The organism is Acinetobacter sp. AS5 (assembly GCF_048957595.1).
In the GTDB taxonomy this organism is placed as follows: Bacteria; Pseudomonadota; Gammaproteobacteria; order Pseudomonadales; family Moraxellaceae; genus Acinetobacter.
In genome coordinates this window covers 1-52220 of record NZ_JARDAL010000028.1, presented here as the reverse complement: position 1 = coordinate 52220, position 52220 = coordinate 1, and the positions used below count along the sequence as shown (strand labels likewise).

Annotated in this window: 46 protein-coding genes, 3 tRNA genes, 1 pseudogene and 1 other annotated feature; of the genes and pseudogenes, 23 read left to right on the top strand and 27 right to left on the bottom strand. The window is 44.5% G+C overall.

Going from position 1 to position 52220, the window contains the following annotated elements; translation table 11 throughout:
* Positions 1 to 180 precede the first annotated feature (180 nt).
* Positions 181 to 1188, bottom strand: a complete 1008-nt coding sequence (locus PV763_RS10495; protein ID WP_004278490.1) for an AraC family transcriptional regulator — start codon at positions 1186 to 1188, stop codon at positions 181 to 183.
* 231 nt (positions 1189 to 1419) lie between these two features.
* Here PV763_RS10495 and infA point away from each other — a divergent pair, with 231 nt between their 5' ends.
* The 3 genes from infA to PV763_RS10480 all read left to right on the top strand — a co-directional run bounded on the left by infA (position 1420) and on the right by PV763_RS10480 (position 2699).
* Complete coding sequence (gene infA / locus PV763_RS10490) at positions 1420 to 1641, top strand: translation initiation factor IF-1 (RefSeq protein WP_001284370.1); 222 nt, start codon at positions 1420 to 1422, stop codon at positions 1639 to 1641.
* A gap of 134 nt (positions 1642 to 1775) precedes the next feature.
* Entirely contained in the window at positions 1776 to 2156 is a 381-nt protein-coding gene (locus PV763_RS10485) for a hypothetical protein (protein WP_004278491.1), read from the top strand.
* Positions 2157 to 2300: 144 nt separating this feature from the next.
* Complete coding sequence (locus PV763_RS10480) at positions 2301 to 2699, top strand: hypothetical protein (RefSeq protein WP_004278492.1); 399 nt, start codon at positions 2301 to 2303, stop codon at positions 2697 to 2699.
* A gap of 73 nt (positions 2700 to 2772) precedes the next feature.
* On the opposite strand, the gene leuB is transcribed toward PV763_RS10480, so the two are convergent.
* The 4 genes from leuB to leuC all read right to left on the bottom strand — a co-directional run bounded on the left by leuB (position 2773) and on the right by leuC (position 6773).
* A complete protein-coding gene (gene leuB, locus PV763_RS10475) occupies positions 2773 to 3852 on the bottom strand; it encodes a 3-isopropylmalate dehydrogenase (protein WP_004278493.1) in 1080 nt (359 codons plus the stop codon).
* A gap of 42 nt (positions 3853 to 3894) precedes the next feature.
* Positions 3895 to 4458 (bottom strand): hypothetical protein, encoded by a 564-nt coding sequence (locus PV763_RS10470; RefSeq protein ID WP_004647383.1) that lies wholly within the window; start codon positions 4456 to 4458, stop codon positions 3895 to 3897.
* A gap of 87 nt (positions 4459 to 4545) precedes the next feature.
* Entirely contained in the window at positions 4546 to 5196 is a 651-nt protein-coding gene (gene leuD / locus PV763_RS10465; RefSeq protein ID WP_138742831.1) for a 3-isopropylmalate dehydratase small subunit, read from the bottom strand.
* 143 nt (positions 5197 to 5339) lie between these two features.
* Positions 5340 to 6773 (bottom strand): 3-isopropylmalate dehydratase large subunit, encoded by a 1434-nt coding sequence (gene leuC / locus PV763_RS10460; RefSeq protein WP_005245907.1) that lies wholly within the window; start codon positions 6771 to 6773, stop codon positions 5340 to 5342.
* 261 nt (positions 6774 to 7034) lie between these two features.
* Between leuC and PV763_RS10455 the strand changes: the two genes are divergently transcribed.
* The 3 genes from PV763_RS10455 (at position 7035) to ovoA (ending at position 10660) form a co-directional block, all read left to right on the top strand.
* Positions 7035 to 7271, top strand: coding sequence for a DUF2061 domain-containing protein (locus PV763_RS10455; protein ID WP_004278497.1), 237 nt, complete (start codon positions 7035 to 7037; stop codon positions 7269 to 7271).
* Between the two features lie 190 nt (positions 7272 to 7461).
* The gene (locus PV763_RS10450) at positions 7462 to 8337 is read left to right on the top strand and encodes a LysR family transcriptional regulator (RefSeq protein WP_004278498.1); all 876 of its coding nucleotides are present in this window, start codon (positions 7462 to 7464) and stop codon (positions 8335 to 8337) included.
* 148 nt (positions 8338 to 8485) lie between these two features.
* Entirely contained in the window at positions 8486 to 10660 is a 2175-nt protein-coding gene (gene ovoA, locus PV763_RS10445) for a 5-histidylcysteine sulfoxide synthase (protein ID WP_420937801.1), read from the top strand.
* 49 nt (positions 10661 to 10709) lie between these two features.
* Here the strand turns inward: ovoA and PV763_RS10440 are convergent, their stop codons facing one another.
* Together PV763_RS10440 and PV763_RS10435 are read right to left on the bottom strand one after the other, a co-directional pair.
* The gene (locus tag PV763_RS10440) at positions 10710 to 10958 is read right to left on the bottom strand and encodes a DUF2789 family protein (RefSeq protein ID WP_004278500.1); all 249 of its coding nucleotides are present in this window, start codon (positions 10956 to 10958) and stop codon (positions 10710 to 10712) included.
* A gap of 160 nt (positions 10959 to 11118) precedes the next feature.
* Positions 11119 to 11769: an HAD family hydrolase gene (locus PV763_RS10435; RefSeq protein WP_396469414.1), complete on the bottom strand. Its 651-nt coding sequence runs from the start codon at positions 11767 to 11769 to the stop codon at positions 11119 to 11121.
* A gap of 182 nt (positions 11770 to 11951) precedes the next feature.
* Here PV763_RS10435 and PV763_RS10430 point away from each other — a divergent pair, with 182 nt between their 5' ends.
* The 3 genes from PV763_RS10430 (at position 11952) to PV763_RS10420 (ending at position 15364) form a co-directional block, all read left to right on the top strand.
* Positions 11952 to 12434, top strand: coding sequence for an RNA pyrophosphohydrolase (locus PV763_RS10430; protein ID WP_004278502.1), 483 nt, complete (start codon positions 11952 to 11954; stop codon positions 12432 to 12434).
* Positions 12435 to 12523: 89 nt separating this feature from the next.
* A complete protein-coding gene (gene ptsP / locus PV763_RS10425; protein WP_004647377.1) occupies positions 12524 to 14821 on the top strand; it encodes a phosphoenolpyruvate--protein phosphotransferase in 2298 nt (765 codons plus the stop codon).
* 42 nt (positions 14822 to 14863) lie between these two features.
* On the top strand, positions 14864 to 15364 hold the full coding sequence (locus tag PV763_RS10420) for a hypothetical protein (protein WP_004647376.1): 501 nt from the start codon (positions 14864 to 14866) through the stop codon (positions 15362 to 15364).
* On the opposite strand, the gene PV763_RS10415 is transcribed toward PV763_RS10420, so the two are convergent.
* The gene (locus tag PV763_RS10415; RefSeq protein ID WP_004647375.1) at positions 15361 to 15540 is read right to left on the bottom strand and encodes a DUF7230 family protein; all 180 of its coding nucleotides are present in this window, start codon (positions 15538 to 15540) and stop codon (positions 15361 to 15363) included. The two genes, PV763_RS10420 and PV763_RS10415, sit on opposite strands and share 4 nt — an antisense overlap.
* Before the next feature lie 619 nt (positions 15541 to 16159).
* Here PV763_RS10415 and PV763_RS10410 point away from each other — a divergent pair.
* On the top strand, positions 16160 to 17680 hold the full coding sequence (locus tag PV763_RS10410) for a catalase (protein ID WP_420937800.1): 1521 nt from the start codon (positions 16160 to 16162) through the stop codon (positions 17678 to 17680).
* 95 nt (positions 17681 to 17775) lie between these two features.
* On the top strand, positions 17776 to 18246 hold the full coding sequence (locus PV763_RS10405; RefSeq protein ID WP_004647372.1) for a thiol-disulfide oxidoreductase DCC family protein: 471 nt from the start codon (positions 17776 to 17778) through the stop codon (positions 18244 to 18246).
* Here the strand turns inward: PV763_RS10405 and PV763_RS10400 are convergent.
* The 9 genes from PV763_RS10400 to hcaE form a co-directional block, all read right to left on the bottom strand.
* Positions 18243 to 19298 carry an MBL fold metallo-hydrolase gene (locus PV763_RS10400; protein WP_004647371.1) on the bottom strand — a complete coding sequence of 352 codons (1056 nt, stop codon included), beginning with the start codon at positions 19296 to 19298 and terminating at the stop codon, positions 18243 to 18245. The two genes, PV763_RS10405 and PV763_RS10400, sit on opposite strands and share 4 nt — an antisense overlap.
* Before the next feature lie 407 nt (positions 19299 to 19705).
* On the bottom strand, positions 19706 to 20641 hold the full coding sequence (locus PV763_RS10395) for a cation diffusion facilitator family transporter (protein WP_004647370.1): 936 nt from the start codon (positions 20639 to 20641) through the stop codon (positions 19706 to 19708).
* Between the two features lie 181 nt (positions 20642 to 20822).
* Positions 20823 to 21728 carry a DMT family transporter gene (locus tag PV763_RS10390; protein WP_004647369.1) on the bottom strand — a complete coding sequence of 302 codons (906 nt, stop codon included), beginning with the start codon at positions 21726 to 21728 and terminating at the stop codon, positions 20823 to 20825.
* 168 nt (positions 21729 to 21896) lie between these two features.
* Positions 21897 to 23123: a 3-phenylpropionate/cinnamic acid dioxygenase ferredoxin--NAD(+) reductase subunit gene (gene hcaD / locus PV763_RS10385; RefSeq protein ID WP_396469417.1), complete on the bottom strand. Its 1227-nt coding sequence runs from the start codon at positions 23121 to 23123 to the stop codon at positions 21897 to 21899.
* A gap of 4 nt (positions 23124 to 23127) precedes the next feature.
* Positions 23128 to 24093, bottom strand: a complete 966-nt coding sequence (locus tag PV763_RS10380; protein ID WP_121980286.1) for a 3-carboxyethylcatechol 2,3-dioxygenase — start codon at positions 24091 to 24093, stop codon at positions 23128 to 23130.
* Positions 24094 to 24206: 113 nt separating this feature from the next.
* Positions 24207 to 25022 carry a 3-phenylpropionate-dihydrodiol/cinnamic acid-dihydrodiol dehydrogenase gene (hcaB, locus tag PV763_RS10375; RefSeq protein ID WP_420937799.1) on the bottom strand — a complete coding sequence of 272 codons (816 nt, stop codon included), beginning with the start codon at positions 25020 to 25022 and terminating at the stop codon, positions 24207 to 24209.
* Positions 25023 to 25024: 2 nt separating this feature from the next.
* Positions 25025 to 25351 carry a 3-phenylpropionate/cinnamic acid dioxygenase ferredoxin subunit gene (gene hcaC, locus PV763_RS10370; protein WP_420937798.1) on the bottom strand — a complete coding sequence of 109 codons (327 nt, stop codon included), beginning with the start codon at positions 25349 to 25351 and terminating at the stop codon, positions 25025 to 25027.
* On the bottom strand, positions 25351 to 25869 hold the full coding sequence (gene hcaF, locus PV763_RS10365; RefSeq protein ID WP_004647365.1) for a 3-phenylpropionate/cinnamic acid dioxygenase subunit beta: 519 nt from the start codon (positions 25867 to 25869) through the stop codon (positions 25351 to 25353). The genes hcaC and hcaF overlap by 1 nt, the downstream gene beginning before the upstream one ends.
* Entirely contained in the window at positions 25866 to 27233 is a 1368-nt protein-coding gene (hcaE, locus tag PV763_RS10360; protein WP_004278520.1) for a 3-phenylpropionate/cinnamic acid dioxygenase subunit alpha, read from the bottom strand. The genes hcaF and hcaE overlap by 4 nt, the downstream gene beginning before the upstream one ends.
* 281 nt (positions 27234 to 27514) lie before the next feature.
* On the opposite strand from hcaE, the gene hcaR reads away from it, so the two are divergent.
* Positions 27515 to 28423 (top strand): DNA-binding transcriptional regulator HcaR, encoded by a 909-nt coding sequence (gene hcaR / locus PV763_RS10355; RefSeq protein ID WP_004278522.1) that lies wholly within the window; start codon positions 27515 to 27517, stop codon positions 28421 to 28423.
* A 381-nt stretch (positions 28424 to 28804) separates the two neighbouring features.
* On the opposite strand, the gene PV763_RS10350 is transcribed toward hcaR, so the two are convergent.
* The 7 genes from PV763_RS10350 to PV763_RS10320 form a co-directional block, all read right to left on the bottom strand.
* Entirely contained in the window at positions 28805 to 29665 is an 861-nt protein-coding gene (locus PV763_RS10350) for an alpha/beta fold hydrolase (protein WP_213686461.1), read from the bottom strand.
* Between the two features lie 286 nt (positions 29666 to 29951).
* Positions 29952 to 31211 carry an OprD family outer membrane porin gene (locus PV763_RS10345; RefSeq protein WP_216986519.1) on the bottom strand — a complete coding sequence of 420 codons (1260 nt, stop codon included), beginning with the start codon at positions 31209 to 31211 and terminating at the stop codon, positions 29952 to 29954.
* A gap of 429 nt (positions 31212 to 31640) precedes the next feature.
* Complete coding sequence (gene dmpG / locus PV763_RS10340; RefSeq protein ID WP_005102984.1) at positions 31641 to 32660, bottom strand: 4-hydroxy-2-oxovalerate aldolase; 1020 nt, start codon at positions 32658 to 32660, stop codon at positions 31641 to 31643.
* A 12-nt stretch (positions 32661 to 32672) separates the two neighbouring features.
* Positions 32673 to 33569 carry an acetaldehyde dehydrogenase (acetylating) gene (locus tag PV763_RS10335; RefSeq protein WP_420937797.1) on the bottom strand — a complete coding sequence of 299 codons (897 nt, stop codon included), beginning with the start codon at positions 33567 to 33569 and terminating at the stop codon, positions 32673 to 32675.
* A 24-nt stretch (positions 33570 to 33593) separates the two neighbouring features.
* Positions 33594 to 34391: a 2-keto-4-pentenoate hydratase gene (locus PV763_RS10330; protein ID WP_004647361.1), complete on the bottom strand. Its 798-nt coding sequence runs from the start codon at positions 34389 to 34391 to the stop codon at positions 33594 to 33596.
* 407 nt (positions 34392 to 34798) lie between these two features.
* Positions 34799 to 35467, bottom strand: coding sequence for an HAD-IA family hydrolase (locus PV763_RS10325; RefSeq protein WP_420937796.1), 669 nt, complete (start codon positions 35465 to 35467; stop codon positions 34799 to 34801).
* A gap of 138 nt (positions 35468 to 35605) precedes the next feature.
* Positions 35606 to 36562, bottom strand: coding sequence for an RluA family pseudouridine synthase (locus tag PV763_RS10320; protein ID WP_004278531.1), 957 nt, complete (start codon positions 36560 to 36562; stop codon positions 35606 to 35608).
* A gap of 766 nt (positions 36563 to 37328) precedes the next feature.
* Here PV763_RS10320 and PV763_RS10315 point away from each other — a divergent pair.
* From PV763_RS10315 to PV763_RS10295, 5 genes are all read left to right on the top strand, one after another.
* The gene (locus PV763_RS10315) at positions 37329 to 40808 is read left to right on the top strand and encodes an Rne/Rng family ribonuclease (RefSeq protein WP_004647360.1); all 3480 of its coding nucleotides are present in this window, start codon (positions 37329 to 37331) and stop codon (positions 40806 to 40808) included.
* Between the two features lie 173 nt (positions 40809 to 40981).
* Positions 40982 to 42823: a long-chain-acyl-CoA synthetase gene (locus tag PV763_RS10310; protein WP_005102975.1), complete on the top strand. Its 1842-nt coding sequence runs from the start codon at positions 40982 to 40984 to the stop codon at positions 42821 to 42823.
* A 195-nt stretch (positions 42824 to 43018) separates the two neighbouring features.
* Positions 43019 to 43094 (top strand) — tRNA-Lys (locus PV763_RS10305).
* Between the two features lie 20 nt (positions 43095 to 43114).
* A tRNA-Lys gene (locus PV763_RS10300) sits at positions 43115 to 43190 on the top strand.
* A 75-nt stretch (positions 43191 to 43265) separates the two neighbouring features.
* Positions 43266 to 43341, top strand: a tRNA-Lys gene (locus PV763_RS10295).
* A gap of 182 nt (positions 43342 to 43523) precedes the next feature.
* On the opposite strand, the gene PV763_RS10290 is transcribed toward PV763_RS10295, so the two are convergent.
* Entirely contained in the window at positions 43524 to 44213 is a 690-nt protein-coding gene (locus PV763_RS10290) for a hypothetical protein (RefSeq protein WP_420937795.1), read from the bottom strand.
* A gap of 244 nt (positions 44214 to 44457) precedes the next feature.
* Here PV763_RS10290 and PV763_RS10285 point away from each other — a divergent pair, with 244 nt between their 5' ends.
* Complete coding sequence (locus PV763_RS10285; RefSeq protein ID WP_004278536.1) at positions 44458 to 44733, top strand: PspC domain-containing protein; 276 nt, start codon at positions 44458 to 44460, stop codon at positions 44731 to 44733.
* Positions 44734 to 45084: 351 nt separating this feature from the next.
* Positions 45085 to 45519 (top strand): hypothetical protein, encoded by a 435-nt coding sequence (locus tag PV763_RS10280; RefSeq protein ID WP_004647357.1) that lies wholly within the window; start codon positions 45085 to 45087, stop codon positions 45517 to 45519.
* A gap of 37 nt (positions 45520 to 45556) precedes the next feature.
* On the opposite strand, the gene PV763_RS10275 is transcribed toward PV763_RS10280, so the two are convergent.
* Positions 45557 to 46666 carry an HPP family protein gene (locus tag PV763_RS10275; protein ID WP_004278539.1) on the bottom strand — a complete coding sequence of 370 codons (1110 nt, stop codon included), beginning with the start codon at positions 46664 to 46666 and terminating at the stop codon, positions 45557 to 45559.
* A 244-nt stretch (positions 46667 to 46910) separates the two neighbouring features.
* Complete coding sequence (locus PV763_RS10270; RefSeq protein ID WP_420937794.1) at positions 46911 to 47717, bottom strand: transglutaminase-like domain-containing protein; 807 nt, start codon at positions 47715 to 47717, stop codon at positions 46911 to 46913.
* A 312-nt stretch (positions 47718 to 48029) separates the two neighbouring features.
* Here PV763_RS10270 and glyQ point away from each other — a divergent pair, with 312 nt between their 5' ends.
* From glyQ to PV763_RS10250, 4 genes and pseudogenes are all read left to right on the top strand, one after another.
* Positions 48030 to 49013 carry a glycine--tRNA ligase subunit alpha gene (glyQ, locus tag PV763_RS10265; RefSeq protein WP_005102966.1) on the top strand — a complete coding sequence of 328 codons (984 nt, stop codon included), beginning with the start codon at positions 48030 to 48032 and terminating at the stop codon, positions 49011 to 49013.
* On the top strand, positions 49013 to 51082 hold the full coding sequence (gene glyS, locus PV763_RS10260; RefSeq protein ID WP_005267524.1) for a glycine--tRNA ligase subunit beta: 2070 nt from the start codon (positions 49013 to 49015) through the stop codon (positions 51080 to 51082). Before glyQ ends, glyS begins: the two co-directional genes overlap by 1 nt.
* A 67-nt stretch (positions 51083 to 51149) precedes the next feature.
* Positions 51150 to 51320, top strand: coding sequence for a hypothetical protein (locus PV763_RS10255; RefSeq protein ID WP_017398057.1), 171 nt, complete (start codon positions 51150 to 51152; stop codon positions 51318 to 51320).
* A 101-nt stretch (positions 51321 to 51421) separates the two neighbouring features.
* A pseudogene (locus PV763_RS10250) lies at positions 51422 to 52220 on the top strand (IS3 family transposase); the annotation flags it as partial.
* Positions 51697 to 51813, top strand: a sequence feature (AL1L pseudoknot). (Overlaps the previous pseudogene by 117 nt.)

Below are 52220 nucleotides of genomic sequence, written 5' to 3'. Positions count from 1 at the left end.
AGCGCTTACTCAGAATAATTCAAGTGAATTTATTTGAAATAAAAACCTTAAAAGCGTTATTTTCACCCGATAAAGTCCCCATCAAACAAGAGGAAGCTTAAATGAGCTTCCTCTTGTAAAAATTGTGGGACAGCAGTGGGGGAATTCCTCCCTTTTTTAAAGAGAGGTTAGGAGGGATTTTTAACGCTGCTTCCGCTTCCGATATTCCACTGGCGTTTCATTGGTCCAGCGTTTAAAGGCACGATAGAAGGTACTTGGCTCGGAAAAACCGGTCAGATAGACAATCCGCTCGACGCTCTCATTGGTACTCGCCAGCAAACGCTTGGCCAGACGACAGCGATAATCCGAGAGAATCTGCTGAAAGCTGGTATGTGCCTCACTCAGTTGTGTTCTCAAACGGCGTGGCGTGATGTTCAGCTGGGCTGCCACAGTTTCTAGCGTGGTTTCGCCACTCTCCAAAGTAGAGCCGATTGCACGACGTACTTCACCGACCAGATCATATCTTGCCAGTTCCTGTAGCTTTTCAATCGCCAGTTGCTCATGCAGCTGCAACAGCTCAGGTTCAGCCTGCCACAGCGGATATTCCAGGATAGTCGGATCGAAATACAAACGGGTTTCTTTCTGACCTAGACTGACCGGACACTCATAAACCCGGAAGTATTCATCATCAGGTGCCCCTTTATAAAAATTAAAATCGATATAAATCGGCTCAAAATGCCCTTCGGTAATAAATTTAAAGAAACGCAGTACACCTGACATAGCACATTCAGTAAAATGACGATTGACCAGACTCTCAGCAAAAGGCTGTTCACCATTGGTTAAATAGCAGCGATCATCTTCAATCACTAATTTGGCAGCAAAGGCATCACTGATCAGTCGCTGATAAGCCAAAGCACGTTTCAGTCCCTCACCAAAATTTTCAGATGAAACAAACAGGTGTTCAATGACCTGACCACGATAAAGTGGCAGGTGCTCACCCAGATGCAATCCAATATCCGGATCCTTGCTGACTTCCTCTGCCGCCACCCAAAAGGCATACTGGGCACTCAGCGGCGTACGGTCATTGGCCTCTACCTGATTTAAAGCCACTCCTGCTTTGGTCAAAAGTTCTTCTGTCGGCAACCCCGCACGACGAATCGCCTGATAGCCTAAACGCAATACGACTGATGCATCCGTTAGCTGACTCACTCAAAAGCCTTCCTTGTATGTACTTCATTTATACTTAAAAAGATTAATTTTAGATTAACTGTGATTGACCAAACTGACAACAGAAACAGGTGTCTTTTTAGTTAAAAAAATTATCGTGACAGTTCGCCTATTTTACTGGCAGATGATCAGTCTAACGCCCGTTTCGTCTTGTATTTTGCAAAAAAATTGACTATAATTTGCGCCTTTCCAATTTATTCATTCAGGTAGGCTATGGCCAATAAAGAGGAACTCATCGAGTTCGAAGGCGTTGTCACCGAGACGCTTCCTAATACTATGTTCCGTGTACGTTTAGAGAACGGTCACGAAGTGATTGCCCACATCTCTGGTAAAATGCGTAAACACTATATCCGTATTTTAACTGGCGACAGTGTGAAGGTTGAAATGACACCTTATGATTTGACTAAAGGTCGTATCACATATCGTGCACGCTAAGTTTTAGCGTAAGCAAAAGCCACTTTTAGTGGCTTTTTTATTACTTGAATTATTTATCAATCAATAAAATAATTTGACACAGCCTTATAAATTCACGACTATTCATTGAATTAAAAATAACATGTATAAAAACAATGAATATGAAATGCTTATCCCTACTTTCCAGCTTGTTTCTCGTTGCATGCGCTACCGGCGGCAATCAGCATCTGCATCAGTCTCTACAACCTTATGTAGGTCAAACTGCCGCACAGGTTCGTAGCCAGCTTGATCTTCGTGCCATTGGATTCAAGACCTCCCAGCAACCGATTCAAACCACAGAATTTCTCAGCTACACTATTTTTCGGGATATGAATATTCCAATGGGAACGCCGAATATTAGTCAGAGCATTCCGATCGGCGCACCAATGCCGATGCCCTCAAATGGTGGTTATAACATTGAGATGAAATGCCAAATCTGGTTTGACTTGAAAGATGAAATTGTTCAGGCGATTCGCTTTACCGGTAGAGCTTGCTGAGCTGTACTCATCGAGTTCAAAGCCTGTATCGGATTAAATCAGGGATCAACCTCACCACGCTAAACTTCTACCGTGTATCAAATCACAACAGTATTTTTGCATGGAATGCGCTTACACTCATTTTATTTGGTGTGAGGACAGCTCATGAAGTTCACACTGATTTTAGTATGCTGTACAGCATTCAGTTTGCTTAATGCATGCAGCACCACCTCATCAACAACTGCGCAGCGTGATGCCTATTTACAACAGTTCATTGGGCAGAGCAGCCAACTGATCGATCAAACTCTGGATCTAAAACGTTTAGGTTACCAGCAGATCAGTGAGCCTGAACGCAGCGCAAAACAATTAAGCTATGTGGTACAACGCCCCATTACCATTCCTTTGCCTGTAGCGCAGTTTCCTGCCACAGGGACAGGCACTGTACCGATTCCAGTGTCAGTAAGCCCTGCCGGCGGCTATGACGTCAAATTGCAATGTAAAATCACCTTCTTACTCAAAGATAATATTGCCACCGCGGTACGCACCACAGGCCGAACCTGTTAAGGGGTTTAAGCTTTGAAATTTCTATTATAAAAAAACGCAGCTCAAGGCTGCGTTTTTTTGAATCAAAACAGGCTTAGTTCAATGCAGCAACGACTGCTTGACCCATTTCAACCGTACCGACTTTTTGCATGCCTTCAGACATGATATCTGCCGTACGCAAGCCTTGATCCAAGACCTGACCTACTGCATCTTCAATCGCTTTAGCAGCCGCTTCTTCACGGAAGGTATAACGCAACATCATCGCCACCGAAAGAATCGTCGCTAATGGATTTGCCAGGTTTTGACCGGCGATATCTGGTGCAGAACCATGACAAGGCTCATACATGCCCTTGCCATTTTCATCCAGAGATGCCGATGGCAACATGCCGATTGAACCGGTCAACATCGCAGCTTCATCAGACAGGATATCACCGAACAGATTCGAGGTGACAATCACGTCAAACTGCTTTGGCGCACGCACCAGCTGCATCGCAGCATTGTCGACATACATGTGCGATAAATTAATTTCAGGATATTCGGCATCTTTCAGCGCAGTCACTGTCTGTTTCCACAGCTCAGTTACTTCAAGCACGTTAGCTTTATCCACTGAACACACTTTACCACCGCGCAAGTTGGCCATTTCAAAAGCGACTTTGGCGATACGCTTGATTTCAGACTCTGAATAAACGTCGGTGTTGTAGCCTTGCTTCTCACCATTTTCCAGTTCACGGATACCACGTGGCTGACCGAAGTAAATACCACCCGTTAATTCACGCACAATCAGAATATCCAGACCCGCCACGATTTCAGGTTTTAAGCTTGAAGCATCAGCCAGTTGCGGATAAAGAATCGCTGGGCGCAAGTTAGCAAACAGGTTCAGTTCGCTACGCAATTTCAATAAACCACGTTCTGGACGGATTGAACGCTCAATCGTATCCCATTTTGGACCACCCACGGCACCGAGTAGAATCGCATCGGCTTTTTTGGCCTGTTCAGAAGTCACTTCAGGATACGGTGAACCATGAGCATCAATGGCTGCACCACCGAGTAAGCCCTGTTCCCATGTCAAATCAAGATTAAATTTTTCATTTACGCGTGTGAGTACTTGCTCTGCGGCTTTTACAATTTCAGGGCCGATGCCGTCACCAGCTAAAATCAAAATTTGTTTAGACATGAGATTTTCCGTTTAAAACGTCAGATTCAGACCTGACAGAGGTTAAATTTTCTTTTCTACAAACTCTGCAATCCCGGTGACTGCATTATAGGGTTTGCAAAAACGACGAATGGTTTTTTGCTCTTGTACCAGATCTACGCAAAGCGGATCCGGCGCCGAAGAATTTAATAAACTGCTGCTACGCGCACTACGGTCACGAAACATTTTTAAGCTATAGCGGTTATTGGCCTGAAAACGATGGAATACATGTAAAGTTTCCGCTTTATCCTTACTGATCGGATAAAAACGCACGACCAGTTCATGCTGTCCTGCCGGCACAGATAAATAAATCGAATTGGCCTGATTTAAATTTTTGGCCTGCAAGCGCACCAGTTTCTGCTTCAGCGCCTCATCACTGATGCGGCCATTGTCGGCGTTGACAATAATGGTCTGATTGAAGCGTTCGAACTGACAATCTGGCGTCCCTGTACAGTAGATCAGGGCATTGCTTTTGCTCTCAGTATTTTCTTTGGCATGTTTGAGTTTCATCGTGTCGATGCTTTGACATGCAGTCAACAGCACCGATACTGAACTTAAAGCAAGCCACTGTTTCCAATAATTCGCCATAATGTCTGTCTTACCCAATCAAAAAACTCAATAATCTTCCGATATTAGCAAGGGCATCGCAGTCATGCCATGACAATTTTTACTGATTTATCCATGAATTTCGGCAAATACCCAAGGACGCGATTGTTTGGTTTTTTCTTCATAGGCACGAATATCATCCGCCACCTGCAAAGTTAAGCCAATATCATCCAGACCATTTAACAGGCAATGCTTGCGAAATGGATCGACTTCGAACTTAAAGCTTTCACCTGTAGGGGTGCGAACTTCTTGTGCCTGCAAGTCAATGGTCAGTTGATAGCCTTCATCTGCCGCACATTCCTTAAATAACTGCTCAACAATATCTTCAGCCAAAATCACGGGCAACATACCGTTTTTAAAACAGTTATTAAAGAAAATATCGGCAAAGCTTGGCGCAATAACAGTACGGAAACCGTATTCACTCAAAGCCCACGGCGCATGTTCACGGCTAGAACCACATCCAAAGTTGGCACGTGAAATTAAAATAGACGCACCCTGATAACGTGGCTGGTTCAAGACAAAGTCCGGATTGATCGGACGAACTGAATTGTCCTGACCTGGATAACCTTCATCCAAGTAACGCAATTCATCAAACAAATTGTCACCAAAACCGGTACGTTTGATCGATTTCAAAAACTGTTTTGGAATAATTAAATCGGTATCGACATTGGCACGGTCTAAAGGTGCAACGATACCTTGTTCAACGGTATAAGCTTTCATATTTATTTCCCAATGAATCCGTAACCTCTCCCTAGCCCTCACTTGCGCTTCGTTTTAAAGCAGTGCTTAAAACTCACTCAGGAGAGGGAACCCCTTCTCTTGCGCCATTTGGCTCATGGAGAAGGTCAGGATGAGGGCTTAAACTAGAATGAACGAACATCAACAAAGTGACCGGCTATCGCAGCAGCGGCTGCCATGGCTGGACTTACCAGATGAGTACGACCGCCATTGCCCTGACGACCTTCAAAGTTACGGTTCGAAGTCGAGGCACAATGCTCGCCCGGCTGCAACTTGTCGGCATTCATCGCCAGACACATTGAACAACCTGGTTCACGCCATTCAAAGCCCGCTTCGACAAATACCTTGTCCAAGCCTTCCGCTTCTGCCTGAGCTTTGACCAGACCAGAACCCGGAACCACCATCGCCTGTTTGATTGAAGATGCGACCTTACGACCTTTGATCACTTCGGCTGCAGCACGGATATCTTCAATACGCGAATTGGTGCACGAACCGATAAAGACACGATCCAGTTGAATCTCAGCCAAGGCCTGACCGGCATTTAAGCCCATATATTGATAAGCACGGTTCCAGTCATTGCGTTGTACATCGTCTTTGGCTTGTTCTAAAGTTGGTACTGCTTGAGACACTGGAATGACCATCTCAGGAGAAGTTCCCCAAGACACTTGCGGCTCAATTTCTTCACCTTGCAACACGACCACCGTATCAAAATATGCACATTCATCCGAATGCAATGTATTCCAGTACGCTACCGCCTGATCCCACTGTTCCGCAGTCGGCGCATAAGGACGGCCTTTAACATACTCGATAGTTTTGTCATCGACAGCGACCATACCCACGCGTGCACCGGCTTCGATCGCCATGTTACATACAGTCATACGGCCTTCAATCGACATGTCACGGAAGACCTGACCACCAAACTCAATCGCGTGACCGGTACCGCCTGCGGTACCAATCTTGCCAATAATGGCCAAGACCACATCTTTCGGTGTTACGCCCTGGCCTAATTTGCCATCAACGCGTACCAACATGTTTTTCATCTTCTTTTGAACCAGGCATTGGGTTGCCAATACATGTTCAACTTCTGATGTACCAATACCGTGCGCCAAGCAGCCAAAAGCACCGTGTGTTGCTGTATGCGAATCCCCACATACCACAGTCATGCCCGGCAAGGTCAAGCCTTGCTCCGGCCCGACCACATGCGCGATGCCCTGACGGATATCATTAATATCAAATTCAACAATATTAAAGGTCTTGCAGTTATCATCCAAAGTTTGTACCTGGATGCGCGAGGTTTCATCTTCAATTCCGGCAACGCCCTGCTCACGCTCTTTCTTTGAGGTTGGTACGTTATGATCTGGTGTGGCAATATTTGCACTTAAACGCCATGGCTTACGCCCGGCCAATTGCAAACCTTCAAAGGCCTGTGGAGAAGTCACTTCATGTAATAAGTGACGGTCGATGTACAGTAAGGCAGAACCATCATCACGTTGCGTTACTAAATGGTCGTCCCACAATTTATCATATAATGTTTTTGCTGTTTGGGTTGCGCCTGCCATGTCGATGTACTCCACTGGACTGGGTAAATTCTTTCTCTGATTTTGATTATATCGCTGCAATCACATAAATCTAATTTATCATTTTTATCAGTTAAGAAACTTTTTGGAATCTTTCAAAAGCTGAATCAAATCATGCTTGAGCACTATTTTTATAAATCTAATTTTCCGATTAATTTATAGAAAATATTCGCTTTTACAAATTAAATGAGAATTATTATTATTTCCTCATCGACAGAGATGATGATTTTGAGGAACTTCGACATGGCACATATTCAACGCTTTGTAGACAACAACCAGCGCATGTTCAAAAAGACCTTCAGCTACTACATTATGCACATTACTGTGGCGATGATTGTGGGCTACTTGGTGACTGGCAGTTTAACCATGGCCATTGCCTTAAGTTTATTAGAACCAACAGTACAGGCAGTGGCTTTCTTCTTTCATGAAAAAATCTGGGAGGGTAATAACCAACAGCAGAATGAGGACATTACCGTCTAAGCTCTTCGGTCGAGGTTCCTGATGAAAGACTGCCTTTATAGGTGGTCTTTTTTAGTTTTTAAAATGCCAAGGCTTTGAAAATGTATAGTAATTCAGCACTGCAACATAGATGAGCTAATTTTGCTTTGATTTATTCTTAAAATATAACAATAATAGATTTACACATAAAAATTCTTTATAGGTGATTAAGATGAATCTCGCAGCCTTTGAAGCCTTCGTGAAAGTCATGGAAACCGGTTCGATTTCTCTGGCCGCAGATCAGCTCTTCATTACCCAGCCTGCTGTCACCAAACGTATTCACAGTCTGGAAGAATACTTTGGGGTCAAGCTGTTTGAATCTGCCGGACGTGGCGTACAGGCCACCCACGCGGCGCACTCTCTGTTACCTAAAGTGAAAAACTGGCTGAATGAACTCGGTGATATTCATTATACCTTGAGTCATGAACAGGGTCAGGTACAGGGCAAACTAAAAATTGGTACCAGCCATCATATCGGCCTGCATCATCTGCCGAGTCATTTGCGCCGTTATGTCCAGGAATATCCGGACGTGACTCTGGATGTGCATTTTGTAGATTCCGAACAGGCGCATGAACAGGTAATTGCCGGCGATCTGGAACTGGCATTTTTAACCTTGCCGCCCCGTGGTGATGCGCGTCTAAATTACGTGACCATCTGGAATGATCCTCTGGTCTTTGTGGTGGCACCGTTTCATCCGCTGGCACAGCAAAAAAATCTGTGTCTGGAAGATTTGCTCGACTACCCGAGCCTGTTGCCATCATCACAGACCTATACCTCGCAGATCACCTTGGCCGAGTTTGAAAAACAGGGTATTAAACCGAAAGTCAGCATGAGCAACAATCCGCTGGAATCGATCCGGATGCTGGTATCGATTGGCTTAGGCTGGTCGGTACTGCCAAAAACTTTGGTCAATCATGACCTGCACCAACTGGATATTAATCTGGAAATGAACCGTCGCTTGGGTATGGTTTGGCATCCGGGTCGTACCCAGTCCAAAGCGGCACAAGCTTTGGTTCAGCTCATGCAAGGCGCCTCCCTGTCTATTTAAGCTGTTCCTGAACATGCTGCATCCAAAACGATGCAGCATTTTGTTACCGAAATACACCCCATCTGGCGATATCTTTCGAGTATTTTTAAGACAATTCCATTCTTTTGCATGCAGAGGAATGCTTAAACTATTCGATGGAGCCTGACGGATGCAGCTCGATTCTCCCCTAAAATCCCACTCTCAAGATAAAACCAATACAAGCAGCCTGTGGCTTTCGGCCAAACCTATGCTGCTTCCCACGCCGGCACTTGATTTTTCCGATGAACAGACCGCCCGACACGGTCTGCGTGAATATTTCTTAAATACTTTTGACACCTATGAGCAACTGTTTGAATGTCTCAAGCATGAAGATGCTTTTTTTATTAAACCGATTACTTTACGTCATCCGCTAATTTTTTATTTTGCCCATACCGCCACTTTTTTTGTCAATAAACTGCTGCTCAGCAAGCTAATTAGCGAACGCGTAAATCCGCATTTTGAAAGTATCTTCGCGATCGGTGTAGACGAGATGAGCTGGGATGACCTGGATGAAGTGCACTATGACTGGCCCAGTGTGCAGGAAGTCCGTGATTATCGGCATCAGGTACGTGCCCTGATCTTGAGCATTCTAGAACATGCTCCGCTGACTCTACCCTTAAACTGGCAAAATCCTTGGTGGACGATCATCATGGGCATCGAACATGAACGGATTCATCTGGAAACTTCTTCCGTGCTGATTCGCCAGCATGCTTTGGAACATGTACGCCAGCATCCGCAGTGGCGCGCCAATATCATTACCGGCATGGCTCCGGATAATCACTTGCTAGAGGTACCTGACGGCAAGGTGCTTTTGCAGAAATATTTTAACGATCCATTTTATGGCTGGGACAATGAATACGGCCAGCATGAAGCGCAGGTAGCGGCTTTTGCAGCTTCCAAATATCTGGTATCGAATCAGGAATTTCTGGCCTTTGTCGAAGCACAAGGTTATCAGACCGAACAATACTGGAGTGAAGAAGGTCTAGGCTGGCTGCAATTTTCACAAGCTGCTCATCCCTGTTTCTGGCGCAAAACTGAATTAGGCTGGTCATTGCGACTGATGCTGGAAGAAGTGCCGATGTCTTGGGACTGGCCGGTAGAAGTGAATTATCATGAAGCCAAGGCCTTTTGTCAGTGGAAATCGCAACAGCTGGAAAAAACCATTCGCTTGCCGACTGAAGATGAATGGTATCGCCTGTATGCGGTTTCCGATCTGGATTCAGATTTACCGAGTCCTGAACAGGCCAATATTGAATTGAAATACGGTACCAGTTCCTGTCCGGTCGATCATTTCAAGCAGGGCGATTTTTACGATATTCAGGGCAATGTCTGGCAATGGACTGAAACTCCGATCTATCCATTTCAGGGTTTTCAGGTGCATCCGTTTTATGATGATTTCAGCACACCGACCTTTGACGGCCGCCATAACCTGATGAAAGGTGGCTCCTGGATTTCGGCGGGCAATGAAGCTTTATATAGTTCCCGCTATGCCTTCAGACGGCATTTCTTCCAGCACGCTGGTTTTCGCTACGTCGCTTCTGATCAAGCATTGCAACATTTCCCTTCGAACTATGAAAGCGACCAGCTGGTCTCCCAATATCTGGAATTCCAGTACGGCCCCGAATATTTTGGTATCGCTAATTTTGCCAAAACACTGGTCGATCTGGCACAACCCTATTTTCAGCAAGTGCCATGTCATCGTGCCTTAGATATTGGCTGTGCTACCGGCCGCGCCAGCTTTGAACTGGCACACTATTTTGATCAGGTGACCGGTCTGGACTTCTCAGCACGTTTTATCCAGCAGGCAGTCTATTTGGCTCAAGGCAATAGGGTACGTTATCAGCTGCCGCTAGAAGGTGAATTAAGCGAAGAAAAAAGCTGTTCACTTGAAGATGTCGCTTTGGAACAGTTTGCGTCAAAAACGGAATTTTTTCAGGCCGATGCCTGCAACCTGAAAGCACATTTTAGCGACTATGATTTTATTCTGGCAGCGAACCTGATTGACCGGCTGCATCATCCGAAAGACTTTTTATTGCAGATTCATAAACGTATCAATATAGGTGGAATTTTAATGCTGAGTTCGCCCTATACCTGGCTGGAAGAACATACGGCGCGTAGCGAATGGCTGGGCGGTTTTCAGCAGGATGGGGAAAAGATCACGACTTTGGCTGGTATTTCCAACATTTTAACCCAGCACTTTGAATTGGTGGACGAACCCCAAGATGTGCCTTTTGTGATTCGAGAAACGGCCAGAAAGTATCAACATACCCTGTCACAAGTCACGATCTGGAAACGGATTCGCTAAAGGTAAGGTCATAGTCTAAAAAAGCCAATCATACGATTGGCTTTATATCTTATCCTTCACTGGTTGAATTTTCATGCAAGGATTCATTGAGTTGATCTACCACAATCGCCCATTCGCCATCAGAGGCTATTTTCTCGCTTAAAAATTGACGTTGTGCCTCTGACCAATACGGCGCATCCAGTAAAGTCAGATCTTTATGCAATTGATGCTCGTGAATAAATGTTTCAATACCTTCTGCACTGGCATCCAAGCCAAGCTGTTGGAACAGATGTGTCATACGTGGTCGAACGTGAGTCATATCTCATACCTCAGAATCTACTATTGTTATCATGTCCTGTTTTTCGAGCATAGCATGTCTGATTCAGCTGGACTGTGAAAAAACATTAATATTCAAATGAGGCAAATAAAAAGCACAACCGAAGTTGTACTTAATAATCACATCAATGAGTTCGGAGTGATTAGATCGACCAGTCCTGTATTTCCCAGCCTTGTTCTTGGGCTAGAGTTTCCAAGCGATCATCCGGATTCACTGCAATCGCATGATCCGCATATTCCAGCAAGAAACGGTCATTAATCGAATCTGAATAAGCCCAAGACTCGGTTACGTCACGGCCTTCCAGCCATTGTTCCAGACGCACCAGCTTGCCTTGCTGATAGCATGCGGTATTGATGACTTTACCAGTATATTTCCCATCAATGACTTCAGCATTGGTGGCAATAATTTCAGTAATTCCGAATTCACGAAAAATGGGTGCGGTAATAAAGTCTGAAGTTGCGGTAATCCCCACTAAGGCATGCCCTGCTTCACGGTGGCGCTCAATGGCTTTAAAACCTTCAGGACGCATTTGTGGACGAATGACTTTTTGCATGAACAGTTGATGTAATTCAATCAAATAATCATTGTCATGTTGGGTTAGAAACTGGAACACAAATTCATTATAGGCATAAGGATCCAGCTCACCTTTTTTATAATCGTCATAGAACTTGTCATTCATGGCGCGATGCTGAACTGGATCGACCAGGCCCTCACTGACCAAAAACTCTCCCCAAGAATGATCCGAATCCGTGTTTAACAAGGTGTGATCGAGATCAAATAGCGCCAATTTCATGAAAATACTCGTTAAAACTGAAATTTAAGAAAAAAATTGTAAATCTATCTCCGCTAGTCGATAGAAATTCGTTAAGATCATAGCAATTTTAACATTTTTAAACTTTGCTTTTTTCGAGTTGGATAACGAAATAATGCTCCCCGATGGCAAAGGCATAAATTAAACAATTTTTAGGTAGCCAAATGATCGACTCTGAAGGTTTCCGACCGAATGTCGGGATCATTTTGGCAAACGATGCTGGACAGGTTTTATGGGCAAAACGCATTGGTCATAATGCATGGCAATTTCCACAAGGCGGGATCCAATATGGAGAAACCCCTGAGCAGGCACTCTATCGTGAGCTGAGAGAAGAAGTTGGCTTATTGCCCGAACACGTCCAGATAGTCGCGCAAACCAAAGGCTGGTTGCGCTATCGTTTGCCGCATCGATACATTCGTACGGACTCTGATCCGGTCTGTATCGGTCAAAAACAAAAGTGGTTTTTACTCAAACTCACGGCCCCCGTTCAGCATATTCAGTTGAATCTGTCTGATCCGCCCGAATTTGATCAATGGCAATGGGTCAGTTACTGGTACCCACTCGGTCAAGTCGTGAATTTCAAACGTGATGTTTACCGCAAAGCCCTGGTGGAGTTGTGTCAGCAACTGCCCCAGCAAAAACCTTAAAAAATCGCATAAATAATGCAGATTTTTTACGCGGCTATTGTTATAAATAAACTTAATCACTGAAATTCTGAATAGACGGAGCAGACCTTATGTCGAATATGCAACTGGACACCTTGAGACGTATTGTTCAGGAGATCAATGCGTCCACCAGTTTGCATGAATCACTCGACATTATGGTCAAACATGTGGCCGAGGCCATGCAGGTTGATGTCTGCTCGATCTATCTCCTCGATGAACGCAATCAGCGTTATCTGCTCATGGCGTCTAAAGGCCTGAATGCAGAATCTGTCGGCCATGTGTCTTTGCAAACCGGCGAAGGTCTGGTGGGCCTGGTTGGGCAGCGTGAGGAAATTGTCAATCTGGACAATGCCCCTAAACACGAGCGCTTCCTGTTTTTACCTGAAACCGGTGAGGAAATTTATAACTCCTTCCTTGGTGTGCCGGTGATGTACCGTCGTAAGGTCATGGGTGTGCTGGTGGTTCAAAATAAAGAATCACAGGACTTTTCTGAAGCTGCTGAATCCTTTCTGGTCACACTCTGTGCGCAGCTTTCTGGCGTCATCGCCCATGCCCATGCCGTTGGCAATATCGATGTATTCCGTAAACCGAGCAACCTGCCCGCTTATAAAACCTTTCAGGGAGTTTCTGGCTCCGGTGGTATTGCCTTAGGTCGTGCAGTGATTCTTTATCCGCCAGCAGATCTTGCCGCAGTCCCTGACCGTGAAGCGGATGACATTAGCGAAGAACTGGAGCTATTAGATAACGCCCTGAATTCAGTCCGCGAAGAAATCCAGTCGCTAGATGACAAAATGCAGGATGCGTTGATGGCCGAGGAACGCGCACTGTTTAGCGTGTTCTTGCGTATGCTGGATGAAAATGCCCTGCCTTCAGAAATCAAGGCCTTTATTCGTGAAGGTCACTGGGCACAAGGCGCCGTGCGAATTGTCATTGACAATCATGTGGCACAATTTTCCCAGATGGAAGATGATTATTTACGTGAGCGAGTGGCGGACTTAAAAGATCTGGGTCGCCGCATTCTGGCACGTTTACAGGAAGCCGATGCCAGTCACCGTGAATTGACCGATGAAAGTATTCTGATTGGTGAGGAAATATCGACGGCTGCACTGGTTGAACTGCCCGTGGATAAAATTGCCGCGATTGTCACTACCGAAGGCGCCATGAACTCGCATATGGTGATCGTGGCGCGTGCCCTTGGCATTCCCACCGTAGTCGGTGTAACCGAACTGCCAATCAATACCCTCGATGATGTGGAGATGATTGTCGATGCGCATCAGGGTCGGGTCTTTATTAATCCGCCACGTCGCCTGCGCAGTCGCTATAAAGAAATTCAAAAAGAAGAAGAACAGATTGCCAAAGATTTGCGTCAGTACGAAACCAAAGATGCAATTACCCCGGATGGCATCGCCGTAAAACTGTACGTCAACACCGGCCTGATGATTGATGTGGTGCGTGGCGTGCAGCGCGGTGCCAAAGGTGTCGGTTTATACCGTTCTGAAATTCCGTTTATGCTGCGTGACCGCTTCCCGGGCGAGGAAGAACAACGTGCGATTTATCGTCAGCAACTCAGTCATTTTGCCAATAAACCGGTGGTGATGCGAACGCTGGACATTGGTGCAGACAAAGACCTGCCGTATTTCTCGATTGAAGAAGAAAATTCGGCACTCGGCTGGCGTGGCATTCGTTTTACCCTGGATCATCCGGAAATTTTTTCTTCACAGATTCGCGCCATGCTCAAAGCCAGTATCGGACTGAATAACCTGCATATTCTGCTGCCGATGGTGACCAGTGTCAGCGAGGTCGAGGAAGCGCTCTATCTGCTGGAACGTGATCATGCGGCGATTCAGGAAGAAGAACAGGTCAAGGTAAACAAGCCTAAACTCGGTATTATGGTGGAAGTTCCCAGCGTACTATATCAGATTGATGAATTTTCCGAACTGGTCGATTTCTTCTCGGTCGGCTCCAACGATCTGACCCAATATCTGTTGGCCGTCGACCGTAATAATCCACGGGTGGCCAATGTCTATTCACACCTGCACCCTGCAGTAATGCGTGCCTTGACCCGTCTGGTTCAGGACTGTCATCGCAATGAAAAACCGGTCAGTATCTGCGGTGAAATGGCGGGTGATCCACTGTCTGCCGTTTTACTCATGGCCATGGGCTTTAATACCCTGTCGATGAGTTCAAGTAATATTTTGCGGGTACGTAAAACCATTTGTCATGTTCCGATGAGTGATGCACAGGAATTGCTGCAACATGTGTTAAAAATGGACAATCCACTCATGGTAAAAAGCTGGCTAGAATATTATTTCAGAACCCATGGTTTAGGGGATATGGTGAAATCAGCATCACGTATGGTGAGTGCCTAATACGGGACTTTTTCCAGTCCCTCGACAGTGGTAGAGGTGGTTATGGAATTTCTGGTCATCCTGTTCATGATTGTTGCGGTGTTTTATGTGGTCATTCTTGCACCAGCTTTGGCTGCCCGCAAAGAAGCTCATAATTCCGGTTCATCTTATATACGCCCTGCCAGCAATCGAGCAACGAGCTATGCCGATCGGCCTAAAATGACTCCATTATTGGGCATTGAAATTTCGGCATCGCAACGGCGGCGTTTAGGCAGAGATGACCCCTCCGTCATTGCCGCCAGACTCTATCACCAGCAAAAAGATCAATTTGCCAGTTTTCAGCAGGCCAGACCACAGCCTCACTCCCCTCACCACAACGCGCCAGTGCAAAGCAGACTCAATAAATTCTTTAATGACTTAATTGCGGATGAATCGACAACGCCATCCCGGCATCCGAATCAATATTCGCAAACTCGTAATAACCGGCCTGTCGCCCCGCTCTCTCCAGTTAAAACCAATCCTAAACAGTCACCGCGTCGTCCCCAGCCACCTTACCGACCTTAAGCGGCCATTAAAAAAGGGCGATCTTCCATGGAATATCGCCCTTGTCTGTGCTTGCTGTAGCCACGTTTTGCATTTTTCTTTCGGTCTACAAAGACCTGGCTTTTGTTGACTTCATACATGTGTTTTGCCACAAAATTGTGGATTACCACCTGCTCGGCTGTTTTTTTCTTGGCCATCTTGCTCTCTATATGATTTGGAAGAAGGAGTGAAATAATTATAGGGCCGACTGACTAATTTTCAAGCATATCTGCCAATGCTTTTTTAAAAATAAAGTCCATTTAGCTAGGATTTTCTGTATGCAAAAATGGGAGCTATAGCCAGAAAACACCCTTATTTCATTCATTATTTTTATGGGTTTCTTCAGCCAAACAAAACTCAATTAAAAAACTATTTAAAGTAAATCAGTTATAAAATGTATTTTAAATAACACTTTTCACTTATTATTTTTATCCTTTGATAAAAACATATTATGGACTTAGATATTGTTATTTTCGTTTAATCCCATTCATTATTCGAGTTATTCAAAATATATAGAATTTGATATTGTCAGAGAGTGGAAAACCCGTTACTTTTTAAGAGTAACCATTTAATTTTCAATATTTTAAACTTTATTAACTTTAAAAATATTTTTTGAGTGATCTCACTCAATTATATCCTGAATTCCGTTTTGTGCTGTAACACCCTTTATTTAAAGATATTGTAAATATAGTGAAACCTGATCTGATTAGCATATATCTCAATATCTTATGAATACTAGATAAACGACACAAGATATTCAAAACTTGGAGAGGAAAGATGAGCCAAGATTTAAAAAAATGCCCTGTCACCCACCTGACCACTGAAGCTGGTGCACCTGTGGTCGACAACCAGAACAGTATGACGGCAGGTGCGCGTGGACCTTTACTTGCCCAGGATTTATGGCTGAATGAAAAACTGGCCAACTTTGTCCGTGAAGTGATTCCAGAGCGTCGTATGCATGCCAAAGGTTCAGGTGCTTTCGGTACCTTTACCGTGACCAATGATATTACGCAATATAGCCGCGCTAAAATTTTCTCTGAAGTCGGCAAAAAAACCGAAATGTTTGCGCGTTTCTCAACGGTGGCGGGTGAACGTGGTGCGGCCGATGCTGAACGTGATATTCGCGGTTTTGCACTGAAATTCTATACCGAAGAAGGCAACTGGGATCTGGTCGGCAATAACACCCCGGTATTTTTTCTGCGGGATGCCCGCAAGTTCCCTGACCTGAATAAAGCAGTCAAACGTGATCCGAAAACCAACAAGCGCAGTGCCACCAATAATTGGGATTTCTGGGCATTACTGCCTGAAGCCTTGCATCAAGTGACTATTGTCATGTCGGATCGTGGGATCCCGACCGGTTACCGTCATATGCATGGTTTTGGCAGCCATACTTTCAGCTTTATCAATGCCAAGAATGAACGCTTCTGGGTGAAATTCCATATGCGTACCCAGCAAGGTATTCAAAACCTGACCGATGCTGAAGCTGCAGACTTGATTGCCAAAGACCGTGAAAGCAGCCAGACCGACCTGTTTGATGCCATCGAACGTGGTGACTATCCAAAATGGAAAATGTACGTTCAGGTCATGCCAGAACTGGAAGCCGAAACAGTGCCTTATCATCCATTTGACCTAACCAAAGTCTGGCCAAAGGGCGATTATCCACTGATTGAAGTCGGTGAATTCGAACTGAACCGCAATCCGGAAAACTATTTCCAGGATGTGGAACAGGCTGCCTTTGCACCAAGCAACCTTGTACCGGGCATCAGCTATTCACCAGACCGTATGTTACAGGCTCGTCTGGTGAACTATGCCGATGCAGCGCGTTACCGTGTTGGCGTGAATCATTCACAGGTTCCGGTCAATGCTGCACGTTGTCCTGTTCATTCGAACCGCCGTGATGGTCAAGGCCGCATGGATGGCAACTATGGTTCATTGCCACATTACGAGCCGAATAGTTTCAGCCAGTGGCAGGAACAGCCGGAATTCAGAGAACCGCCACTAAAAATTACCGGTGATGCCGATTTCTGGGATTTCCGTAAAGATGACAATGATTACTTCAGCCAACCCCGTGCCCTGTTCAATCTGATGAATGACCAGCAGAAACAGGCTCTGTTTAATAACACGGCCGGAGCAATGGGTGATGCACTAGATTTCATCAAATACCGTCACATCCGCAACTGTTATAGCTGTGATCCAGCCTACGGCGAAGGCGTAGCACAAGCCCTCGGCATGACCGTAGCAGATGCCCAAGCAGCACGTGAAAGCGATCCAGCCAAAGGTTTGCCTAGCTTTCTCTAAGCCAGTTTAGACATGTATAGAAACCACCTTCGGGTGGTTTTTTATTGCAGCATCAAGCACTATAGAAACAAGCTGGCACAAAAAGAAATACAATAATGCATCCGAATATTGAAGACATCATTCAACAACACGACATTGTTTTATTTGATGCTGTTTGCGTGATCTGCAATGGCTGGGCACGGTTTTTGATTAAATACGATAAAAAGATTCAGTTTAAACTGGTTTCCGCCCAATCGCCTTTAGGTACGGCACTGCTCGAACATTATCAGATGCAAACCGAGCATTACACCACCATGCTCGTCATTCAAGATGGCACTCTCTATACCGAATCGACTGCCTTGCTGAAGGTGCTGCAGCATCTCGGTTTTCCCTTTAATTTAATGAGCGCAGGTTATTTGGTTCCGCGCTTTATCCGCGACTTTCTATATCGTGTGGTTGCTTTAAATCGTTACAGGCTATTTGGTAAAACCGAGTATTGCCTGATTCCATCCAGCGAAAATAAACGCCATTTTCTGGAAGAAGCTGTCTGTACTGGCCATTCAACTCATTTAATAGGAAGTGCTTAAACAATAATCCGCTTGCCTTCCCGTATGCAATAAAACGGATTAATTAACTTGGAAGAATGCTTGATGATCTCATGCAACTCATGTTCCGGTGCATCCCGGTCTTCATCTGTGAGCTGAAAAGTACGGTAATGAATCGCCAGTGAGCATTTGGCCTGCAAGTCATGATGGGCATGAAAGGCATCTTCCGGATTCATATGGATCGCACGCATCAGTTCACGTGGCTCATACGCTCCTATCGGAAGTAAGGCAATTCGCGGTGCACCCAGACGTTTACGAATTTCTTTAAAATGTGAGGCGTAGCCACTATCTCCGGCAAAGAAACAATGTTCCTTGCCATATAATAAAGAAAAGCCTCCCCAAAGTGCACAGTTCTGATCGCGCATACCGCGCCCTGAGGCATGTTGAGCCGGCGTATACACAATCCGGATCTCTTCAAAAAAGGCATTTTCCCACCAGTCCATTTCATGCACGGTGTAATGTTCTGGCAAATACCAGGCATTACCCAGACCGGTATAAATCGGCATCTCAAAAGTGTTGTGCAGCCATTCCAGACTGGCCAGATCCATATGATCATAATGGTTATGGCTGAGTAGTACAGCATCAATCTGGGGTAACTCATCCAGAGCAATGCCAGCCGGAATGACCCGCTGCGGACCCGTGGAAGCCGAAGGACTGGCATATTCCGACCAGACCGGGTCGGTCAGGAAATTATAGGGGCCGATCTGTATTAATGTGGTGGCGTGACCAATAAACCAGACTTGCCAGTCATCCAGAGCTGCATCTGGACGCTGCTGTGGCAATGCGCGCGGACGAGAAAAAAACTCGGCACGCTCTTCGTCAAGATTGACATTCCAGGTCTTGGATTTTCGGGTAATGAGCCATTTGTATAAATCAAAGCGACCGCGCGATAGAGAAGCATGCTCAAGATTACGAAACTGTTTTCCGTCGAAATGATCTGAATGCAGATACTCAAACACTGGCTTAGACCAGAGATGTTTCCAACTGGATTCCGTGATTAACTGGAATTTTTTAGTTTTGAGAAGATCTTGCATAAACATCCACTATTTATTATTCGCTATATGCAAGACAACAACCTCTTGAAATGGTCAAGCGGTGCATCTTTTAATGAGCATACAAACTAAAAACAGGCACACTGCAACATAGTATGAAATCCGTCACAGAAAATCATGTATGTTTTTGTTATTTTTAGCAAAAAAAATGGCATTTCATCGGCCTTATGGCTGGCTGAAGTCTGGGATTATCTAGAAAAATATTGCTCTTGTCCTTCTGTCTAAAAATACAAAATGATACTCAATATTTATAAGCCCATGCTGACAAAAGCATGTCTGCCCATTGATGATTTTATGATGAAATTCGCCATACCTCAGTATCATCACATCAATTGTGCGAGAAAGGCAAGTTGAGATCAAAATACCAACCTCAAGCGTTTTTTAGATCTTTATACACGACCTTGAGTTCGTTCCAGCCATACGGCCTTGGTTTGGGGTTTCACAAATAAAGCAATAATTTCCGGGTGCAGCTGTTTAATCTGCGCTTCGATCCGGTTGACACAGGCTTCAATGTCATCAGAAGTTAAATCATCTTTAAATTCCAGACTCAATGATGCAATGACTTGCTGAGCGCCCATCTGCTCAGTCAATACCCCATTGGCACTGAAAACTGCCGCATCCTGTTGAGCAATGTTTAATACATCTTCACGCAGTTTTGGATCTGCCGTTTCACCCAGTAACAAACCTTTGGTTTCACGTGCCAGAAACCAGGCAGATACTGCCAGCACGATACCAATTAAAATCGATGCGGCACCGTCCAATTCAGGAATATTCAGTTGATGCGCCAGAAAAATACCAACCAGAGCAATCACCAAACCGACCAGGGCGGCAGTATCTTCAAATAACACGGTAAAGGTCGTTGGATCTTTACTGTGTCGAAATGCTTCAAAATATCCCAGATTTCCCTTTTGTTTACGAAAGGTTTTTAAAGCCACTGACCATGAAAATCCTTCAAAAAGAATCGCCAGACCCAGCACAATATAATTGATCAATGGATCCCGCATGACTTCAGGCTGAAGAATATGCTGTATCCCTTGATAGATGGACACGATCGCACCCAAGGCAAAAACCATCAATGCCACAATAAAAGCCCAAAAATACAGTTCACGCCCATAACCAAAAGGATGTTTGGCATTTGCCGGTTTTTCTGATTTTTTCATCCCATACAGCAGTAAAATTTCATTCAAGGTATCCACTACCGAATGAATTGCTTCACTGAACATGGCAGAGCTATTGGTTATATAGGACGCAACAAATTTAACCAGCGCAATCGCCAGATTACCAAATAGAGCTGCATAAACTACGATTTTATTGGATTCAGACATCCTGACACTGTCCTAAATAAGCTTGTGCAAGCTTGAATGATTTATGTATCAAAATCTTAATCATTTATTTTTGAAAGTTGTTTTACAAATTGTTGCTTAGTCGTGATCTCCCACGTTGTTGAATCACTTTACTCTCTACTCAAATAATAAAAGGGCTTTCGCCCTTTTGGTTTTTACAGTTTTAATGCTTGGAAAAATACTGTTCGCGCCACTCTTTCCAGAAATACATGATGATCCCGAACATCACCACAGCAATTCCCGCAAAAGCATGACTGCTGATAATTTCATGATTTAAGGTTGCTCCCAATACCAGAGCAATCACCGGCGTCATCACATTACTCAATGAGACAGTCGAAGCATTTAGACGGCGAATCAGCCAGAAATAACACAGCATTGCCACAATCGAGGACATGATCATGGTAAATACAAAACCAATCATTGCCTGTGTGCTAGGCAACTGAGTCGGCATATGTTGCCAGATAAAGGGTACCAAAATGACTGAACTCGCTGCGGAGACCAGCAATGAACCCGTCGCCTGCGACATCGGACTCAAGGGTGCACTGATCTGTTTAACCCAGAAGATCGAGCTGATGTAAGACACCATACTGATCAGCATTAACACCACACCCCAAGGATTAATTTTGCTGTCTGCCGAGTCGGCGAAAACAAAACACAAACCGGCGACGGCCACTGCCATGCCGAGCCATTGCAGCCAGATCAACTTATGGGTTTTTAAAATCACATGACCGATTAAACCGGCGATCAGCGGTGAAAAACCAAAAATCAGTGCCATCAATCCTGAGGTCAGATAATTGGCCGCCAGATAAATAAACAGCTGCGCGCCGATTAAATTCAAACTGCCTGCCAGATAACTTTTCATTGAAGTGCGGTCAAAAGGCAGCGGGTCGCGCATGATTTTCAACAGGAACAACGCAATAATCGAGGCACCAAAATAGCGAATGATCAGCACCCACATCGGGTGAATCTCGGCCACGCTCCAGACAATCGCCAGTGGCGTTGTCGCCCAGATCAGCACCAATAAAGCGTAAATACTTGCCGTGACCGGCAATGAAGATGAAGAACTCATAAGTCTCCTAAACGAGGCCAAGAAGTTCTGGATCAGCAACTTCAAAAATAGCGTATAGCGAATTCATGCTGAGATGAAGTTTTAATTTTTGATAAATTCATCAAGTTTCGTGCATAAAAAACAGACCTATGCAAAACATAGGTCTGTCCAAAGATATCTCAATACAACTTAAGCAATTTTGCGTAAGTCTTGCGCGATATCCAAATGTTTTTCAACATCAAACGCCGTATTTTTGCTGATCATTTTTTTCAAATGACGCATTTCTTTGGCTGCATTCACGGTAATCCCGCCAACGATCTGACCATCTGTCACACCATACATCACGAATGAATTGTCTGCACCTTTGGCTGCATCCATTTCACCACGGATATGCCATTCAGCTGCGGCCATATCGCCGACAAACTGGAAGTTTATATTCAGCTGATCCGTCCAGAACCAGGCCGGATTGGCTTTCGGATGTTCCACACCCATCACGTGACGCGCAAAGATGCCTGCCTGAAGGTTGGCATTTTCCCAAGTTTCAACGCGGCGGTGATTGCCACAGTCACGTAACTGAGTCGCAACATCACCCGCTGCATAAATGTCAGCATTCGAGGTTTGGCAGTGTTCATTGACTTTGATCGCAACATCAACATCCAGACCTGCATCTAGCGCAAGCTGTGCATTTGGCACGATTCCGATTCCGTAAACTACAGCATCAGCACGCAGTTCTTCACCGCCTTCCAGCGTTACCACGACTTCTTCACCATCTAAACGGCAATCTGCAATCTTGGTTTCAAGACGCACATCGACCTGGTTTTGACGATGCTGTTCCAGCAGGAATTCGCTCAGGATTTGCGGTGAACAACGACCCATGACCATCGGACCCATTTCGATCACAGTGACCTGACAGTCTTTGTAACGTGCAGATGATGCCAACTCAAGACCAATCACGCCACCACCGATCAGGATGATACGGCGACCGGCTTGAAGTACAGGCACCAGTGCCTGTGAATCTTCCAAGTTACGCAGGGTATAGACGTGTTTGCCCAAAGCATCGAAATTAGGCAAACGGCGCGCGGCACCACCTGTTGCAAGCAAGAGCTTGTCGTAAGCAACAACATCACCGTTCAGGAGTTCAACCGTTTTCGCTTCGGCATTAATTTTCGCTACGCCATTGCCGCGAATCGTTTCTACGCCTAAATCTGCCAGTTTCTGTTCCGACAGGATTTCGATCTTGGTTTCTTCAGGTTTTAGAATCACATCTTTAGACAACGGTGGACGCTCATAAGGAAGATGGCTTTCATCACCAATTAAGGTAATTTTGCCTTCATACTTGTTGCCACGAAGTTCTAAAATTGCGCTCGCACCTGCCTGGCCAGCACCCACGATCACGATGTTGTTTACGTTGCTCATTTTCTTAACCTTTTAACTCTGCAGATACGATACCGAAGCCGGCAATCCATTCGCTGATGTCTTCATAGCAATGTGTGGTCATTTCATACTCACCCATTTCGCTTAAGGCAGCGAAGGCAGCCATCCAAGAACGGACTTCCTGACCACCACGACCACCATCATGGCGGATTTCAGCTTCAGTCATCGCTTCTAATGTTGCAAAATCAGCATGCTTGAAGGTTTCTAGCAGGGCAATATCCCATTCAGCATTCAAAGGCACGGCAACTGACGTATCCCCTGCTGCCAGCTTTTGACCCACTGCAATAATCTTGGATTGACGTGCATGACGTGCTTCAGGTGTTGGATAACGGCCTGCAATCAGGAACTCTTCTACTTCTGGTGGTACTGCACCCATTTGTGGTGTAGGTGGATCATGTGACAGACCACCGGTACCTAAAACAAGCACACGCTCATTTTCAAGATTTAAAGATTTGATGTATTGACCCACAGCACGGCCCAAAGCGATGGTACGCTTGGTGGTTGGCATCGGTGCAGCAGCGCCATTAATAAAAATTGGAATCGTTGGGTAACGATCAAGTTTACCTTCACACAGGAAATGTAAGGGCTGAGTCACGCCATGGTCAGCCTGCATACGGTATGAGTAGGCAACATCTACGCCTTCATCCAGTACACGTCGAACCAGATCTAATGCCTTGTCTTCAGGTACATCAATATGGTCATTGTCCTTGCCATAATCCCAGTCACCTGCGGCTTTGGCACGAATACCCACGCAGAAACTTGGCATCAGGTCATAGAAGAAACCATTAAAATGGTCAGGACCAAAAGTAATGATCAGGGTTGGGTCGTAAGCTTTTACTTCAGCAGAGAGTTTTTCAAAAGCATCACGAACGGCTTGTTCTTTACGCTTTTCCTGTGGTGAAGCAAATTCCATTAAAGGACTGTGCGATGCACAAATAAGTTTAACGGCCATGAGAGACTCCAAAAAGGAAGACTTAAATCCTCCCCAACCCTCCTTTAAAAAGGAGGGAGATTTTCCCCCTCTTTTATAAAGAGGGGTAAGGGGAGATTTTTAAAAGCAGATTTTTATTCGTCAAAGAAACCGGCACGGGGCTGACGTAAGCCACGAATTCCCAGACCGCATTCTGCATTGATCAGAACGCCAGTCAAAGGACGGTTATTTTGACGAGATGCCAAGAGTACGTATGAACCTGTCATATCTTCCGGTTCAGGCAAGAAATTCAGTGGCATACCACGTGCAATTTTCTCAGGATCACGTGCATCGAGCAGGCCAACATTTTCCTGACCGAGCGACGCTGCGCCTTTGATATTCACATTCATACCTGACGGTGCAACCGCATTCACTCGTACTTTAGGCGCAAGCTCATAGGCCAATTCTTTCATAATACCCACCCCTGCATGCTTAGATGCAGTATATACAGGGCCTCCGCCAGCGGAGTACAGTGCCGAATTAGACAAAGTAAATATGATAGAACCTTCAGAAGCGATCAATGCCTCCAGTGCAGCCTTCGCGCCGAGAATGAGTGACTTGGTATTAATCCCCATAATCTCGTCAAAGGCTTTTCCCAGCTGCTCACCAGAGGTGTTGACGATATCGGCATAATGATCCCAGATCCCGGCATTGCCGACGAAACAGTCGAGTTTGCCGAAACGCTCTACAGTGGCATTCACTGCACGAACGTTGTCTGCATAGCTGGCTACATCGCCTTCAATCGCAAGAACTTTACCGCCAAAGTGTTCGTTTAATGCCTCCACTTTTGCTTTTGAACGTTGAAGAACGGCAACTTGTGCACCCTCTTCCAGGAAACGTTCCACTAGCGCCCAGCCTAAGCCTGAACCACCACCGGTAATAAGTGCAACTTCGCCTTGTAGCCAACCCATGATTACTCTCCTGCCATCTCTACATATAATGCGCCGTCTTCAACAATCACTGGGAAAGTTTTGATTGGATCAGTTGCAGGTAGACATAATGCTTCACCTGTTTTTAAACAGAAACGTGCTGAATGCAATGGACATTCCACAGTACCGTCATCTTCCAGATAGCCTTCAGACATAGAAGCATTACCATGACTGCATTTATCGTTCATAGCGAAGAATTCACCGCCATTGTTAAATACAGCCAGCGCTTCGATACCGTTTACGTCACAATCTACTTTTAACGCTTCGCCTTCGTCTAATTCGTCAACTTGGCAAACAAAAATCTTATTCATTAGAAGAACACACTCAGGTTATGTGAGCTATATGTCGCTTGATCAAGCGTGATCTTACGGTTGAAGATCTGGAAGCCGAGGCCGCCTTCAACTTTACGGATCTTGTCATGACGTTTACCGCAGTAAATGACAATGTCTTTCTCTTTTTGCGTACGATATAGCAAATAGGTTACGTACACGTCGTATTCGCCTTCAACTTCAGTTGGCTCTACGATCACGTTGCTCACCATGTGGGTGGTACGTGATGGAGGCTCTTCAGCCCAAGCCATACCGGTTTCCAGACGCGCTACACGACGCTCTAAAAGGTCTTTTGAATCGTTGAACACCCAAGTGGTAGGTGGTTCAACTGAACGACGACGGTCACGGGTTTGTGCGTTTGGTGTGGTACGTAGCGTGTAAGAAATATCTTCAGCTAACGTATCCAACCATTCGCGGAATTTCCAATCGTCTAGCAATTTTGCTTCGCGATACAGGAACTGACTAATTTGGTGATGAAGTTCTAAGCTGATTTGACTCATTTCATAAGCTCCTTCTCATATTCGTCAGCTGCTTTTTCCACGTCTTCCCATTTTTCATGGATCAATAAATCTGCCCAGCGGCGGTACATACCACGTGCTGCAGTTTCAGAGAAAATGTAGTTGGTGATACCCGGGATACCATCTTCACGTACTTTTTCGTTGCCTTTACCCATTTCCATAATGAGTTTATTTTGACGCGCTTTGTAACCACGTAAAACTTTTTGAATTTCAATCCAGTTCTCAGAGTCATCTTGCTCGAGGAAACCGGCTGGACCAAAGGCACGCGTTGCAGAACGTTCAAATGCTTCTTTCACTTCTTGAGATGCTTCAGCATCCGCAATACAGAATGCCCATACTTCGGTTTTGTTTGGACCACGTGGATGCCATACGCGAAGTGTTGCAGTACCGTTCAACCAAGACAAAGTTGGGAACATGGTGTTGTGACCTGCAAGACGCAGTGCACGAGTCTCGCCTAGGCGCTCTTTAACTTCGTCGTAAGTTTCACGGAAGTAGTTGGCAACTTCACCGTCAACCCATACGTTTGCGTCTGGTTTCTCTGTGAAGAAGAAGCCTGAACCATGACCACGTGAACCGTACTGGATCGCGTCTTTGGCAGTTTCCCAAACTGGACGAGCCGTTTGTGCAGCACCTAATTTCTTAGAAGATTCGTCGTCTGGTTTCGCGCCCAATACTTGGATCGCAGAAGCGTGAGAGAACAAGGCGTGGTATTGGTCAGATGCGAACTGTTCAGCCGCAAATTTCCAGTTACACTCGATTTCCCACTTGTGGACACCACCGATAATTTCTGTACCACCTGGACGACGGTCAACAACGCCATCTAAGTACCAAGCGATATCGCCCATGTATTCTTCAAGATCAGGTGTGGTTTCATCCCAACAAGCGAATACCAAGCCTTTGTAAGACTTCACACGATTCACTTCAACCAGACCCCATTGCTCTTTACATGCACCATGTGGGTAAGCACGATCTTCAAGCGGGATATCTTTTAAAGAACCGTCAATGCCGTATGACCAGCCGTGGTACGGGCAAGTAAATGCACGGGTATTACCACAGTCAGCGAAGCTTACACGCATAGAACGGTGACGGCACTGGTTTAAAAATGCTTTGATTGAGCCATCTTTTTGACGTGCCACAATGATTGGATCTTCGCCCATGTAGGTGTTGAAGAAATCACCAGCCTTAGGAATTTGGCTTTCATGGCAAAGGAATAACCAAGTACGACCGAAAACACGTTCGAGTTCTAATTCGTAAATGTCAGGATCTGTATAAATAGATGGCGTAATACGTCCATTTTGTGCATCGACTAAAGCATCGATTTCGCGCACATCAATTTTTCCACTCATGAAAAGCTCTCCTGTGACCTATCTTTGGCACAAAGTAATAGACTCAACTTTTCAACGATGATGGATTTGACAGCGTTTTTCGGGAAATATTTTTTTTGTTTCAATTAAGAGCTTAAAGCAATTATTAAGCACGTGAATTTTTATATTAAAACATCTATTAATTCCGCCAGAGCATTTAGTTTATGAATGGGAAAATAATCTTCACGACATAGTTGTTTATAGATTATACTTTGAGGAAATTATAGTAAGACATTTTTTGGATTACTCTTTGGGTTGATGACATGGAATTACGACACCTTCGCTACTTTATCACCGTTGCTGAAGAGCTCAATTTTAGTAAGGCAGCACTTAAACTTTATACGGCTCAACCCTCACTTAGCCAGCAAATCAAAGACCTGGAAGAAGATGTCGGGGTAAAGCTACTCAACCGAACCAAACGTAAAGTAGAGCTGACCGAAGAAGGCGCCGTATTCCTGGAACAGGCTCGTCTCACCCTGGCACAGGCGGACAAAGCCGTTGCCATGGCACGTCAGGTGTCACAGGCCAAGCAGCAAATGCTCCGCATCGGTTTTGTACCGGTGGCCGAGATGAAAATCTTCCCGTATATCTTGCCAAATCTACGTGTACAGAACTCGGATTTAAAAATTGAACTGCTCAGCCTGAACAACAATGAGCAAATGCGTTTGTTAAAAAAAGGTGATCTAGATCTGACATTTACCCGTCATAATTTCAATAGTGATGAAATTGAAAGCCAGTTCGTGATTCGTGAACCGCTGATTTTTCTCCTGCCTAAAGATCATCCCTTAGCAAAATACGAAAGAATTCCTGTTAAAGCATTGAATGGTATTGATTTTATTATTCCATCAGCAGAGCAGTCCTTGACCCTGAACCAGGCTATTCTGGACTTTGCCAAAGCCAACGGCATTGAACTCAATATCGTGCAAAAGGCCGATAATATTTTATTTAATATCAACTCGATCGGAATGGGCCTAGGCTGTACCATTTTGCCTGGCTATATTGCACCACTAACCATGGATAATACCGTGATTCGTCCGCTGGACGTGGAGTTGCCCTATTTAGACCTGTATGTCAGCTACCATAAAAACAACAAATCCTATGTCGTGAGCAAATTTCTTGAGCTTTTGACCCGTGTGTTCTATCTGGATATTAACCGTAGCGAACAAAATTAATCCTATTTCTTCCCTGCATTAGGCATATGCCATTCAACTTATGATAGGCATGTGCTTTTTTTGTTTTATTATTTTATGCTTAAGAATCCATTTTTAATTCTATTTTATAATAAAGAATCTATTTCTGGCGCTTAAATTTTTCACTTGCCCTTGACCCAAATTGTGTATTTTTAGCTCTAAATGTACTGCATTTACCACTTAAGTCTAATAAAGTTTCATTCGGATTTTTCTCAGTTTAAATAGCTCAAGCCTATAAAAATTATTAGATTTTTATATTTATTCAAATAAATGAGAATCAAACTCACTTAGGTGCGCTACCTTAAATATTTCCGATATAAAAAAGGATGACCAAAGCCATCCTTTTTTAAAACTATATCAAACTTATTTTACGCCGTGAACAGCCAGGTAGTTTTTGATCACAGTGTTGAACTCATCTGCTTTTTCAACTTGAGACCAGTGACCGCATTGGCTGAAGATATGTGCATCAGCATTTGGCACGATGTTCAGGATGTCCCAAGTACGAGAAACCGGAATCACCACGTCTTGCGTACCATGAATCAATAGTACAGGCACAGTAATGTCTTTCATTTTTTCGAAGTCTAATGGGAATTCGAAACGGTCACGGTCACGTGCGCCAACCACATCCATTAAACGATTTGATGCATAGTCATTTGCAGCAGAAGCAAAACGTACTTTTACCAGTTCATCTGTAATCAGGTCTTTGTTTACGACAAACATAGAAAGGGTTTTCTTGATTCCTTCTTCTGTAAGAACTGGGTTTGCGTGAGCTTTAAGTGCAGCTGTCTGTTTCGCACCGCCCGTACCCATAGACACGATACCCAAAATACGATCTGGATAATCCAATGCCATCTGGAATGCTAACCAGCCACCCAGAGAGTTACCGACCAACCAGGTTTTTTCGATACCCAAAGCGTCTAGCGTACGAATCGCATGATCTACCCAGGCACGGATACCATATTCAGTACCCGGCGCAACCACAGTTTGGCCATAACCAACGGTATCAATCGCGATACAACGCGCCTGCTCGCCAATTTGTGGCAGGTTTAACCACCAGTTTGCTGCAGCCGATACACCTGTACCTGAACCGTGTAAAAATAGAATAGGCGTACCTTCACCAATTTCGTGGTAATGGGTCAACTCGCCTTCAGCGGTTTCAATCCATTTGTCTTCTAAGCCAAAGAATGGATCTGTTTGATAGTCAGGGATTTGAACAGTGCTCATATTGCTTCCTCTTACAGTCTTTCGCTTGCGTGTCCCTCTATTTTCAAGAATTCGACGTCAAGTTGACTCATTAAAATGACTTGTGTACACCCTTATATTAACCGCTCAGCCGCAGCAAACTGATACAAAATTACGATTGCACCCTACAAAATAGATATAATTTAAGTATTTGTTTTATATATTAATTTAAAATAAAACACTACTCAATCCAAGCCTTTAATGAAACAATGCAACGCTTAAACCAAAAAGCAGCCAGAAGACTGACTGCTTTTAAAATATACGGGTATTAGAATTTATGCGTATAAGTGGTGGCGACACGGTATTCTTGCAGGTCTGGTTTTGCTGGATTGGCAAAATTCACATCAATATACATTCCCTGTATACCCAAACCTTTTAATTTACCTTCTGGCACAGTGTAATTAACAATTGCATTTACTTCATCTGTGTTGAAGTTTTGACCTTGATACGCCCCAGTACCTTTCTGATCATAACCTTTGAAATATACGGCTGTTGCGTTTAAGCCTTTTGCACCCATTTCAGAGAAGTCATAGCCATAAGAAACACTCCATGACTTTTCTTCTGGCGCGGTAAAGGTCGCTACCCCCCAGTTCGCCAGATAAGGCTGTGGCACCCAGCCACCCAATGTCGGGAATGCGCTATCACCAAACATTTGCTGGTAACCCACACCTACGCTATGTGCACCATGATTCACTTTTGCGGCGACAGACACAGCCTGGTTATCGATCTCACCATATAGCTTGTCACCTGACTCCGAGTTATCGAAGTAACGAATATGGCTATCTAATTTGGTTTTTTCACCAAGCGCAGTTTTGTAATTCACACCTAGATAATGCTGTTGATAAATGTCTTGAACATCGGCATACCAATAACTTGCACCCAACTCTTTTGTTAGTTGATGATCTACACCAGCAATCCACATACCATCTGATTCAGCGCCATTATCAAATTGTGGTGGATTAAATTTAGTTAAATCACGGAATTGATTATCATAACGATTGTTAATACCATCAATATACGCCAAAGTTAACTTGGTATCTTTAAGGTCTTTAGACTCTAACCAGGCACCACTATAAGTCGTCAATAACTGACGCGATGGATCGAATACCAAGACTGGAGATACCGGCAATAACTCACCGACTTTCAGTTCAGTTTGTGACACTTTGGCTTTTAAGGTCGCGCCGACTTTACCGAAATGGTCTTTTGACTCTTTGCCATCGTGCGGTAAAACCCAGTCCGGATTTTTATCACGGCCATTGAGTTTGACTGCATGTTGCACCAGTACATCAGCACCAACCTGCACACCACCACCGATATCGTGATAACCGGACTTGGCATCCAGAGTCACCCCTTGTGACCAAGAACCCCAATTACGTGATGAGTAGTCATCTTGATACTGACGGTCTAGATAAAAGTTTTTAAATTTGAGTTGAACATTGCTGTCGTCAATAAAGTCTGCATTCGTTGCAGTTGTCCCTAAAGTTGCTGTCGCAGTAAGCATTGCAATCCATAAATTGTGACGACGCATGATGAGTTCCCCATTCAGCTGATAAAATCCATGCAGCCATCATGCGCAAGTCGGTTTAAATAAAAAATCCGACCACAGTATTAAACTTTTGCTCTTTTAGCTCTGCATATTCCAAGCCCAGATTTAAGCACTCAATCTCTTAGATTTTAAACCGATTAAAGAAAATAAAAATTTGACCAGATATTTAATTCAAATTTCTGTTTCCTTTATTAATAAGCGCAATTTTTTTAAAAACTTTAAGATAATATTTTTTATTTATCGTTTTTATGTTTAAGGAAAAAATTAAACTGAAATAATCTTCACATAGCACTATAACTAAAATATCTGAGATCAGAGTTTTAATATATTATTAAATCTACTTAATAATAAAAAAGCATCCAAATCGGATGCTTTTTTATTAGCCTTATTTTAATACGAATGCATTAAAAATTAAGCTTGTAACTCGCGCGCTTTAGACATGGTTAATGCCAGGTCTTCAATCATGTCTTCCTGACCACCTACCGTACCACGGCGACCAAGTTCCATCAGGATTTCACGTGCAGATACGCCATATTTCGCTTCAGCGCGTTTAGCAAACAACAGGAATGAAGAGTAAACACCCGCATAACCTAAAGTAGCCGCATCACGGTCTGCACGAATTGGGTTGTGCATCATTGGAATCACTAGATCTTCAGCAACATCTTGTACTTTGAACAAGTCAACGCCAGTGTCCATACCCATACGGTTTGCCACAGCGATAAACAGTTCAAGTGGCGTATTACCTGCGCCAGCACCCAAACCTGCAGATGCCAAGTCAACACGTACTGCACCTGCTTGAACAGCAGCAACAGTATTCGATACACCCATACCTAAGTTGTGGTGACCGTGGAAACCAAGCTCAATGCTTGGGTCCAAGTGTTGACGTAAGTGACCTACGCGATCAATAACGTCTTGAGGAAGCATATAACCTGCTGAATCTGTCACATAGATACAGTTTGCACCGTAAGACACCATCTTGTTTGCTTCTTCAAGCAATTTTTCAGGAGATGCCATATGCGCCAACATTAAGAAACCGACGGTGTCCATTTCTAGTTTACGTGCAGCGGTGATGTGCTGCTCAGAACAATCCGCTTCAGTACAATGCGTCGCCACACGAATGGTAGAGACACCAATTTCATGTGCCATTTTCAAATGGTCAACCGTACCGATACCAGGTAAAAGCAATGCAGAAATTTTTGCATTTTTCATACGTGGCACAACAGCGGATAAATATTCTTCATCCGTTGCAGCAGCAAAACCGTAGTTCACTGATGAACCGCCAAGGCCGTCACCGTGCGTTACTTCAATTAAAGGTACGCCGGCATCATCAAGTGCTGTTGAAATTGCAATCATTTGCTCAACAGTCGTTTGATGGCGCTGCGGGTGCATACCATCACGTAAAGTCATATCATGAACAATAATCTTAGACATTTTGGTATTCCTTTAAGCTTCAGCGGCGTTGAACACGTGTTCTGCGAACATTTCTGCAGTACGTGCAGCTGCTGCAGTCATAATATCCAGGTTGCCTGCGTATTTCGGCAGGAAGTCACCCAGACCTTCAACTTCCAAGTAAATTGATACGCGGTTGCCATCAAATACCGGACCATTTACCAGCTTGTAACCTGGTACGTATTTTTGAACTTCCTTGATCATGGCATGTACAGATTCAGTAATCGCTGCCTGATCCGGCTCACCTTCAACCAAGCAATGTACTGTGTCACGCATCATTAAAGGTGGCTCAGCCGGATTAATGATAATGATCGCTTTACCTTGTTTCGCGCCGCCGACTTTCTCGATTGCACCCGCAGTGGTACGTGTGAATTCATCAATGTTTTTACGCGTTCCCGGACCAACCGACTTAGTCGATACAGTTGCAATGATTTCGCCGTATTCAACAGGTTGAACGCGAGAAACCGCAGCCACCATCGGAATCGTTGCCTGACCGCCACATGTCACCATGTTCACGTTTGGTACTTCGCCCGCTTGTAGCAATGCTTCAAGGTTGACTGGTGGTACACAAAATGGACCAATCGCAGCAGGCGTTAAGTCGATCATCAACACGCCAAGTTCATTCAGCTTGCGGCTGTTTTCAGCATGGACATAGGCAGAAGTTGCATCGAATGCAATTTTGATGTCATCAGCAATCACATGAGGAAGCAGACCATCGACACCTTCAGCTGTGGTTTTTAAACCCATTTTCGCAGCACGCGCCAAACCTTCAGAAGTCGGGTCAATCCCCACCATCCAAACAGGCTCTAACCATTCGCTACGTTGTAATTTATAAAGCAAATCAGTACCAATATTCCCTGGACCGATCATTGCACATTTAATCTTTTTCATGAATGTACTCTCTTGGAATCTTGATTATTCAGCAGCGAATGCAGCGGTTACTGAACCGAAGCCTTCAATTTCAACCTTGAATTCATCACCTGGTTGCGCCACAACCATTGGACCTAAAGCACCCGTCAAGATGATGTCGCCTTTTAAAAGCGGACGGCCACGACGCACCATTTCATCTGCAAGCCAAACAGCAGCATTCAATGGGTTTGCAAGACATGCTTTACCCACGCCTTGAGAAACGACTTCCTCACCGCGCGTCATCACCATCTTGCAGTTCACAAGATCAAGTTTTTCTAACTTAACCGGCTGAGAACCCAAGACAAATGCAGCAGAAGATGCGTTATCCGCCACAGTATCAATCAGGCTAATTTTCCAGTTTTCGATACGGCTATCGACCACTTCAATTGCAGGCAGTGCATAATCAGTTGCGCTGATAATGTCTGCATACGTGTGTTTTTCTTTGGTTAAATCCTGGTTAATCACCAATGCGATTTCTGCTTCAACTTTCGGCTGAATCAGAAGGCCGGCTGGAATTGCTTCACCATCGCCATAAGCCATATCGGCAAATAACATACCGAAATCCGGCTGATCTACACCCAGTTGCGCTTGAACGACTTTAGACGTCAAACCGATTTTACGACCCACCAGACGGCGACCTTCAGACAAAGCACGCTCGGTATTCACTTCCTGAACGGCATAGGCGATATCTACGTCAGCACTTTCACCGCCAAGTTCCGGGCGAATCGGTGCAATCGCAGTTTGTGATAATTCAGCGCTACGAAGTGCTTGTGCAACTGATTCAACAACAGCAGAATTCGACATCAATGTTTCCTTAAACTGCAAAAATTAGGCTTATGCCGGGATCTAAGAGGGACAGAAAATATGGACATGATCAGGCTGATCATCCGTATGGACTGCCTTTCTCAGAGCGAGCATAGGAATAAACAGTTTTAGGATGGGAAAAATACGGCGTTTGTGCCAATAGTTATTTTATTTTTTGCTATAGCTATTATCTATAAGAATAATTTATGAAAAACTAAATAAAACAAAATCTTATTATTTAAAACACATCGTTATTTAGCAAAATAACTGCCATAATATGACCGAATAAAATCAGTACAATTACGACTTTAGACTAAAAGATAAGAACCAGCGATTAAATCTGCAGCACTCCCCAGCCAATTCAAACCGGGGAAATACTTGTTTTTCACTGCAACCAAGATAATGGATTAAACTGCTTGTTTCCATTGGACTTTAGCCAACAATGCAGTATGTAAAGCAGCCACATCATCCACGATACAGACTGGATTAAATTGAGCCAAAAGTTCAGGCGCATGCACGCCATAACTTACCCCAACGCTTGGCATGGCAATATTTTTCGCCATTTCCAGATCATAAGACGTATCACCGACCATAATCGCATGTTCAGCCTGCACACCGGTTTCCGCCAGAATTTCTTCTAACATGAGTGGATGAGGTTTAGAATGGGTTTCGCTGGCTGCGCGCGTAGTCACAAACAGCTCCTCACTGTTCGTCTGTTTCAATACACGATCCAGACCTTTACGACTTTTACCTGTAGCAACAGCCAGCTTTACGCCTTGCTGCTGTAAATCTGCGAGCATGTGCGCTACGCCTTCAAACCAGGAATCTCCTGACGAGTTGGCAACATAATGGTCGGAATAAGCCTGCAAAATATCCGTATGTAATTCTGGTACTGCCGGGAATAAACGCTGCGCGACTTCAGGCAAACCTAGGCCAATAATGCTTTTGGCATCTGCATTCGTTAAAGGCTGCTGAAATTGCTGTGCGGCAAACTGCAAACTCGCCACGATTTGACCAACTGAATCAAATAAAGTGCCATCCCAATCAAAAATGACCAATTTTGCAGGTATGTTCATAAAGATTTCCTAGATTTGATTCAGGGTTAAGTAGCTTTAACACCTCTCCCTAGCCCCTCTTTAAGAAAGAGGGGAATTCCCTCCTTTTCAAAGGAAGGTGAGGGTGGATTGAATTTATTAAAAGAAAAAAATAAGTCCTTACTGAGCAGCCGGTTTATCCGCTTTCTGCGCTCTTAACTGCGCCACCAGACTCTGCATATCTTCCGGTAATGGCGCTTCAATCGCTGGATATCCTGGAATGTCCAGACGCATTGCGTGTAAACACAAACGGCGTGGTTTTGGCCCACGATATTCCGTTTCATGCCCATACTTTTCATCGCCTACTAGCGGATGACCAATGCTCAAACCATGAACACGAATCTGATGGGTACGACCAGAAAGCGGAGAGGCATACACCAATGTGGCATGCATAAAACGCTCTTGCACATTCCACTGGGTTTTAGACTCTTTGCCTTCTTTCGGTGACACGCAGACGCGACGTTCACCATTGGCCAGCTCATAACGATGTAAAGGTGCATCAATCAGCTGTTTATCCAGACTGACCTGCCCTTTTACCACAGCGGCATAGGTTTTTTTGATTTTATGTTCACGCAACATATCTTGTAATGTTTTCAACACGCTACGCTTTTTGGAAATCATCACCAGACCGGAAGTATCACGGTCAATCCGGTGAATCAGTTCCAGATACTTTTTACCGGTTGCGGCACGCAAGCCCTCAATCAGGCCATAGGCCACACCGCTACCACCATGCACAGCAATCCCGGAAGGTTTATTCACGACCATCAAACCTTCATCTTCATAAATCACACGGGCCAATAAGCCTTGTGCCACTTTGTCAGAAACAGGTGCAGCAGATTCATCTTTTTGTTCATAGCGAATCGGCGCAACGCGAATCTGGTCACCGATTGCGAGTTTGGTTTCTGCTTTAATGCGTTTTTTATTAACGCGAACCTGGCCTTCACGAATCAGACGATAGATACGGCTTTTTGGCACACCTTTCAGACGACTAAACAGGAAATTATCGATGCGTTGTCCATCTTGATGTTCATCCACTTCAAACCAAGTGACGTTTTGCCATTGTTGCGTAGAATTCATACAGTTACTATGACCCAAAAAATACTAAAATTGATTAAAAACTGATCACTTAGGTTATGCTTTACACAAGAAACATAAGCTTAGCCCATAGGCAGATGATGCAAGGTTTGATATAGTCAGCGCACGGAAACCATCGTTTGTGAGTAAAAGTTGAATCATTTCAGATTTTTCTGAACTTGATTGTTCAATTAAAGACTCACATGATACGGGAAGGTCCCCAAAGAATTATGCCACGCCGAAGGCTTATTATATCGGCAAACAAAGCAAACTGTTGCGTTTAATTGTACCTCAGGTACATAAATCAGTTTGTCTTAAAAAATATGTCGCCAACTTTGTTGGTTTTTAAACGTAAACTGATACACATCAGATTAGTCGCAACCTGAAGACGACTTCAGGCTACAGCGTTGATGCATTGGATCTGCACAGTTTGTAAAGATACGACGACAATTCCGTATCAAGACACTTTCTATAAAGAAGGGATGATCTTCGAGCAATGTGACAGTGAAAGTTACACACATCCAATGCACCGCTCGTCCGCCAGTGAAGCGTTCAGGTGACTTTAATCCGTTTAAAGATTGAAGCCGTATTGCCATCATCAATACGTGAATCAAAAACCGAAGCCCATCTATATTAAATAGAGCTCGGTCATAAAAGACTCAAACCACAATGAAATTCATTGCAGATTTGAGCCATTGATCCGTGATGTGTGATGTTCGCTACGTGTATAGCGATTTTTTGCTGTGTATCACTATAAGGTGTTACACCCATGAAACGTATGTTGATTAATGCAACACATGCCGAAGAAATTCGCGTTGCACTTGTCACTGGTCAGCGTCTTTACGATTTTGATTTAGAAAATCGTACCCGTGAACAAAAAAAATCCAATATCTACAAAGGTCACGTGACTCGCGTTGAACCTTCTTTAGAAGCTGTATTCGTTGAATACGGTGCAGGTCGCCAAGGCTTCCTGTCAATGCGTGAAATCGCGAATTCATATTACAAAGCCGACCCTCGCCAAACTTCGAATATCCGTGAACTGATCACTGAAGGCACCGAACTTCTGGTTCAGGTGGAAAAAGAAGAGCGTGGCAACAAAGGCGCTGCCCTGTCTACTTTTATCTCACTTGCTGGCCGTTATTTGGTATTAATGCCAAACAACCCGAAAGGTGGTGGTATCAGCCGTCAGATTTCCGGTTCAGTGCGTGAAGAACTGAAAGAAATGCTGGCAACACTGAACGTGCCACGTGGTATGAGTGTGATTGTGCGTACTGCCGGGATTGGCCGTTCACAAGAAGAATTGCAACTCGACTTACAACACTTGTTAGACCTTTGGGCACAAATCCAGAGCACGGCAAGTTCAGGCCCATCGCCAATGCTGGTACATCAGGAAGCGGGTGTGGTAACACGTGCCATTCGTGACTACCTGCGTGATGATGTTGCTGAAATCCTGATTGACTCAGAACAAGCCTATAACGAAGCCTATAACTTCGTAAAAGCGGTAATGCCACGTCAGTTAGAAAAACTGAAAACTTATACCTTAAATGAACCTTTATTCGCGCATTTCGCGATTGAAAGTCAAATTCAAACTGCTTATGAACGTGAAGTAAAACTTCCTTCAGGCGGTTCGATCGTAATCGATCAAACTGAAGCTTTAGTGTCAATTGACATTAACTCGGCAAAATCGACTCGCGGTAGCGACGTTGAAGACACCGCGTTAAATACCAATATTGAAGCGGCAGAAGAAATCGCGCGTCAATTACGTTTACGTGATATCGGTGGTCTGGTGGTGATCGACTTCATCGACATGACTAAAGACCGCAACCAGCGTATGGTGGAAGCGAAGCTGCGTGAAGCGACGCAAAGTGACCGTGCCCGTATCCAGTTCGGTCAATTGTCACGTTTTGGTTTGATGGAAATGAGCCGTCAACGTCTGCGTCCTTCTCTTGAAGAAGCGACTGGCTACGTTTGCCCACGCTGCCATGGTACCGGCATGGTTCGTGATCTTCGTTCTTTATCACTTTCGATTATGCGTAAAGTGGAAGAGATCGCGTTACGTGAACGTCATGGTGAAGTTCAAGTCGAAGTTCCAGTCGAAATTGCTGCCTTCTTATTGAATGAAAAACGTCACACCTTGGTCTATTTAGAACAGACTTCAAATGTACGTGTCACTGTGCTGCCGCATCCGCATCTGGAAACACCGCATTATGAAATCACTTATAATGCCGAAGGCTTTGCACCAACCAGCTATGAACGTACTGAAGCAACTCGTTCAAGTGAAAAAGAGTTGGGCTATGAGTCATCTGAATGGCATTTAGAAGAAGAACAACATACGCATGCTGCTGCACCAGCGCCTGCTCAACAGCAAAACAACGGCAGAAACAATAAACGCCGTAACCAGCAAAACCAAAATGCACAGCAAGTACCTGTTGCGCAACAAGCTCCTGCCCAAGCACAAGTTGCTGCTCCTGCATCTAGCCCATGTGCCTGGTTAGAAAACCTCTTTGTTCAAAAACAGGCTGCGACTGTTGATCAATCGCGTACTGCCAACAATGCAGCTGCAGCAATTGAACAAATGATCAATGGCGGTGCGGTGAGCCGTGGTCAGTTCGGTCAATTGTCTGCACCGGTGGCACAACCTGCTCCACAGCAAGTATCTCAACCTGCTGCTCCGGCAAGCAGCAATGCTTACCTGGCACCATCGACTGTAGCGCAAAAACAGGAACGTGATGCTGAAAAACCGGCTGAACGTGATGAAAGAGCACCGCGTCATAACAACAAAAAACCACGTAATCCGAAGCACAAAGAACCGCGTGAGCAGGTTCAGTCTGAAGCTTCCGCTCCTCAGCAACATCAGGTGCATGAAGAAGTGGTTCAGGTATCTCGTCAAGAGCAACGTCATGAAGCACGTGAAAACAAGCGTAATTCTCGCCGTCAGCATCACAACGAGCCATCTCAGCAAAATGATGTTCAAAACAATGAACAACAGCCACAACAGGCAATGCCACGTCGTGACCGCCGTAACCAGCCACGTCAGGAACGTCCAAATCGCCACCGCGATCCAAGCGTGCTGAATGAGCAGGCTCAACAAGCAGCACCTGCAGTCGTTGAAGCTCCAGCAGTCAACGACAAGCAGCTTCGTGTTGAATTGGTTGATGCACCACGTCAAGTCGTGATGCCAACCGCTATGGTCGTGAATATTGACCAGGCAAAAAGCGAAATCGTGGCATTGAATGACAATGCTGCAGTTGCAACGCCAGCGGTTGAAGTTACTGCACTGGCAGATGCGCCAGTTGAAGAAGCCGCGGCTGAAAATGTAGTGGAAGCTGCACTGACAGCCCCTGTTGAAGAAGTTGTGCCAACTGAAGAATCAAGTGCTGAAAAACCACGTGCCAGCAACGATCCGCGTCAGCGTCGCCGTCAGCAGCGTGAAGGCCAGCCTCAACAGGCCACAGTTCAGAAGTTGACTCCGTCACAAGTACCAACATTGGGTCAGTTCACCATTGGTAGCCTGATTCGCCATGTTTATGGTGAAGACTGCTCCGTACTGATTGAACAGTTTGGTTTATTGCCAACCTTCAACCGTGCTCTAGAGAAGTTCACAAAAGAGTACAACGCGAGTCTGGTGGCTGCAGCATCGCCTGCCGCAGAGAAAAAACCGGTTACCCGTGATGTTCAAGTAACCGTAGCCAAGGTTGAAGCAGAGCCTGCTCCAGTTCTGGACCTGACTCCACCAAAACCGGTGTCGGACAAACGTGTCGCAAACGATCCACGTGAGCGTCGCCGTCTAGCTAAACAGGCTGCAGAACAGGCCCTACAACAAGCCAAGCAACAGGCTAAAGTAGAAACAGCTCCGGCAGTTGAAACTGCGCCAGAAGCACCTGTAGCAGCAGAAGCGCAAGCAGAGTCAGCTGAAGCAGCAGCAACTGAAACTCCAGTAGCCACTGAAGTAGCTATTGAAGAAACCGTAAATGCTCAGCCAGCTGAACAAGCCACTGAAACGACGGCACCAGTAGATGCAGCTCCTGCAGAAGAGACTCCAGTGACTGAAGCTCAACCTGAAGATGCTGCGCCAGTTGAAGCAAATGCTGAATCACAAGCTCCTGTTACAGAAGCCCAAGATCAGGCCGAAGTAACAACAGAAGACACTGAAGCCAGCGAAGCTGAAAAAGCGGAGAAACAGGCTGCTCGTCCACGTCGTCCACGTGGTCGTCCACCGAAAAAAGCCAATACTGCAACTGAATCATAATTTGCTCAATTGCAGTCATATAAAAAAACCTAGTCATTTCGGTGACTAGGTTTTTTTTGCTAGATTTAGTCAGAATAGGTTGATTGCACTAGTGTTTTAACGCTAAAAGATGGCTAGCTCGTCTACTGTATATAAATTGAACGTATCGGATACGAAAAATAAATAGGATTCTCATGACCCAAATGAAACCACACGATCTGATTGGGATTGCAGATGTCGCTGCCAAAATCCCGGCTTTCTTGACCAAAGTGCCCAATTTGCTCACTGGTCTAAGACAGGCATATTTACGTACTCCGAACACACCGGCCGGCCTGGGTCTGGCTTTTGAAAAAGCCACCAAGCGTAACCCGGAAGGCATTGCCTTGCGTTTTGAAGAGCAAAGCTATAGCTATGCTGCTCTCAATGCCTGGGCCAACCAGATTGCCCATTTCTATCTATCCTTGGGTGCCAAGAAAGGTGATGTCGTTGCCGTGATGGTCGAGAACCGTCCTGAACTGATTGCCAGTGTAATTGGTCTGGCCAAACTGGGTGTGACGACCGCTTTAGTGAATACCTCTCAAGTCGGCAAGGTGCTGACGCATAGTATCAACCTGGTCAAACCGATTGCCCTGATTGTCGGCGAAGAGTGCCGTCATGCAGTTAACGAGATTCGTAATGACCTGAATATTAGCAGTGACCGCTTACACTGGTTTGCGGATCAAAATACTCAAGCCGATCCGGGTCAGGCGCCTGAAGGCTTTATCAACCTGGCTGAAAAAACCGATCTTGCTCCCAAAGTCAATCCATCAACCACCCATTCGGTGCAGGGCAAAGACGGGCTGTTCTATATTTACACCTCGGGCACGACGGGCCTACCTAAAGCGGTGATCTTTACCAATGGCCGCTGGACGCTCGCTTATGGCACCTATGGGCATGTGCTAAACCTCAATCAAGATGATGTGATGTACTGTACCCTGCCGCTTTATCATGCCACAGGCATGGTGGTGTGCTGGTGCGGTGTCATTGCAGGTAGCAGCACCCTGGCGATTCGGCGTAAATTTTCGACCTCCTCTTTCTGGAAGGATGTACAAAAATTTGATGCCTCTGCGATTGGTTATGTCGGTGAGCTGTGCCGCTATCTGATGGATGCTCCCTCATCTGAACTGGAAAAAGGCCACCGCGTGACCAAGATGATTGGAAATGGGATGCGCCCAAATATCTGGGATAAATTTAAATTCCGTTTTGGCATTCAGGAAGTGCTGGAACTATATGCCTCCAGTGAAGGCAATGTCGGTTTTAGCAATATTTTCAATTTTGACAATACCGTCGGTTTCTCACCCACACCGTATGCCATTATTGCCTTTGATAAAGATAAAAATGAGCCGGTACGAGACCTTAAAGGCCGTTGTAAACGGGTGAAAAAGGGCGAGACTGGTTTACTGATTGGTAAAATCACCCGTCGTTCACCTTTTGATGGCTATACCGACCTCGAAAAAAACAAGTCAGTCATCATGCAGAATGTATTTACCAAAGGTGATGCTTACTTCAATACCGGGGATCTGATGCGTAATATCGGCTTCCGTCATGCGCAGTTTGTCGATCGTCTGGGTGATACTTTCCGCTGGAAAGGGGAAAATGTTTCTACAACTGAAGTGGAAAACATGCTGACCGAGTATGACAAAATCGTTGAAGCGGTGGTGTATGGCGTAGAAATTCCCAATACCAATGGTCGTGCCGGTATGGCCGCGATTACCCTGCAACCCGATGTAAAATTGGATGATGCAGATTTAGCAGCCATGGCCGCTTGCTTTAAAAAATGCTTACCAGCTTATGCAGTACCAGTATTTTTACGCGTACAACAGCAAGTTGAAACCACAGGCACCTTTAAATATCAGAAAAATAAATTGAAAGAGCAAGCATTTGATCCGAGTAAAACCGATGAACGCCTGCTGGTGTTATTGCCAGGTGCAACGGCATATTTCGAGCTCACCGCAGAGATTTTTGCCAATATTCAGGCCTATCAATATCGCTTCTAAGTACTGAAGTTGCCTATTTTTTGTTTAGATAAAGCATAATTGTTGTATTTATAATCAAACATGGGCAACTTTGTTATTTTTTGCTTGCGCTGAAATGAGATCTTGCTACAATACGCTCCATCAAACAAAGTGGTGCTTTAAGCTATTTAGCTTGACTTGCACTGCACATTCAAACCTGGTTTGAATGATGGTTCAGGGTCGTTAGCTCAGCTGGTAGAGCAGCGGACTTTTAATCCGTTGGTCCCGCGTTCGAATCGCGGACGACCCACCACTTATTTGATATTCCTTGATGGGTCGTTAGCTCAGCTGGTAGAGCAGCGGACTTTTAATCCGTTGGTCCCGCGTTCGAATCGCGGACGACCCACCATCTTCCGAAAGGATCACGTAAAAGTACACCACACTCTTGCGTCATAAAAATGGTCATTATCATTTTTATTCCTCAGGGTCGTTAGCTCAGCTGGTAGAGCAGCGGACTTTTAATCCGTTGGTCCCGCGTTCGAATCGCGGACGACCCACCATTCTTCCCTTAGAATGTTTCTCTGATTTCCCTCATGATATTTTAATTAAATTGCGATGTTTTGGTCGTGTATTTCTGCGCCTAGATTTTATGCTCACGCGTCCCCACCACTCGCCTTTATTGTCTAATCTAAATCGTATTTGAATTAAGCTTTCGACCAGATCAGCCGATTTTTATCGGGCATTATTTTTGAATATGAAAGGATGTGTCTTTGACCAGTTCATAGGCTTTTGAAGGTGCCGGATAGCCGCGATCAAATAGTTCCCGGTTGGTTCTTTCCTTTTCACTATAGATTTTTTCCAGATTCATGACCAAGTGATTTGAATCTTTAATCTTATAGTAAAAGCTCGCCCCTTCTTTGAGATTCACCACCACATCGGTACGTTCCGGATTGATAAACCAGCGGTCTTTACGGTAGGTGATATTGTGAGCCGTGCTGTTTTTGGTATTATCAATAAATACTTTGCCATACTGTAAAATGCTGCGATGCACCGTACCGTCCGGTAGTAAAGTCAAAATAAATTCTGCCTTGCCTTCAGTACAAGGCGCAAAGCGGCCATCACAGTCGATTTCAGTATGATAGCGGCCTATAAACGCCTTGGCATCCTCTGGTACAGTTGCCGGGTTTAAATCAGCTTCTGCCGGAAGAGTCGCCTGCCCTGCGACCTGAGTTAAGGATTTGGCACTGACGGTCACTACATCGGCCTTTGTATTGGGAGCGGAAATTTTAACACCTTCTTCTGAGGTCGCCTGACTTTCCTGTTCAGGTTTGACTTGCTGCTGATCACAAGCCTGCAAAATCACCATACTCCCCAACACCAGGCTACATTTAAAAAAACTGCTTAATGTACAACGGGATACATCCAATTTCATTTTTAATAAACCTAAATAGGAAAAATGGCGAGCAAAAAGCACACAGCAAAGCTGCTGAACTTTACACAAGAGTTCAATAGAATTTTCACTATGTTAGTAGCTCTTAGATCTGGTTTTAATCTTTATTAACATTACTTAACGATTTTATTTTTAATCAGCACTTTAAAAAGCTTAAGCAAACTCCATTTCTTTAAGTATGGATCTAGTTTTAGGATTCACACCTATTTTTAATCAGGAGATTTTAATGGCCAATGTTGGTTTATATCGCTCTAACCGCTCAAACATGATTGCAGGTGTGATGGGTGGTATTGCTGAACGTTTTGGTTGGAACGCAAATTTATTACGTCTAATTTTTGTGGTGATTTCAATCATGAGTGCCGCCTTCCCGGGTATTTTGGTTTATCTGGTGTTGTGGTTAATCATGCCGAAAAAACAGTACAGAATTGATCATGACAGCGTTCATCAACCTCAGGGCTATCAAAATCCTGTGCGTACAGTGAATCAGGATAAACGCTATTAAGCTGTACAGTCATTTTTAACAAGCGTTCTTAACCAGTTTCATCGCAGAGCTTCCTCTTTCACCCCGGTTAAATGGGATGAAATTTTGATGCCACGGTAATTTCCCCAAGTTATCGTGGCTTTTTTTGCCTATCTTTTATGATGACTGAGCTTTAGCCTCTCTGTTTATCTTTCAGATTGATTCAAGATCAACTGCATCCTGCGATTGATATAAAAAAATCTGCTTAAATATATTTTTAGCATTCACTTAACGTATTTTTAAGCTGTCGCTGATCGTAAAAAGTGTATGCTCTAAAAATAAAAAAGTATAAATTTCATATAGTCTAAAAATCATAGAAGCGTTAAATCATTTATGGATAAGATATTTCAGTTCATATCCCGACCGATCCAGAATTCTCCCTGGAAAATGACATTTAACCTCGCGCTTGCACCTTTGATCATCGCTGTAATTTTATTCCCTTATGCGCTATTTCATGAAGTCAGTTATGGGGTTTTCTCCATTTTCAAGAGTCTGTTTGCAGCGCTTTTTATTAGCTTTTTTGTCTGCCTGACTTACTGGGTGATGGTCTTTCCTTTTCTATTAGTGACTCACCTGCTGCTATGCCATTATCAGCTGTTTAATATCATCACGATTTTAATGAGCTGCGTACTGGGAACCCTGATTCTGGCTTATATCTCGCATCCTCCAAGTGAAAATTTTAGTTCCCATTTTTTGTTTCTGCTGTGTTTTTCCCTGCCGATGGCACTATTTTACAGTTTTCTCAGCTGGCAAGCTGACCAGAGTTGATCACGCCCTGCCTGTTAACTTCTGTTTTAATCCGGTTTTAAGCTTTCATTTTAAAATGATTCAGCTCCTGATTGAGTGCGGCAATCATGTCTGCCCGGCTGATAATTCCCACCAATTTCTGCTCGCTCACCACCGGAATATAGTTGAAGGAACGCTCGACAAAATATGGCACCAGATCCTGAATGGGTTGTAAAGGCTGCACTGTGATCACCTTACGGGTCATGATATGTTTGACCTGATGTTCCCAGCTACTGCGCACATCGGCAGCGCGCTTGAACCATTCCACCACCTGATACATTGCCAGTGTACCGACCAGTTGTTCATCGGCATTAACGACGGGCAGGCTCATCAGGTTCATCTGTTTGAACTTGTCCAGTGCGTGCTGAATATCATCATTTTCATGCAGGGTTGCCACATCCTTGGTCATAATATCCTGGCAGCTAAATTCATGCACTGCACGCGCATTGGCGCGGTTTTGTGCCTCCATAATGATTTTTTGCAGGTCATATTCACTGATGTCCAGCAGCTCGGTGCGCTGATCCAGCACTTCCTGAATATCCTGAGGTTGAATGGTGACTTTCTGGGTCGGCGTCGGATCCTTGGAACGGGTATTTAACTGGGCTTGCTGTGGATAATCCTTGCCAATCATCCGGTTAAAGACAATCGCAATCACCATGAGCAGAATTGAATTGAGCAGCACCGGATAAAATACAAAGGCATAACCCAGTTCATGCACCGGCTGGCCACCCAGCACTGCGGTAATGGCCACGGCGCCACTCGGTGGATGCAGGGAATCTGTGGTCATCATCAGGACAATCGCCAAGGCCACGGCGACACTAAAGGCTTCGGTCGGACTGGCAATTAACAAGGCACAGCTCACGCCAATCACCGCAGCAATGGTATTGCCGACCAGAATATTCCAGGGCTGTGCCAGAGGACTGGCAGGCACTGCAAACAGCAATACCGAGGATGCGCCCATCGGGGCAATATACCAGGCTTCAAAATCCCCCAGAATCCATAAACTCAACAAAGACGAAACCACCAAACCCAATAGTGCTCCAACTCCGCAGAGCAAACGGTCTTTGAGTGGAAGGACTTTGAAATTTGGTTTTAAGGTATTGAGCCAGTCGAGATGGGAATGAAACACAGTGCGCCTGATCTTATTGTTTGTAGATTTTGGGCATTATAGAACCAAGCCCGATGAAAGGCATCTGTGTTTTACATCTTTTCATCATTCGCGAATGCAGGCTTTTTAAAACAATATTTCACTCAGATTAAAACATTCATTCGGCTTTTTATAGAATGATCACTTTATTACCGGTAGTCATTTGTATGGAAAAATCCTTTCTAACCTTCTGCTTAAATCGTTGTTCAAATTTTTTTAAAACAGCTTAATGGCTCATTTCAGGTTGAATCAGTGGCTGGATTTTTAACAGTTCGACCTCACCATAATAGGTTGAAAATGCCACATCTCCGGCATCGACTCCAGTACCGATCCGAATAAGATTTTCGACCGGAGCCAAACGGGTCGGATCAAACTGCACCCAGCCACCGTCTAAATAGGCTTCAAAAATGGCATGAAAATCGGGTAAAAACTTTTCAATTTCCACATAACCGACCACCATGCGTGCCGGAATTCCCAAGGCACGGCACAGGGCAATGCCTAAATGGGCGAAGTCACGACATACGCCTGCACGATGCACCAGTACATCTGTGGCAGTGGTAAACTGGTCAGAACTGCCAGACACATAAAAAATATTGTTATAAATCCACTGTTCAATGGCTTTGACCCGAGTATAACCTGGTGTCATCCAGCCAAATGAGCGTTTCGCCATTTCCAGCAATAAATCCGAATTGCAATAACGGCTGGCCAGCAAATAAGGCAATACTTCATCGGGCAGCTCAGGAATGGCCACTTCTTTCAGACCCTGCTGAAGTTCCAGAGAGAGGCTCGGATGATGGACTACTGTCGCCGTATAATTCAGCTCAAAAGTCTCACAGGGTTCGACCTGTAGCCGGATATGACGATTTTGATGCTGAGCATCCTGAAATTCATGCCATACCACCGGCAGATTAAAGCTGAGTTGTTCTTCGAGAATCTTCTGATCGGAATGATGTGCCGCCTGAAGCATAAAAATAAATTCTGTCGGTTGCACGACCTTGTATTTTAAATGGCACTGAATTTGGTAAGTGGTCATGAAGTTCCTTATTTTTAAGCATTATTATATTGCGTGAATATTAAACTAATTTTAGAGCAGCAATCGTATGAGATCCGTTGAACTTTATGACTCTCCGGTTAACGGCATGCCATACATCTGGTTTATTCCTGATTTTCAGCTCGGCCCGTATCGACCAGCCAAGCTAAAAATGCAGTAAGACTCTAAATACCGCGTATCCTTTAAGCCTGTTTTATTTTTTTCAGAAAAGTATCCCCACATTAACCCTTTGCCACTCCCCTGCAAAGTCCTTATAATTGAGCACAATTTTTCTCTAATTTTAAGTGGATGACCATGAGTCGCGCCATATCGCATATTGATACCTTCCAAGGCTTAATTCTTGCCTTACAAACTTACTGGGCGGAGCAAGGCTGCGTCATTTTGCAACCTTATGATATGGAAATGGGTGCAGGGACATTCCACACTGCGACTTTCCTTCGTGCGCTGGGTCCTGAAACCTGGAATGCCGCTTACGTTCAACCGTCACGCCGTCCGAAAGATGGCCGTTATGGTGAAAACCCGAACCGTTTGCAACATTATTACCAATTCCAGGTGGTGCTTAAGCCAAACCCGGACAACATCCAGCAGCTTTATCTTGATTCATTAAAAGCGATTGGTATTGACCCACTGGTACACGACATTCGTTTCGTAGAAGACAACTGGGAATCTCCAACACTGGGTGCTTGGGGCTTAGGTTGGGAAGTTTGGTTAAACGGTATGGAAGTGACTCAGTTCACCTACTTCCAGCAAGTCGGTGGTGTTGAATGCTACCCAGTGACTGGTGAAATCACTTACGGTCTTGAACGTCTTGCGATGTATCTGCAAGGTGTAGATTCGGTTTACGATCTGGTTTGGACCAAAGGTCAGTTCGGTACGGTAACGTATGGTGATGTATTCCATCAAAATGAAGTGGAACAATCGACCTATAACTTCGAATATGCCAACGTTGAAAAAATGTTTGAATTGTTCGATTTTTACGAAGCTGAGGCAACGCGCTTAATTGAAGCGAAACTTCCACTTCCTGCATATGAGCAAGTCGTGAAAGCATCACACAGCTTCAACTTATTGGATGCGCGTGGCGCGATTTCTGTGACTGAACGTCAACGTTATATTTTACGTGTACGTACCTTGGCACGTTCAATTGCACAAAGTTATGTGGCTGCACGTGCGGAACTTGGTTTCCCAATGGCTGAACCTGCATTACGTGATGAAGTGTTGGCACAATTAAAAGCGCAAGTTGAAGCAGAAGCGAAAGAAGCAAACAAGGAGAGCAAATAATGTCTAAACATACCGTTTTGTTCGAATTGGGTTGTGAAGAACTTCCACCAAAAAGCCTGAAAAAATTACGTGATGCCTTACATGCAGAAACCGTAAAAGGCTTAAAAGATGCTGGTCTTGCTTTCGATTCAATCGCAGCCTATGCAGCACCACGTCGTCTTGCACTTAAAATCGTCAACGTTGATGCTGCGCAAGCAGATACACAAAAACGTTTTGATGGCCCTGCGAAGCAAGCTGCATTTGATGCTGAAGGCAACCCGACTAAAGCCCTTGAAGGCTTTATGCGTGGTCAAGGCATCACAGTTGACCAAGTTTCGACTTTCCAAGCGGGTAAAGTTGAAAAAGTATGCTTCTTGAAAGACGTGAAAGGTCAAAGCCTTGACGTTTTACTACCACAAATTTTACAAAATGCTTTGGACAATCTTCCAATTGCAAAACGTATGCGTTCTGCGGCAAGCCGTACTGAATTCGTACGTCCCGTAAAATGGGTGGTGTTGTTAAAAGATAACGATGTGATTGATGCAACCATTCAAGATCATAAAGCGGGTAACGTGACGTATGGTCACCGTTTCCACGCGCCTGAAGCGATCACTTTAGCGCATGCTGACGAATACCTTGCGAAGTTAAAAGCAGCGCATGTTGTGGCTTCTTTTGAAGAGCGTCAAGCGATCATCGACCAACAAGTGAAAGCATTGGCGGATGAAGTGAATGCCATCGCAATTGTACCAAGTGATCTTCGTGACGAAGTGACTGCATTGGTTGAATGGCCTGTTGCGCTACGTGCAAGCTTTGAAGAACGCTTCCTTGCTGTTCCTCAAGAAGCATTAATTACGACGATGCAGGACAACCAAAAATACTTCTGTTTGGTGAATAGCGACAATAAACTTCAACCGTACTTCATTACTGTGTCAAACATTGAGTCGAAAGACCCGACACAAATTATTGAAGGTAACGAAAAAGTGGTTCGCCCACGTTTGTCTGATGCTGAATTCTTCTTCTTGCAAGATCAAAAGCAACCGCTTGCGTCTCGTAAAGAAAAACTTGCGAACATGGTGTTCCAAGCAGAGCTTGGTACGCTTTGGAACAAGTCTGAACGTATTGCAAAATTGGCTGTTGCGCTTGCGCCTATTACAGGTGCAAAAGCGGAAGATGCTGAAAAAGCGGCACTTCTTGCAAAATGCGATTTAACCTCTGAGCTTGTGGGTGAATTCCCTGAACTTCAAGGGATTGCAGGGACTTACTACGCACGTCTTGAAGGTGAAAATGCGGAAGTGGCTGAGTCTTTAGGTGAGCAATACTTACCTAAATTCGCAGGTGACGTTTTACCGAAAACCAAAACTGGTACAACCATTGCTCTTGCGGATCGTTTAGATACGCTCACAGGTATTTTCGGTATTGGTCAAGCGCCTACAGGTTCTAAAGACCCATTTGCACTACGTCGTTCTGCAATTGGTATTTTGCGTCTTGTGACTGAAAACGAGCTTGATGTTTCAATTGAAGATTTGATCAAACTTGCACTTGCTGCTTATGGCGATGTATTGAAAGATCACGACAAGACTTTGGCGGATGCTGTGGCATTCCTTGAAGGTCGTTACCGTGCGAAATACGAAGACCAAGGCGTTGCAGTAGACGTGATTCAGGCAGTTCAAGCCTTGTCGCCAAAATCTCCACTTGATTTTGACAAGCGTGTAAATGCGGTCAATCACTTCCGCGCATTGCCTGAAGCGGCTGCGCTTGCTGCTGCAAACAAGCGTGTTGCGAACATTTTGGCAAAAGAAACTGCTCCTGAAGGTGCTGTAGTTGAAGCAAACTTGGTTGAAGATGCTGAAAAAGCATTGTTCGCTGAACTTGCTAAAATTGCGCCTCAAGTTGAGCCGTTATTTGCTGCTAAAGACTATACTGCTGCGTTGTCTGCACTTGCTGCACTTCGTGCGCCAGTGGATGCGTTCTTTGACGGCGTCATGGTGATGGCTGATGATGCTGACCTGAAAGCAAACCGTTTACGTATGCTTGCGCAGCTTCGAGGCTTGTTTACGAAAGTGGCTGATATTTCGGTATTACAGCACTAAGTCAGACATTTGAAATAAAATTAAAACCCTGCTAGAAATAGTGGGGTTTTTTATTTTTCTCAATAATATGAAATTATCACAAGCACAAAAAGCATTAGAATTTTTAAAATCTAATCCTAACCAAAAATTTACAGCTAGATTTATTGCTGATAAATTAATTGCTACATATCCTCAAGACTATATTGAGAAAAGAAATAATATTAAATTTGAAAACAATGAAAGTGCTTTTAAACAATAAGTTATTCGAGAGTTATATAGTATTTTCCCAGACTTAATTCAAAATAATCCTTGAACCGTACCGGGTTTGTCGGAGAGTCAATATTCTGAGAGACTACCCCGATGACAAAATTAAAATATACCCCTGAAATCAGAGAAAAAGCGGTTCAATTACTAATTGAATCTGAAAAAGATTATCCTTCTACTTGGGCTGCAATCACAGCAATTGCGCCTAAGATTGGTTGTACTCCTGAAACACTTCGTGCCTGGCATCAAAAGCATTTAGATCAGCAAAATCCTATTAAAGTACAACAGATATCTGATCAAGAAAAAATGAAGCAAATGGAACGTGAAATTAAAGAATTAAAGCGTGCCAATGAAATTCTACGTAAAGCAGCCGCTTTTTTCGCCCAGGCGGAGCTCGACCGCCCACACAAATAATGGTGGATTTCATCCATAACAATAAAGATCGATATGGTGTTGATGCGATTTGTAGGATTTTACCGATCGCAGCTTCAACCTATTACCGAACTTTAGATCTCGCGGACAATCCAGAACATCGAGCGAAACGAGATCTACATGATGAGCATCATGCTGAACAAATTAAACGAATTTGGAAAGAAAGTTCAGGTCGATATGGTGTGCGTAAGGTCTGGCAACAATTGAAACGTGAAGGCTATATTATTGCACGTTGTACAGTTGCTCGATTGATGCAGAAGCTAGGTATACAAGGTGTTTGGCGTGGTAAGAATAAACAAACCACCCGTAGCCGAGATGATCAAAAAAGAGCAGATGATTTAGTGAAACGTAATTTTAATGCTGATCATCCTGACCAACTGTGGGTGAGTGACTTTACGTATATTCAAACTCATTCAGGCTGGGTCTATACCGCCTTTATTATTGATGTGTTCTCACGAGCAAT

Excerpts from the sequence above, each read along its gene's own strand:
- PV763_RS10290 (WP_420937795.1), bottom strand. The coding sequence starts at position 44,213 with ATGAAATTGGATGTATCCCGTTGTACATTAAGCAGTTTTTTTAAATGT.
- PV763_RS10420 (WP_004647376.1), top strand. The coding sequence starts at position 14,864 with ATGGAATTTCTGGTCATCCTGTTCATGATTGTTGCGGTGTTTTATGTG.
- PV763_RS10435 (WP_396469414.1), bottom strand. The coding sequence starts at position 11,769 with ATGAAATTGGCGCTATTTGATCTCGATCACACCTTGTTAAACACGGAT.
- PV763_RS10485 (WP_004278491.1), top strand. The coding sequence starts at position 1,776 with ATGAATATGAAATGCTTATCCCTACTTTCCAGCTTGTTTCTCGTTGCA.
- PV763_RS10380 (WP_121980286.1), bottom strand. The coding sequence starts at position 24,093 with ATGGCCGTTAAACTTATTTGTGCATCGCACAGTCCTTTAATGGAATTT.
- PV763_RS10255 (WP_017398057.1), top strand. The coding sequence starts at position 51,150 with ATGAAATTATCACAAGCACAAAAAGCATTAGAATTTTTAAAATCTAAT.
- hcaC (WP_420937798.1), bottom strand. The coding sequence starts at position 25,351 with ATGAATAAGATTTTTGTTTGCCAAGTTGACGAATTAGACGAAGGCGAA.
- ptsP (WP_004647377.1), top strand. The coding sequence starts at position 12,524 with ATGTCGAATATGCAACTGGACACCTTGAGACGTATTGTTCAGGAGATC.
- leuD (WP_138742831.1), bottom strand. The coding sequence starts at position 5,196 with ATGAAAGCTTATACCGTTGAACAAGGTATCGTTGCACCTTTAGACCGT.
- PV763_RS10470 (WP_004647383.1), bottom strand. The coding sequence starts at position 4,458 with ATGGCGAATTATTGGAAACAGTGGCTTGCTTTAAGTTCAGTATCGGTG.
- hcaF (WP_004647365.1), bottom strand. The coding sequence starts at position 25,869 with ATGAGTCAAATCAGCTTAGAACTTCATCACCAAATTAGTCAGTTCCTG.
- PV763_RS10310 (WP_005102975.1), top strand. The coding sequence starts at position 40,982 with ATGACCCAAATGAAACCACACGATCTGATTGGGATTGCAGATGTCGCT.
- PV763_RS10405 (WP_004647372.1), top strand. The coding sequence starts at position 17,776 with ATGCATCCGAATATTGAAGACATCATTCAACAACACGACATTGTTTTA.
- ovoA (WP_420937801.1), top strand. The coding sequence starts at position 8,486 with ATGCAGCTCGATTCTCCCCTAAAATCCCACTCTCAAGATAAAACCAAT.
- hcaE (WP_004278520.1), bottom strand. The coding sequence starts at position 27,233 with ATGAGTGGAAAAATTGATGTGCGCGAAATCGATGCTTTAGTCGATGCA.
- PV763_RS10390 (WP_004647369.1), bottom strand. The coding sequence starts at position 21,728 with ATGAGTTCTTCATCTTCATTGCCGGTCACGGCAAGTATTTACGCTTTA.
- hcaB (WP_420937799.1), bottom strand. The coding sequence starts at position 25,022 with ATGGGTTGGCTACAAGGCGAAGTTGCACTTATTACCGGTGGTGGTTCA.
- leuC (WP_005245907.1), bottom strand. The coding sequence starts at position 6,773 with ATGGCAGGCGCAACCCAAACAGCAAAAACATTATATGATAAATTGTGG.
- PV763_RS10315 (WP_004647360.1), top strand. The coding sequence starts at position 37,329 with ATGAAACGTATGTTGATTAATGCAACACATGCCGAAGAAATTCGCGTT.
- PV763_RS10280 (WP_004647357.1), top strand. The coding sequence starts at position 45,085 with ATGGATAAGATATTTCAGTTCATATCCCGACCGATCCAGAATTCTCCC.
- PV763_RS10480 (WP_004278492.1), top strand. The coding sequence starts at position 2,301 with ATGAAGTTCACACTGATTTTAGTATGCTGTACAGCATTCAGTTTGCTT.
- leuB (WP_004278493.1), bottom strand. The coding sequence starts at position 3,852 with ATGTCTAAACAAATTTTGATTTTAGCTGGTGACGGCATCGGCCCTGAA.
- dmpG (WP_005102984.1), bottom strand. The coding sequence starts at position 32,660 with ATGTCTAAGATTATTGTTCATGATATGACTTTACGTGATGGTATGCAC.
- PV763_RS10270 (WP_420937794.1), bottom strand. The coding sequence starts at position 47,717 with ATGACCACTTACCAAATTCAGTGCCATTTAAAATACAAGGTCGTGCAA.
- PV763_RS10415 (WP_004647375.1), bottom strand. The coding sequence starts at position 15,540 with ATGGCCAAGAAAAAAACAGCCGAGCAGGTGGTAATCCACAATTTTGTG.
- PV763_RS10440 (WP_004278500.1), bottom strand. The coding sequence starts at position 10,958 with ATGACTCACGTTCGACCACGTATGACACATCTGTTCCAACAGCTTGGC.
- PV763_RS10400 (WP_004647371.1), bottom strand. The coding sequence starts at position 19,298 with ATGCAAGATCTTCTCAAAACTAAAAAATTCCAGTTAATCACGGAATCC.
- PV763_RS10350 (WP_213686461.1), bottom strand. The coding sequence starts at position 29,665 with ATGAGCACTGTTCAAATCCCTGACTATCAAACAGATCCATTCTTTGGC.
- PV763_RS10455 (WP_004278497.1), top strand. The coding sequence starts at position 7,035 with ATGGCACATATTCAACGCTTTGTAGACAACAACCAGCGCATGTTCAAA.
- PV763_RS10285 (WP_004278536.1), top strand. The coding sequence starts at position 44,458 with ATGGCCAATGTTGGTTTATATCGCTCTAACCGCTCAAACATGATTGCA.
- PV763_RS10395 (WP_004647370.1), bottom strand. The coding sequence starts at position 20,641 with ATGTCTGAATCCAATAAAATCGTAGTTTATGCAGCTCTATTTGGTAAT.
- PV763_RS10430 (WP_004278502.1), top strand. The coding sequence starts at position 11,952 with ATGATCGACTCTGAAGGTTTCCGACCGAATGTCGGGATCATTTTGGCA.
- PV763_RS10320 (WP_004278531.1), bottom strand. The coding sequence starts at position 36,562 with ATGAATTCTACGCAACAATGGCAAAACGTCACTTGGTTTGAAGTGGAT.
- glyS (WP_005267524.1), top strand. The coding sequence starts at position 49,013 with ATGTCTAAACATACCGTTTTGTTCGAATTGGGTTGTGAAGAACTTCCA.
- hcaR (WP_004278522.1), top strand. The coding sequence starts at position 27,515 with ATGGAATTACGACACCTTCGCTACTTTATCACCGTTGCTGAAGAGCTC.
- PV763_RS10335 (WP_420937797.1), bottom strand. The coding sequence starts at position 33,569 with ATGAAAAAGATTAAATGTGCAATGATCGGTCCAGGGAATATTGGTACT.
- hcaD (WP_396469417.1), bottom strand. The coding sequence starts at position 23,123 with ATGAGCAACGTAAACAACATCGTGATCGTGGGTGCTGGCCAGGCAGGT.
- PV763_RS10325 (WP_420937796.1), bottom strand. The coding sequence starts at position 35,467 with ATGAACATACCTGCAAAATTGGTCATTTTTGATTGGGATGGCACTTTA.
- glyQ (WP_005102966.1), top strand. The coding sequence starts at position 48,030 with ATGAGTCGCGCCATATCGCATATTGATACCTTCCAAGGCTTAATTCTT.
- PV763_RS10345 (WP_216986519.1), bottom strand. The coding sequence starts at position 31,211 with ATGCGTCGTCACAATTTATGGATTGCAATGCTTACTGCGACAGCAACT.
- infA (WP_001284370.1), top strand. The coding sequence starts at position 1,420 with ATGGCCAATAAAGAGGAACTCATCGAGTTCGAAGGCGTTGTCACCGAG.
- PV763_RS10410 (WP_420937800.1), top strand. The coding sequence starts at position 16,160 with ATGAGCCAAGATTTAAAAAAATGCCCTGTCACCCACCTGACCACTGAA.
- PV763_RS10450 (WP_004278498.1), top strand. The coding sequence starts at position 7,462 with ATGAATCTCGCAGCCTTTGAAGCCTTCGTGAAAGTCATGGAAACCGGT.
- PV763_RS10330 (WP_004647361.1), bottom strand. The coding sequence starts at position 34,391 with ATGTCGAATTCTGCTGTTGTTGAATCAGTTGCACAAGCACTTCGTAGC.